The sequence below is a fragment of the Kribbella sp. WER1 genome (assembly GCF_054189145.1).
On the sequence record NZ_CM135186.1, the window covers coordinates 6615528 to 6672043 of the forward strand.

Below are 56516 nucleotides of genomic sequence, written 5' to 3' on the forward strand. Positions count from 1 at the left end.
ACGAACTGCTGGTGATGATGTCCGACGCCGCCCTCGAGCGGCCGCAGCCGCTGCCCGACGGCGTCGACTGGCGGACCGGGCTGACGTTCTGGGCGGACGGCGTGCTGACGGCGATCCGGCGGCACCAGTGGTACGCGAAGCTGCCGTTGTCCGGGCCGCCGGCCGGGCCGAACAACCTTGCCTGGTTCGATTCCGCGCTCGGTGCGCTGAAGGACACCGGTCTGCCCGAGGAGGCGAAGGTCGGGGTCGTGATAGGCCTGATCACCTTCGTGCAGGGGCAGATCCGGATGGCGTTCGACCTCGCCGCTGGGTATGCGGACAACCCGGCGGCGTTCCTGCAGTTCGGTTCGACGCTGCGCCGGGTCGCGGATCCGCGCGTCTATCCGGCGGTCGCGCGGACCGTCGAGGCCGGTGTGTTCGACGAGGTCGGGAGCTTCGAGGAGGCCAGTGACGCGGACTTCGACTTCGGTCTGCAGCTCTATCTGGACGGCGTCGCCGGGTTCATCGCACGGGTCGGATGATCGCGTCGGCGGCCGCTGCGGTCGCGGCGATCAGGTGCGCGTTGCGCTCGTCGGAGCCGTACGTCCGTTCGCGGGCCTCCTCGGCGGACCGTCCGTACGCCCGGTGCCGCGCCTCGAGCCGTTCGTGGCGCAGGTCCTCGGGGACGTCGACGTACCAGCACTGGTCGAGCAGGGTGCGGACCGTCGACCAGGGGGACTCGTCGAGGAGCAGGTAGTTGCCCTCGGTCAGGACGAGCGTGACGTCGGGTGCGACGCCGATGCTCGCGGCGATCGAGTCCTCGATGCCGCGGTCGAAGCGCGGCGCCCAGATCTGCTCGTCGGGCGACGCCTTCAGCCGCCTGAGCAGCGCGACGAAGCCGAGGCCGTCGAACGTGTGCGGCGCGCCCTTCACGTCCGCGAGCCCCAGCTCCTCGAGCACGGACTGCGCCAGGTGGTACCCGTCCATCGGTACGAGCGCGACCTTGTACCCGTCGGCGCTCAGCTTCGCGGCGAGTTGCTCGGCGTACGTCGACTTGCCCGCCGCCGGCGCCCCGGTGATGCCGAGCAGCTGCCGCCGGCCGCGCATCGCCAACTCGACGGCACGGTCGTACGCGGCAGCTGAGTCCAAGGTCTGCACCTGGGGATCCTAAGCGAGGTAGCCGTCCGGGCGAACGAGAATCTCGTCGCCCGGCTGCGCGTGGTAGATCGCGAAGGCCCCCGGCGACGTGATGTCGACGGTGTGCGGGTGGGTCGCCGGAGTGCTGGGGGAGAAGCGCAGCACTGTCTCGTGCGGACCGCGGAACAGCTCGAACAGGCGGATCTTGTTGCCCTCGGCATCTGTTACGGGCGCGTCCGGCGCGCGGTCCCCGGGGGCGAGTGGCCGGGAGTCGGCGGGGTCGCGATACGAGACGTCGAGCTGACGGGTGTTCTCGCCGCGGTCCAGCGCCGACTCGTCCCCGTCGATATGCTTCTGCATCAGCTCCTCACTGATCCCGAGGACGCGCTGGGCGTTGGTACGACGCTCGCTCTCGTACGTCGCCAGCACCTCCTCCCGTCCGTCGGCGAGCTTCCACGCGAGGTTGTACGCGTCCTGGACGCCGGTGTTGAGCCCTTGACCGCCCGTCGGCGGGTGGACGTGCGCGGCGTCGCCGGCGATGAACACCCGGCCGACGCGGAACCTCGCGGCGAGTCGCACGTTCGGGCGCCAGACGGTCGACCAGGTCAGGTCGCGGAGCTTCGCCGTACCGGGGCCGGCGTACTTGTCCACAAGGGCCTGCAGGCCTTCCAGGGACGTGTCGCCCTCGATCGGGGCGGCGAACTGGAACTGGTCGCCACCCGCCAGCGGGGTCATCGCGATGCCCTCCATCGGATTGTCGTCCGAGGCGAACCAGTACCCGTACTCGTGGTCGAGACCGTCCGCCGCGACGTCGCCGAGCAGCATCCGGATCGACTCGTCGGTGGTCCCCTCGAACGCGATCCCGAGGTGCTTGCGGACGAAGCTCTTCCCGCCGTCGGCGCCGACCAGGTAGTCGACCTGCAGTTCCTCGCCGGTGGAGAGCTCGGCGGTGACGGCGTCCGCGGTCTGGGTGAAGCCGGTGATCGCGGTGCCGAGCTCGACCCGCACGCCGTACTCCGCGAGCTTGTCCCGGAGGATCCGCTCGGTGCGGGACTGGCCGAGCATCCAGCCGTTCGGGTACGGGACGTCCGGGGTCGGCTCGACCGGCTCGGCCATCCGGCGCTCGCCGACGAACTTGCCGCTCAGGTGGATCTTGAGGGGCGGCATCGGCTGCCCCTGCCGCAGGACCTCGCCGAGGACGCCGAGGTCCTCGAACACCTCGAGCGTCCGCGGCTGCAGGCCGTCGCCGCGGGAGCCCTGGAAGTACTCGGCCGCCTTGTCGATCACCCGGACCGCGAGGCCGCGCCGGGCCAGCTCGATGCCGAGGGTGAGGCCGGTCGGTCCGGCGCCCGCGATCAGGACGTTCATCATCGTCTCCTTGAGTGAACTATGATTCACTGAATTCAGATTCAGTGTGTGCGGGACTAGGGTTCGCTGTCAAGGAGGTACTCGTGACGGACACGGTGAGCCGCCGGCAGCGGGCGGCCGGGACCGAGGCGGCGCTGAAACAGGCCGCGCGCGACGTCTTCGCCGAGCGCGGCTACCTGAACACGAAGATCACCGACATCACCGCGGCCGCGGGCCGCGCGACCGGGTCGTTCTACAACCACTTCGCGAGCAAGGAAGAACTGCTCGAGGCGCTGCTCCGCGACATGCTCGCCGCCGCGGACGAGGCGGTCGTCGACGTCGGCGGCCACGACGCCGACTTCAGCAAGCGGTCAGCGATCCGCTGGCACGTGGCGACGTTCTGGCGCTTCTACCAGGCTCATCTGCCGGAGCTGATCGCGGTCAAACAGGCCTCGATGCTCGACCCGGATCTCGGTCGCCGCCTGCGCCAGATCATGGTCGACGACGACCAGCACATGATCGACCACTTCGCCCACCTGCCGACGCCACCCGCCGACCCGATGGTCGCGATCTCCGCGATGAACGCGCTGATGGAGGGCTTCGCGTACACCTGGCTCGTGGTGAACCCGGCGAACGGCGAGACGATCACCGACGAGACCGCAATCGACACGCTGACCGACCTGCTCCATCACGGACTGGCCAGTTGATCCCAGCCGGATCAGGAATTGCGGCGGGGTGCCGACCAGCCAACGACGGAGACCATGGCCGTCACCAGCCAGATCGCGATCGCGACAAAAGGGCTGTACGTCCAGCTGGCACCCCGGTCGTCGGGCTCGCCCGAGTTCACAGCAAGCACGAGAGCGATGGTGACTGCGAAGCCTGCGAAGCTGCTCACCACGGCCACGATCGTTGCCGGGAAGAACAGGCAGGCGGCTGCCAGAATCAAATACCCGACAATCAGACCGGGAGCGGCGCCGTTCAGCAACGGGATGTCGTATGCCGAGGATCCACTCCTGCGCGGCACGAGCAACTCGAGTCCGCGATAGATGTGCTCCGGGCGAGTGCGAGGGAATCCCCAGGCCTCGAGCCAAGGAAGCAGGATCAGCATCAGGAGGAGGAGCCCGGCGAGAACGCCGCCCGTGACCCTGAAGCCGAGCCGTCGGTTCCGTCGACGTGTGCGCGCCGCGTGTCACCTCGGCCTCGGCAGGTTCGCGATCCTCGGTCTGGCTCATCCGTGTTCCTCGCTCAATCCTCGGGTGGGGCCTCGGCGCCTTCGCGATCGTCGCGGTCCGCCCACTCGATCAGGGTGTCCAGCGAGTACGGGTTGTCGTCGATCGTCGCGTGCAGGTCGCCGAGCTCGGCGTACCGCTGGGGGACGGTCGCGATCGTGAAGTCCTTCGGGTTCACGTCGTCGACCTCGTCCCAGCGGATCGGGGTCGAGACCGTACCCTCCGGGTTGCCGCGCACGGAGTACGCGCTGGCGATCGTGTGGTCGCGGGCGTTCTGGTTGTAGTCGACGAACACGAGCCGCGGGTCCCGGTCCTTGCGCCACCACGTGGTCGTCACGTCCTCCGGCGTACGCCGCTCCACCTCCCGCGCGAACGCGAGCGCGGCCCGGCGTACGTCGCTGAAGCCGTACGCCGGCTCGACCCGGACGTAGATGTGGATCCCGCTGCCGCCGGACGTCTTCGGATAGCCGACCGCGCCGAGCTCGTCGAGTACTTCGTGCACCGTGTGCGCGACCCGCCGGACCCGGTCGAACGGGCAGTCCGGCATCGGGTCGAGGTCGATCCGCCACTCGTCGGGCTTCTCGGTGTCGGCACGCCGCGAGTTCCACGGGTGGAACTCGACCGTCGACATCTGCACCGCCCACGCCACGTGCGCGATCTCGGTGACGCACAGCTCGTCCGCGGTCCGGTTGTACCGCGGGAACTTCACCCGGACGGTCTCCATCCACGGCGGCGCCCCGTGCGGCAACCGCTTCTGATGCACCTTCTCCCCGGCCACCCCCTCCGGGAACCGGTGCAACATGCACGGCCGCTCCCGCAGCGCATTCACGATCCCGTCCCCGACCGACAGGTAGTACTTCACCAGATCGAGCTTGGTCTCCCCACGCGCAGGAAAGTACACCCGATCCGGATTGGAAACCCGCACCGTCCGCCCACCCACCTCCAGCTCAACCGCCGGAGACTTCCCCTTGGACTCGGCCATGACGTCAACCTAACCGGCGCCGGGGACAAACGGCATCAGGCGAGGCGGGTGAGCCAGTTGCGGGTGTCGGGGACGCGGCCGTACTGGAGGTCGAGGAGGGTGCCGCGGATCTTGGCGGTGACCGGGCCGACGCCGTGGTCGACGGTGTGGTCGCCGATCGTCAGGTCGCCGTCGGGCCAGGCGAGGCGGCCGATCGGGGTGATCACGGCGGCGGTGCCGGAGGCGAAGACCTCGGTGATCTCGCCGGAGCGGATGCCGTCCTTGCACTCGTCGGCGGAGATGCGGCGCTCCTCGACGCTGTGGCCGAGGTCGTTCGCCAGGTCGATCACCGAGGCGCGGGTGACACCCTCGAGGATCGATCCGTTCAGGTCGGGGGTTGCGATCCGGCCGTCGGCGTACACGAAGAACATGTTCATGCTGCCGATCTCCTCGAGCCACTTGTGCTCGACGGCGTCGACGAACGCGACCTGCTCGCAGCCGTTCGCCACCGCCTCGGCCAGGCCGGCCAGGCTGGACGCGTAGTTGCCGCCGCACTTGGCCGCGCCCGTGCCGCCCGGGGTGGCGCGGATCGTGGACGTGGTCAGCCAGATCGAGACGGGCTTCGGGCCGGTGTTGAAGTACGGCCCGGCAGGGGAGGCGATGACGCCGAACAGCACCTCGTGGGACGGCCGGACCGCCAGCGCGGCCTCGGTGGCGATCATGTACGGCCGGAGATACAGGCTGGTCTCCCCGTCCTTGGCTGACGGCACCCAGGCTTCGTCAACGGTCACCAGCGCGCGCAGTGCCGCGACGAACTCGTCTTCCGGCAACTGCGGCAGCGCAAGCCGCTCAGCGCTCGCCGTGAACCGGGCGGCGTTCCGGTCCGGGCGGAACGCCCACACTGAGCCGTCCGGGTGCCGGTACGCCTTGAGACCCTCGAAGATCTCCTGGGAGTAATGGAAGACAGCAGCCGCAGGGCTGAGTGACAGCGGCGCGTACGCCGTGACCTTCGGGCCGTGCCAACCGCGGTCGACCGACCAGTTGGCGACCACCATGTGGTCCGTGAACGACTGCCCGAACGCAGGGTCCTTGAGTACCGCCGCCCGAGCCTCCGGGCTGGCCGGGGCGCTCCGCAGCTCGACCGCGTAGTCCCATGCGTTTGTCACTACCTGTTCACCTGTCACTCGCCGCACGCTACCCCTGCTCTCACTTCGACCTCGACCCGCCGCCCACACTCCGGCCACGCCGCATCAGCCACCACCTCAGCTCGGCCGAGCCCGGATGCGCCTGTACGACGTGCAGCACCCGCCCGGCGGCGTCGTACACCAAGGAGTCGTGCCACTCGTCCGGTAGCTCCACCAGGACGCGCAAGGCCATCGCCAGACCGGCTGCCGGCTCTCCCGCAACCGCCAGGCACTCGGCCAGACACAGGTCGAGCCTGGCGCGGTCACCGATCCAGCTCGCCGGGCAGAGCTCCCTCGCACGCTCCAGCAGCACACAACCGGCCACGCCGTACCCGAGCAACGTGCACACGCGTCCCTCGGCCCAATGCAGCTGGTACGTCGGAGCGAGCTCGTCGCCGACGCCGATCAGCTCCTGCAAGGCCCGGTGCGCCTCCTGACGTCGGCCGAGCTCAGCCAGCACCAATGCGCGTGCTGCACGCGGCAAGTAGCTCTGCCGATCGAGGCCGACCGCTTCGTCCGCCAGCTCCAGCAGCTCCGGCAACGGACGACGCTCGGCCAGCCCGCTGATCGTCTCCCTGGCACGTACGGTCGCCCCGCTGCCGGCGCTGTCCGCGGCGGCACGGGCAGCCCACCACCAACGCCGCGCAGTACCGCGGTCGTCCAGCCTCGTCAGCGTCTCCGCGACCAGAGCGCTCAGCTCTGCCGTCTCCGACTGGTCCGCGCCGCGCAGCTGGCTGACCAGCGTGGGCAGCAGCGCAGCCGGAGGAACCCCACGGAAGTCGCCGAACAGCTCAGCCGGATCTCCGGTCTCGAGTGTGTCGATCAGCCCTCGCCAGGCCGCCTCCAACGGATCAGGGTCTGCCTGCTGCTGTGCCCGTGCAGGCCTTTGCCCGAACGTGGCCGTCAGCTGCCCGGCAGTGCCGAGCTCCTTGTCGCAGAGCCGCGCCAGGTCGGCAGAGCCCGGACGCTGCCCGCGCTCCACCTGCGACAGATAGCTGTGGTCGTACCCGACCTGTGCTGCCAGTTGCCGCAGGCTCAGCCCGGCCGTCTGCCTGCACTGCCGCAGTAGGGAACCGAAAGTCACAGGACCACCCCGTTCGTGCTTCGAGCTCATGTGGTGCGTGCCGGTAAAGCTACAAGCCCCCGCCGACAAAAACCCTTCAAAACAAGGCCATGGGGGCTGTGGGCTGTTCCCACAGCCCACAGCAAACACCTGTTGTCCGCAGTGCGTTCTGGGCAATTCTGAAGAGGTGAACCCGTTGCAGCCCCAGGCCCGCCTCTTCCGTCTGGTCCGCCACACCAACCCCACCGCGATCCTCGCCGAGGGCGTGGAGTGGTCCGACGGCGCAGCCACCCTCCGCTGGCGCGGCCCGTGGCCCAGCACCGCCACCTGGGACGCCGGCATCCCCGCCCTGCTGGCCACCCACGCCCCCGACCCCCGCACCCAACTCCACTGGACCCCAGCACCCCTACCACCCGCACCCGCCCCCACCACCCCCACAACCCCAACCCCCACCGTCTGGCTCCCACCCCCAACCCCCGAAGGCCTCTGCACCCACTGCGGCCACCCCTGGCCCTGCCTGAACTGCGGCCCGTGACTGCAACTACCTGCAGTGGGGTTGCCCCCGAAGCCCTTCGAACGATACAAATCAGCCTGACCTTCGCCGGTGTCGCTCGGGGTGCGCCGGATTCCGCCCGATCCTGGAGAGTCGATGCGTCGCGCCCGCCTGTTGCTGACATCTGCCCTTGCCCTGTCCCTGCCATTGACCGCAGTGCTCCCTGCAGCGGCTCAGCCGCAATCGTCCAGCGCTCCACATGCCGGCTCCTCGGCGGAAGTCGCGCCCTCCGCGATCCAGACCTTCCCCGTCCTCGGCGGTATCGGCGTCACGTGGGCAGCTCCCGCAGGAGCCGTGGTCGACGGTTACGTGGTGCAGTCGCAGCGAGCGAACGGCTCATGGAGCGACGCTTCGAAGCAACTGTCCGCCAGTACGACGACCTGGGTCGACACGCACGTCAAGGCCGGCGCGACTGCGACCTACCGGGTCGTCGCCGTCAGCGCTGCCGGCACCGGCGATCCGAGTGCCGTGACGACTGGGACCAGACCGGCGACTGCTCCTACAGTCGGGACCAACGACGTCCTCACGGTCGACGCGGACCCGGGCGGTGCACCAACCTGGTTGTCCGACGAGGTGGCGAAGCAGGTCGCGGACGCTCCTTCGGAGTCGTCGCGCTCGTTGTCCGCAGGAAACGTCCGACTCACGATGCCCCGACTCTTCGCCGGGCCGGGAACCGTCACGCTGGGCGCCTCTGATCAGTCGTTCGTCGTCCGCCAGAACGGTTCAGACTGCAATCTCGACGGCACCCTGAACATCACCGAGCTCGCCTACACCGCCGATCTCCAGGTCGCCACGATGAGCGCGACGTACTCCGGATCCTGCGCGGGTGTTTCCTCGGTGTACGGCGAGATCCGGATCAAGAGCGCGACACCGTACGCCGCAGTCGGCGTCGACACGCCGCGGGTGGACTTCGGCAAGGTCTTCGCCGGCACGCAGCGGCCGGACCGGAGCGCGACCCTGACGAACCGCGGAACGACCGATCTGATGCTCTCCGTCAAGCCCCTGAACGGTGGCTCCGGCTGGCAGCTTGGGACTGCTCAGTGTGGGGTCGTCAGGCCGGGCGAGAGTTGCACCGTCAGCATGAGCCTGACGGCCACCTACCCCGCGGACTACCGGCAGGGCGTCGAGATTCAGGACGGAACGTCGCGAGGTACGCGCCATCTCTCCTTCAGCGCGAGCGTGTACGACCGGCCTGAGACACCGCGGACGATCACGGTCACCGCCACGTACAGCGGTGTGGACCTCTCGTGGACGCCGGGCTCGTGGGGGAACGCGACGCCGGTCGGGTTCGTCCTCAAGAAGTCCGTCGACGGGATCGACAATACCTTCAACCTTCCTCCGGACCAGACCCACTGGACGGAGCCGCGGACTGCAGCGTCCCCGAGGGCGACGTACACGATGTGGGCCGTCAACGAGTTCGAACCCAGTCTGGAGAGCCCTCGGGTGTCGCCGGCGCCGGTCGGCCAGCAGATCGCCGCCTTTGTCGCACCGTCGTCCGGCGGGACGCCGGTGCTCGGGAGTCTCGCAGTACCGAAGGCGTCGCAGGTGGTGCCGGTCGAGAACGCCCCGGCCGGTGACGGGGCCGAGGTGACGAGCGCGCCGAACGGGATCGACCTCGCGTATGTCCTCGCCGACGGTCTGTGGACCCGGCGGGACGGCGTCGACACGCTCGTTCGTCCGGGAACCGGCATTGCGGATCCGTCCTGGTCGCCGGACGGCACCCGGATCGCCTTCACCACCGCGGGCACTTGCGTCGACGTCCTGACGCTGGCCGACGCCTCGGTGGCCAGAGTCGGCTGCAACCTCGATCATCCGATCTGGTACGCCGACAACCACTCCCTCATCGTCCGAGACAGCGGCCTCACTGGGGCACCGCTGACTCGCGTTGAGGCGGCCGAGCAGGGCGCACGGATCGCGACGATCGGAGGCTCCGAGGGCGCGACGCGCGCGGCGCTGTCGCCGACCGGAAACGTCCTGGCGTACGTGCCGGCGGGGACCCTCGGCCAGGTGGCCTTCCTGCCACCCGATGGTGGATCGGCCACGATCGCGGACTTCGGCTTCGCGCAGGGGACAAGTATCGCCGGTCTCGAGTGGGACACGGTCGGGCGACAGCTCGCCGTTCTGGTCAGACGAGACGGACGCGACATCCTGGAATCCTTCAACGCCGGGGACTTCCTCGCCGGTGGCGGTCAGGAGTTCGGAGTCCCGCTGTACAACACGACGACCGAGCGGCTGTCCGATTTCGCATGGCAAGGTCAGAACGTCGTCATCGGCGACACACCGGCCGGGATGAGTTCGGATGTGTCGATCCCGTTCGACACCTCCGCGGTGAACGGCCAGCCGAGCCAATGCGTCCTGGACGGCAACTACCTGGGCACCTGTACGTCGCCGTTCACCGCCAGTGGGCTGCCGAGCGGGTCGCACGTGCTGCAGATTCAGTCCGCCACCACCGGTCCATATTCTGCCACCGCGACCCGCATCTTCACGGTCCGATAGCTACAAGGAGATCTGTTGTCTGTCCGTCCTGCTCAGTCGTTGCGGCTTGCCGTTCCGGCGGCCCTGGTCGCGGCGACGCTGGTGGCGGTGACCGGCTCGTCCGGTACTGCCGAAGTCGTTGGTGTGCCCCATCCGTTCAAGGTGAGTTCGCGGCCAGAGCGGGGAATGGCCAAGCCCGTGTACGACGCGAAGTCTGTGGTCGTGCGGTTCAAGGCGAAAGCGAGTGCGTCGGTTCGCAAGGCCGCGGTGGCGAAGGCCAAGGGGACCTCCAAGGCGACCGAGGCCGAGGACGTCGTCACGGTGACCGGAGACGTGCCGGCGCCCGAGTTGTTGAAGAGGATGAAGGCGGAGCCCGCGGTCGCGGAGGCTTCGCTCAACTACATCCGGAGGAAGACGGCCACGCCGGGCGACCTGTACTACACGAACTACCAGAAATATCTGCCGACTGTTCGGGTCAACGAGGCCTGGGACCTGAGCAAGTCGGCCGGCGCGCAGACCGTTGCTGTGCTGGATACCGGGGTCGACGCGGGCCACCCGGACCTGGCGGGTCATCTCCTGCCTGGGTACAACACCTTCAACACCGCGCTCGCGCCGAACGACGGTGACGGGCACGGTACGGCCGTAACCGGCATCATCGCGGCCGGCACCGGTAACTCGATCGGCATCGCCGGTGTGGCGTGGAACGCCAAGGTGCGACCGGTGAAGGTGCTCGACGACAACGGCGAGGGCAGCGACGCCAACGTCATCAACGGCATCAACTGGGCGGTCAAGAACGGCGCCCGGGTGATCAACATGTCGCTCGGCGGCGAGGGCGACAACCCCGTGCTGCACACCGCGATCCAGAACGCCGTTGCCAACGGCGTAGTACTGGTGGCCGCTGCCGGTAACACCGGTACTTCGGCGCCGCAGTATCCGGCGGCGTACGACGAGGTGCTGTCTGTTGGCGCCACCAACTGGTATGGCGCGCTCACCAGTTTCAGCACGTACGGCGGCACCGTGGACATCGCCGCGCCCGGCTTCGACATCACCAGCACCGCACCGCGCTCGAAGACGCCGGCCGGTTACGACCCCTACGCCATGGGCCTCTCGGGGACGTCGTTCTCGTCCCCGATCGTCGCCGGAATCGCCGCGCTGGTACGGAACAAGTGGCCGATGTTCACGCCCGCCCAGGTGATGGCACGCCTGAAGACGACGGCCAGGGACGCCGGTCCGCGCGGCACCGACCCGTACTACGGTGCGGGCATCTTGGACGCATACCAGGCACTGGGCGGCAAGTGGACGACGGACTTCGCGGCTGCGGTTGCAGACCGCGACGACCAACCTGCTCGCGCCACGGCCCTGACGCAGGCGGTCAGCTCCACCTTCAACACCGAGGGTGATGTCGACTGGTACAAGGTGGAGTCGGCCACGGCCCGCAACATCAAGGTTTCGCTGACGGGCTCCGAGTTCAATGTCGATCTGCCGGTCAACATCGGTCCCAGGGTCGAGGTGTACAACGCGGACCTGCAGCCGCTGGCCACCGCGGTCAACGCGTTCCCTGCGAATCCGGACGTCCCGGTCAGGCTGACCGCGACCGCCAACGCCAGCGTGGCGGCGGGGACGACGTACATCGCCGTCCGCAATGACAATGGGTCGCGGGACACGCGCACGTACACGCTGAGCTTGGCTGACGGAGGACCGGGCGGCAACACTTCCGGGACGGCGTACCCACTGCGGGACATCCAGCCGGCCACTATGTCCTCCGGCGTTCCGATCCACAGCAAGGTCACGATCACGTTCTCGCGCGACGTCGACCAGGACAGTCTGACTAGCGCCGTGTGGGTTCGGAACGCCAAGACCGGCGCGGTGGTTGACATGGTCATCTCGTACGACGCGACCACCCGCCAAGCGGTTCTCGAGCCGATCACCGAGTGGCCGGAGGCAACCCCGTTGCTTGTCACCGGGACCGGTGTCCTGGAAGCCGGGCGGGCAGTCGCCGTGGCACCGTTCAGTTCGGTATTCAGCACGGAGGATCTGGTTCCCCAGCCGGTCGAGCTGGCGGGAAACGGCGCCTACCTGGCCGCGGACCTTGCCTGGAAGCTGCCCCCGACACCGGATCTCGACCAGGTGATCGTGCGGCGCAACGTCGGGAGCACGGCGCCGACCATCAGCACCGGGACGCTCGTGTACGCGGGCACCGGAACCTCTGTGCGGAACAGCGGACTCGCGCAGGGAACGACGTACACCTTCGCCGCGTGGGTTGTGGACCGCAGCGGCAAGGTCAGCCCGGCCGCGGTCAAGCGACTGCTTGGGATGACGTCGGGGATCAGCGTGTCGTCGACACTGATCAGCTACGGCGGCTCGATCACTATCAAGGGCAGCACGTTGCGAACCGACAACATCAGGTACTCGCTGCTGCCGGTGAAGGTGTACGTGCGGCCTAAGAATTCCTCGAAGTTCACTCTGCTCGCGACGATGGAGACTTCCGGGCTCGGCACCTTCTCGCTGACGCACAAGCCGCTGGTCTCGTCGGTCTACATGTTGACGTTCCCTGGGAACGCGGAGTTGATGGGGACCCGGACCAGGGACGTCACGGTGAATGTCGCGCCGACGATTTCCGCGGTGCTGTCTCCGGCCTCGGTCAGGCTTGGGCAGGCTAGTGCGTTGAGTGGGTATGTCGGGCCGGCACATGCGGGGCAGGCGGTGTATCTGCAGCAGTACGGGAGCAAGGTGTGGAAGTCGGTTGCTTCGGTGAAGCTCAGTGCTTCGGGGAAGTATGCGTTCGGGATCAAGCCGACGGTACGGGGGCAGATCGCTTATCGAGTCTGGTTCCCGGGGGATGCTGATCATGCGCAGGCGTACACGGTGAACAAGATCCTCACCATCAGCTGAAGCCAGCGGTGCGGCGGGTATCCGACGGGGTCGGGTACCCGCCGTTCTTAGGTGTTGACCGGGGGTTATGGAACCTCTCTACTTAATGACCATGCGATGGCTTGCCGTGGTTGTCGGGGTCTTGCTGACCGGGGCGGCGTTGCCTGCTCAGGCGGAGGGGGCGTCGGGCAAGCATGCGTTGATCGGGTACCTGCATGCGAGTTTCGGGAACGGGTCCGGGTATGTGCGGATGGCCGACGTGCCGGACGAGTGGGACGTCATCGATCTTGCGTTCGGGGAGCCGACGAGTCCGACGTCGGGGGAGATTCGGTTCAACCGGTGTCCGGTGGCGGAGTGTCCGGAGGTGGAGAGTGACGCGGACTTCATCAGTGCGATCCGGGCGAAGCAGGCCGCTGGGAAGAAGGTGCTGATCTCGATCGGGGGCGCGAACGGGCAGGTGCAGCTCACGACGACGGCGGCGCGGGACGCGTTCGTGACGTCGGTGAGCTCGATCATCGACAAGTACGGGCTGGACGGGCTCGATGTCGACTTCGAGGGGCATTCGCTGTACCTCGATGCCGGCGACACGGACTTCAAGAATCCGACCACGCCGGTGGTCGTGAACCTGATCGCGGCGCTGAAGTCGTTGAAGGCGAAGTACGGCGACAAGTTCGTGCTGACGATGGCGCCGGAGACGTTCTTCGTGCAGGTGGGGTACCAGTTCTACGGCGGGCCGAACGACAACCGCACCGGGGCGTACCTGCCGGTGATCGACGCGGTGCGGGACTTCCTGACCGTGCTGCACGTCCAGGACTACAACTCCGGGCCCGTGATGGGGCTCGACGACCAGTACCACACCATGGGCGGCGCGGACTTCCACATCGCGATGACCGACATGGTCAAGGCCGGGTTCCCGGTGGCTAACACCGGCCGGACGTTTCCGGGGCTGCGCGACGACCAGATCGGTCTCGGGCTCCCGGCGGCGATCAGCGCGGGCAACGGCTACACCGCCCCGGCAGCCGTGCACGAGGCGCTCGACTGCCTGGTGAAGGGCCAGAACTGCGGCGGCTACAGCCTCCGCGGCGGTCCTTCGCCCGGGTTCCGCGGCCTGATGACGTGGTCGATCAACTGGGACCACTACTACGACTGGGAGTTCCGGAACAGCCACGCGCCGTACCTCGCCTCCCTGCCGTAGCGGCGTCAGCCAAGGGCCCGCCCGCCCCGGCCCGGTCCGCAGCAGCCCGCGGACCGGGCCGTGGCCTGTGGATGACCGATCCCTGTGAGGTCTCGTGCGATGGTCCAGCGCACGAGACCTTGTGGGCATCCGCTGGTATGAAGGAGGCATGACAGCGTCAACGACCCGCGCGGTGATCCTCACCGTGGACGACGATCCCGGCGTTTCCCGGTCGATAGCCCGTGACCTCCGCCGCCGGTACGGCGAGGACAACCGCATCGTCCGGGCGGAGAGCCCGGCGCAGGCGCTCGACGCGCTGAAGGAACTGAAACTGCGCGGCGAGCCGGTCGCGCTGCTGCTGGCCGACTACCGGATGCCGCAGATGTCCGGGATCGAGTTCCTCGAGGCCGCGATGGACCTGTTCCCGCTGGCCCGCCGGGTGCTGCTGACGGCTTACGCCGACACCGACGCCGCGATCCAGGCGATCAACGTTGTCGACCTCGACCACTACCTGCTGAAGCCGTGGAACCCGCCGGAGGAGAAGCTGTATCCGGTGGTCGACGCGATGCTCGACCTGTGGAAGGCGACCCCGGAGCCGTCCGGCGACGAGACCCGGGTGATCGGCCACCGCTGGTCGGCGCCGTCGTTCGCGGCCCGTGACTTCCTCGCCCGCAACGCCGTGCCGTATCGCTGGCTGAACGTCGACGACGAGGAGGCCAAGCGCCTCCTGGACGCGGCCGACGTGGACGGTACGACGCTGCCGGTCGTGATCACGCCCGACGCCACCGTGATGGTCGCCCCGTCCGAGGCCGAGCTGGCCCAACGCGTCGGCCTGACCACGGCGCCGGCGCAGGACTTCTACGACCTGGTCGTGGTCGGCGGCGGACCGGCCGGCCTCGGGGCCGCGGTGTACGGCGCCAGCGAGGGCCTGCGGACCGTCCTGGTCGAGCAACTGGCGACCGGCGGCCAGGCCGGCCAGTCGAGCCGGATCGAGAACTACCTGGGCTTCCCGGACGGGGTGTCCGGCGCGCAGCTGACCGACCGGGCGCGGCGGCAGGCGGTCCGGTTCGGGGCCGAGCTGCTGACGACCCGGCAGGTGGTCGGGCTGGAGACGCTCGGGAACGCCCGCCGGCTCCGGTTCGCCGACGGCAGCGAGATCTCGGCGCACTCGGTGATCCTGGCGACCGGCGTCTCGTACCGGACGCTCCAGGCGCCCGGCGTCGACGACCTGTGCGGCCGCGGCATCTACTACGGATCGGCCACCACCGAAGGGCCGGCATGCGTCGGCTCGGAGGTCTACATCATCGGCGGGGCGAACTCGGCCGGTCAGGCCGCGGTCTATTTCTCGAGGCATGCGAAACGCGTGCATATGCTGGTCAGAGGACCATCGCTCACCGCGACGATGTCGTCGTACCTCATCGACCAGATCGATGCGATCGACAACATCGAGGTGCACACCTGCACGCAGGTCGTTTCCTGTATGGGCTCGGAGCACCTGGAACACCTCACCTTGCTGAACAGCGAGACCGGGGAGAAGCGCGAGGTGGACACGGAGTGGATGTTCGTGTTCATCGGCGCGGCCCCGCGGACGGACTGGCTGCCCGGTGACCTGCTCCGCGACGAGCGCGGCTTCGTCCTCACCGGACCCGACCTGCACGGCAGACCGCCGGGCTGGGCGCTGGAGCGCGAGCCGTACCACCTGGAGACGAGCATGCCGGGCGTGTTCGCCGCGGGCGACGTGCGGGCCGAGTCGGTGAAGCGGGTCGCGTCGGCGGTCGGCGACGGCGCGATGGCCGTGACACTGGTGCACCGATACCTGGAGATGCTCTGATGACTGACGAGATCGTGGAGCCGCGGCGGCTGACCCCGGACGAGCTGCGCACGCTCTTCCTCTTCGAGAGCCTGACCGACGAGCAGCTCGGCTGGTTGTCGGAGGCCGGGTACGTCGAGGTCGTGCACGACGGCGTCGTGTTCAACGAGGGCGACGAGGCGACCTGCTGTTACGTCCTGCTCAGCGGTGAGATCCGGCTCTGCAAGCTCTCGCACGGCGAGCTGGTGGAGATCAACCGGACGCACCAGCGCGGGGTGTACTCCGGGGCGTTCAACGCGTTCTTCGGCGCCGCCGAGAAGAAGTCGTACACGGCGACCATGCAGGTCACGCAGCCGTCGGAGCTGTTCGTGATCGACGCCGACACGATGGCGACGATGATGAACACCTGGTTCCCGATGGCGGTACACCTGATCGAGGGCTTCGTGATGGGCATGCGGCGGACCAACGAGACGCTGGGGGAACGCGAGCGGCTGCTCGCCCTCGGCTCGCTGTCCGCGGGCCTGACCCACGAGCTGAACAACCCGGCCGCCGCCGCGGTCCGGGCCGCGGCGACGCTCCGGCAGCGGGTGTCCGGGATGCGCTCGAAGCTGGCGATGCTCGCGGACGGCACGCTCGACGCGACCAAGTTGCACCAGATCGTCGCGCTACAGGACGACGCGGTCGAGCGGCTGGAGAAGAACAAGGACAAGGACATCCCGCCGCTGGAGCTGTCCGACCGCGAGGACCTGCTCACCGACTGGCTCGACGACCACGACGTGCAGGCGAGCTGGGACGTCGCCCCGGTGCTGGCGCAGGCGGGCCTCGACGTGCCGTGGATGGAGGAGGTGCTGACGGCGGTCGGCCCGACGTACCTCGAGGGTGCTGTCCGGTGGCTGATGTACACGATCGACACCGAGTCGTTGATGAACGAGATCGACGACTCGGTCACCCGGATCTCGACCCTGGTCGGCGCTGCCAAGCAGTACTCGCAGATCGACCGGGCGCCGTACCAGACCGTGGATCTGCGGGAGCTGCTGAAGTCGACGCTGGTGATGATGTCGGGCAAGCTCCAGGGGTACCAGATCGTCAAGGAGTTCGATCCGGAGCTGCCGGCGATCCCGGCGTACGCCGCGGAGCTGAACCAGGTGTGGACGAACATCATCGACAACGCGGTCAGCGCGATGGGTGGTTCCGGGACGCTGACGCTGCGGACCCGGCGCGACGGCGCGTACGCCGTGGTCGAGATCGGTGACACCGGTCCGGGGATCCCGGAGGAGATCCGGCGGCGGATCTTCGAGCCGTTCTTCACCACGAAGCCGATCGGCGAGGGGACGGGGCTGGGCCTCGACATCTCCTGGCGGATCGTGGTCAAGAAGCACCACGGCGACCTCCGGGTGGAGTCCGAGCCGGGCCGTACCGTCTTCAAGATCGTGCTTCCGCTCGAGCCTGAACGCGAGCTGGAGTCCGATCCCGCGTTACTTGCTTAAGGCAACCAGTCGACGATGGTGGTGACGACTGCCGGGTCCAGGTGTCCCGGGATCTGGTAGTCGGCCATCGTGGACGGGCCGGTGCCCTGGAAGAACACGTGGTTGTCGTCGTCGAGGACCGTCACGGTGGCGTCGGGCAGGCCGTCGCGCCAGCCCGGGAGGTCGTCGGCGGCCGTGACCTGGTAGTCGCGTCCGCCTTGCAGGACAAGGATCGGTACGTCGAGTTTCGCCGCCGTCGCGACCGGGTCGTACCCGCGCTGATCCAGCCAGAACGACGCCGGCGCACCGAACGGCAGGTCCGACGCCGGGGTGTCCGCGGTGACGGTGTCGGCCGCGATCGCCTGCCGTTCGAAGAGCGCGACGGTCTCGGGCGGTACCGCTTCGGGGCTCGCCGCGGCCAGGTACCGCATGACGCGGACGGCGGCGTGCTGCATCGGCTGGGTGTCGCCGGCCATGATCACGACGCCCGCGACGAGCGGCTCTTCGGAGGCGATCCGCGGCGCGATCTTGCCGCCCATGCTGTGCCCGACGAGGAACACGCGGTCGACGTGCTCGGCGAGCAGCCGGACCGCGGCGATCCCGTGCGGGACGTACTCCGACGTCATCGTGTAGCCGGGCTCGGCCATCGCCTCGGGACGGTTCGCGGTGATCTTGTCGAAGCGCAGGACCGCGATGCCCTGCGTCGCCAGGCCCCAGGCGAGGTCCTTGAGCGGCTTGTTCGGGCCGGCGGTCTCGTCGCGGTCGAACGGGCCGCCGCCGGTGAGCAGCACGACGCCGCGACCTGTTGGCCGCGCGGGCAGGGTGAGCGTTCCGGGGACCGTGCGGTCCGCCGCGTCGAGGGTGATGGCGCGTTCGGTGAAGGTGGCCGGGTCGGCGTACGGCGGGGGAGTCCAAGGAGTCATCACAGCACCTTTCTCATTGTTTGAGAAAGGTAGCACGACGTGAGATCGTTACGCCATGGGTCCGTTGGAACTGCTGGGGCATCCGGTGCGGCTGCGGATCGTGCACGCGTTGCGCGGCGGCCGTGAGCTGACGACCGCCGAGCTGGGCGAGCGGATCGCGGACGTGTCGAAGGCGACGCTGTACCGGCACGTCGAGCTGCTCGCCGAGGGCGGGATCCTCGAGGTGGCCGAGGAACGGCGCGTCCGCGGCGCGGTCGAGCGGCGGTTCCGGCTTCGGCAGGAGCGGGCGTCGATCACGCCGGAGCAGCTCGAGCAGTTGACTCCGCAGGACCACCAGCGCGGGTTCGCGGCGGCGATGGCGGCCCTGCTCGCGGAGTTCACGGCGTACACCGATCGTGAGTCGGCGGATCCGATCGCGGATCTGGTCGGCTACCGGCAGCACGCGGTCTGGCTGACGGATGCCGAGCTCCGGCAGTTGATCGAGGGTATGCGTGCCGCGATCCTGCCGGTGCTGTCGAACGAGGCGACGCCGGAGCGCTCGCGGTACCTCCTCAGCCCAATCCTCTTCCCGGCCGAGGATCAGTAGAGCTGGGCGTTCAGGTGTCCGGTTTCCAGGTCTTCGAACGGGCGAACGCCTTCGGGCAGTGGAAGAACACCTCCTCGACGTCGACGACGAGTGCGAGCCGCGGGCGGTGCGACCGGACGATCATGTCGTCGAAGAACGGGGCCTCGGTGACGATCCGGGCGCGGCCGTTCACGCGCAGGGTCTCGGGACGGCCGGGGATCAGGAGGACCAGGCCGGCGTGCGGGTTCTCGAGGATGTTGCGGAAGCCGTCCATCCGGCGGTTGCCCGAGCGCTCGGGGATGGCGAGGGTCGTGTCGTCGAGAACCTTCACGAATCCCGGCGGGTCGCCCTTCGGCGAGACGTCGCAGCGGCCGTCGAGCGATGCAGTGGCGACGAAGACGAGCGGCGTACCGCCGATCCATTCGCGGTGCAAGTCGTACAGCCGCGGTTCGATCTTGTCGCGGACGATCGGGTCCGGCGTGCCGAAACGCTCGAGGTCCTCGACCGTGTGCAGTTCTTGCCAGTCGTTGGAGGTCACGCAGCTAGGACGAGACAGCCTGTCGTGGCGTGACACCCGTCAGCGGAGCGCGGTGCCTTGGGCGTGGGCGAGCAGGGTGAGGTCTTCGCGGGTGGGCAGGGATTCCCAGTCGCCGTACGCCGTGACGCAGAACGCGCCGGAGGTGCTGGCGCGGTCGAGGCGGGCCTCGGGGGAGAGTCCGTCGAGCGTCGCGGACAGGTATCCGGAGACGAACGCGTCGCCGGCGCCGATGCTGTCGACAACGGTCACCGGCAGGGCGGGGCGGTGGATCGTGAGCGGTTCAGGCGTCCGGGTGTGGGACCACGCGCCCTTGCCGCCGGCCGTGACGACGAGGGTGTCGACGGTTCGGAGCAGGTCGGCGATCGGATCCTCCGCGTCGGACAGGAGGTCCAGTTCGTCGTCGGAGGCGAAGACCGTGTGTACGTGCGGGACGAGTTCGCGCAGCGCGGCCGCGGCCTCGGCGCGGGACCAGAGCCGGCCGCGGTAGTTCACGTCGAGCGAGACCTGCGCGGTGGTCGTGCGTACGGCGGCCAGCGTCGCGGCGCGGGTGGTGTCGGACAGCGCCGGGGTGATGCCCGTGACGTGCAGCAACGTCGGCGACAGCTCCGCGATCGCGGCGGCGGTTTCGTCGGGCGTCAGCGTGGAGGCGGCGGAACCGCGGCGGTGGTAGCTGACTCGGGTGATGTCGTGCGACGGCTGGTCGAACGCGATGAATCCGGTGAACGCGTCGTCCGCGAACCGCACGCGGGCGTCGACGTTCTCGGCGCGGAGCGTGCGCTGGATCAGCCGACCGGGTTCGTCGTTGCCGACCGCGCTCAACCAGGTGACGTCGTGACCGAGCCGCGCCACCCCGATCGCCACGTTGCTCTCGGAGCCGGCGATCGACAGTTGCGCGTCGCCGCCCAGCCGCATCGGCCGCGCGGTCCGCACCGATACCATCGTCTCGCCGAGCGTCAGCAGATCTGTCATGCGAAGACTCCGTAGGTCAGAGGTGTCAGATGTCGAGTTCGGTGCGGAAGGTGCTGGCCCGGATCGCCAGCTCGGCCAGCGGTCCGCCGGTGGCAGCGTCGCCGAGTAGCGGCGAGCCGACCCCCACGGCCAGGGCGCCGGCGGCGAGATACTTCGGGGCCGACTGGGCGTCGACACCGCCGACGGCGATCAGCGGCGCGTCGGGGAGCGGGGCGCGGAGCTCGGAGAGATAGCCGGGTCCGTGGACCTTGGCCGGGAAGATCTTGACCGCGGTGGCGCCGAGGTCGAGCGCGGCGACCACCTCGGTCGGGGTGAGCGCGCCGCAGAGCAGCGGCAGCCCGAGCTCGACCGAGCGGTGCGCGCCGCGGGTGATCGCGGGCGTGACGCTGAAGTCGGCGCCGGCCTCGGCGACTGCGGCGGCCTGGTCGGCGGTGACGACCGTGCCGGCCCCGATCAGGATGTGCGGATCGTACTGCGAGCGCGCCTTCGCGATCGCCTCGACGCCGCCGGGGGTGGTCAGCGAGATCTCGAGCGCGGTGATGCCCGACTCGACCAGGGTCTCGACGCAGTCGAGGGCGGTGTCCGCGCGATCGGCGCGGATGATCGCGAGCAGTTTCCGGCTCCGGAGTTCGGCAAGCAGATCCATAGTTCACAACCTATGTGATCGGTTGGACATAGGACGTCCCATGACCTCTGGTGTGGACGCCGGATCTGTGGCTGAATTTCCTAGTGAACAACCGCCCCGTTGTTTACTTTCAGGAGGCATCCGCTGATGCGCAGACTCACCGCCCTGGCGACGGCCCTCGTGCTGGCCCTCGCCGTCCCGCTTCCATCCGCCCAAGCAGCCGTGACCACCACCGTCCTGTTCGACAAGGGAGACGCCGGCTACGGCTGCTACCGGATCCCCGCGATCGTGAGGACCAAGGCCGGGACGCTGCTCGCGTTCGCCGAGGCCCGCCGCGCCTGGTGCGCGGACTCCCAGGAGATCGACCTGGTGATGCGCCGTTCCGACGACGACGGCCGGACCTGGTCGGCGACCCAGACCGTCCTGTCCGGTACCGACTCCGACCCGAACGCGGTCGCGACCCGGGGCAACCCGGCGCCGATCGTCGACTACGAGACCGGCCGGATCGTGCTGCTGTCGACGATGGATCCCGGTACGACGAGCCGCCCGCGGACGCCGTACGTGCAGACCAGTGACGACGACGGCCGGACGTGGAGCAAGGCGAAGAACATCGGTGACCAGATCGACGACCCGGCCTGGGGCTGGTACGCGACCGGTCCCGTGCACGGCATCCAGCTGACCCGTGGCGGGCATGCCGGCCGGCTGGTCGCGGGCACCAACTACGACAACGGCGCCGGGCAGAACGCCGGCCAGCTCGTCTACAGCGACGACCACGGCGTGACCTGGCACAAGGGCGCGACCGATCTGCGGTCGGACGCGACCCCGCAGGAGATCAGCGTGGTCGAGAAGGTCGACGGCGGCGTGTACGCCGGTGCCCGGAACAACGCCGGGACGTCGGGTGCGAGCCGGATGTCCGCGGTCAGCAACGACGGCGGCGAAACGTTTTCCGCACCGTTTTCCACGATTTCCGGGCTGACCACGCCGGTCGTCCAGGGCTCGCTGCAACGGCTGCGCGCGGTCGATCGCGGCGACAAGTACAACCGGATCCTGTTCGCGTCGCCGGCCGATCCGGACCGGCGGCGGTATCTGACGATCCGGTCGAGCTTCGACGAGGGGAAGACCTGGCAGTCCGTTGCCGATGGCACCCGAATCACCAGCGACTGGTCCGGGTACTCGGACCTGGCGATCCTCGACACCGGCGAGATCGGCCTGCTGTACGAGGGCGGCACGGTCGACGCCCGCGACCAGATCCGGTTCGCCCGCTTCACCGAGAACGACATCGGCCTCCCGGACGCCCCGCGGGGTACGACGACGCCGGACGTGTCCGGGCTGCAGAACGACAGCTACCTGCGCGGCGGCCCGGTCGCGGTCACCGGGAAGTTCGGGCAGGCGCGGGACCTCGACGGCGTCGACGACGCGATCCAGCTGCCGTACGCCGAGTCGCTCGCGGTCGGCGCCGGCGACTTCACCGCGATGGCGTGGATCAGGTACGGCGCCTCCACCGGACCGCAAGCGATCTTCTGGGGGTACGGGATCAACGAGTTCTCGCAGTTCTGGCTGCGGGCCGAGCCTGCGGACGGACGGATCCGCGGGCTGATCACGACGGGCGGGAACACCGCGGCGGTGCAGACGGCGAGCGCGTACAACGACAACGCCTGGCATCACGTGGCGTTGCAGCGGAAGGCCGGGACGTTGTCGATCTGGGTCGACGGCGCTCAGGCCGCCGCGGTGACCGCGCCGACGGGGTCGGTCAGTCCCGGCCGGCCGTTCACGATGTTCGTCGGCCAGCGCCTCGACGGAGCCCATCACTTCGACGGGTCGATGGACGAGGTACGGCTCTACAAACGGGCGCTGACGTCGGCCGAGCTCGACAGCATCCGGACCACCAACAGCACGTCGGTGCCCAACGCCGTACTCGATCTGCCGTTGGGGTAGCGGGGCGTTACGCCGAGTCCTTCACCGCCGACCAGCCGCCGTCGACGACCAGGCTGGCGGCGGTGACGAACGACGCCTCGGACGACAGCAGGAACGCGACCGCCTGGGCCACCTCGTCCGGCTGGCCCAGGCGCTTCACAGCGGTTGCCTGGGCGCTGCGTTCGCGGGCCTCGGCGTCGACCCGGTCCCACATCGCCGTGACGACCGGGCCCGGGAGCACTGTGTTCACACGGATGTCGCGGCCGTACTCGACGGCGAGCTGGCGTCCGAGCGACACCAGTGCTCCCTTCGTCGCGGCGTACGCCGGATGACCGGGCAGTCCGGCGACGGCGTGCACCGAGGAGACCAGTACGACGGAGCCCGCGCCTGCGACGAGGTCGTCGTACAGCGTCTGGAAGCCGAGGAACGCCGCGGTCAGGTTGACGTCGAGCTGGCGTTGCCAGGACGGCTGGGGGAGTTCGTGGGCCGGTTTGACGTCGACGACGACAGCGTTGCTGACGAGGCCGTCGATCGGACCGAGCTCGTCGCGGCCGCGCGACCGTACCTCCGCCCAGGTGTCCGGCGAGGCGACATCACCGACCACGGTGATCGCCTTGCCCGGCAGCTCCGGGCAGGGCCGGATGTCGACCTGTACGACCTGCGCGCCCTCGGCCCGCGCCCGTTCGGCGCAGGCCGCGCCGATCCCCGACGCGGCCCCGGTCACCACGATCACCCGTCCAGCCAGTCGCACACGTGCCTCCTTGATCAGGTCCAGTCGACTTCGGTCGATTGCAGCCACGTCCAGCTGCGGTTGCGCCAGGCGGGCGACTGCCGGCCGAGACGGGCAGCGTAGTCGGGCCAGTCGACGGCGGTTCGGTGGGACCACGCCTTCTCGGCGAGCCCGGGGATGCGGGGGAGCAGCAGGAGTTCGAGATCGTCGGAGCTGGTGACCGTCTCGCACCAGATGGCGGCCTCGACGCCGGCGATCCGCTCCGGTGCGACGAGGTCGGCGGGATCCCAGGAGACGCCGTGCTCGATCGACACCGCGCCGTAGAACTCCAGGCCGAGGCGTTCGCGGGCCTTCTCCTGGTCGGGGTCCGCGGACGCGTCGGCGTGCGGGCGGTCGAAGTACAGCCAGGTGACCGGGGAGACGATCAGCTGCGCGCCCTGCTCGAGGGCCTTCGGGGCGTCGTACTTCGCCTTGCCGAGTGCTTCGACCAGGACCGGAAGGAGTTCCGTGGTGTCGCCCATCGCGTCGATGTCGAGGTCGAGCCAGAACTGCACGACGTCGGCCGGGTGGAGCCGCGCGCGGGCGATCTCCTGCCAGCCGACGACCCGCTTGCCGCGCTGCCGGACCAGCGCCGACGCCTTCTCGACGAACGCGGCGTGATCCTCGTCGGCCATGCCCCAGGTCTCGTCGCCGCCGATGTGTACGTATGCACTGCCGGGGAACTGCGGGACGACCGCGTCGAGTACCTCCTCGACGAAGGTCCACGTCTCGTCCCGCGCCGGGTCGAGCGTGCCGAGGTGCAGTTGGTCACCGTTGCCGAGGTCAACCGTCTTCGGGCCCGGCGGAGCGAGCTCCGGGTACGCCTTGAAGACGGCAGCGGTGTGACCGGGCATGTCGATCTCCGGTACGACGGTGACGTACCGGTCGGCGGCGTACGCGACGAGGCCGGCGAGCTCCGCCTGCGTGTAGTACCCGCCGGGGCGGTCGCCGATCGCGCCGGCCGCTCCGACCTCGGTGAGCGCCGGGCGGGACGGGACCTCGACGCGCCAGCCCTGGTCGTCGGTGAGGTGCAGGTGCAGGACGTTGAGCTTGTAGAGGTCGAGCATGTCGATGATCCGGCGTACCTCGTCGGGGCCGTGGAAGGTCCGGACGACGTCCAGCGACAGGCCGCGCCACGCGAAGCGCGGGCCGTCGACGATGCGCATGGCCGGGAGGAGCGCCGTACCGTCGTGGAGGTGCTCGGAGATGAGTTGCCGCAGCGAGGTCAGGCCGCGGTGGACCGCTTCCGGAGTCGGTCCCCAGACGCGGATGCCGTCGGCGGAGACCTCCACGCCGTGCCGCTCGTCGGTGTCCGGCGCACCGTCGGCGCGTAGGCCGGTGGCTGGTGGGACGCCGTCCACGGGGGCGAGTTCGACGGTGATCCCGGTATCGCCGCTCAGGGTGAGGCCGGTGTCGGCTTCGACCGCTTGGACGAAGCGGGCTACCGGGCCGGACAACTCCGGTGGGGCGGTGATGCCGGTGGTTGCGGTGAGCGTGAAGGTGCCGGTGCCGGGCGTGGTGGTCGCGGGTGCGGGGATCATCCCACGAGTCTGCGGCAATACAGGGCGTCCGGGGTACCACTTGAGCCGACTCGGGTCGTGAACGCGATGCCGGCGACGTACTCGTCGTCCGCGCACTGGCCCTTGTAGTTGCCGTTCGCGAAGTCACCGCCGGCCCCGCCGCGGTTGTCGCCGCGGTCGAACCAGACCGTCCGTCCGGTCGAACCCAGCGACGACGTCTGGGCGCAGACGATCGAGGAGACGCGGGCACCTCGCACGCTGTAGCCGATCGCGTACGACCCGGCGGCGCATTGGTATTTCGTGTACCCGGACGCCCAGTCGTCTGACACGTGGCTGTCGTCGCGCACCACCTCGTACGCCCCGGACCACGCCGGTCCGCCCGAGCGGCACAACCCGCGGTTGCCCGTGTGTGCGAGCCCGGCCAGCCGCAGTCCGTCCGGACAGGCGGCCTTTCGTGCGCCGTTGTCCCAGTCGCCGGCGGCGCGCATTCGCAACGACTCGACGAAGTCTCCGCGGTCCGGGCTGAGCATCTTCCACACCGTCGTCGCCGCGACCGGACCGGTCTTGCTCGGCGCGTTCATCACCCGCGTCCACGCGGACGCGCGCCAGTCGTTGCCGTCGTACAGCCCGATCCGCTTGCCGTTGACGTCCCACGCGAGGAGCGCCCAGCCGTTGTCCGGGCCGGTCAGGTTGTGCCAGCCGACCGCCGGCCAGTACGCGAAGTCGGCGTCGGTCCGGATCAGCTGGTCGACGAAATGCTCCCACCACGCCCGCTGTAACGTCCCGGTCTCGTCGCGCCCGATACCGAACTCGCTGATCCACAACGGCGCGGTGAAATGCCCTTCCTCGCCGGTGACGAAGAACGCCTGCCGGTTGAGCTCGCTGATCAGCTCCTCGGGCGACAGGTCGCGGTACCGCGGGTCGTGCGTCTCACCGGTCCCGGTCGCGCCGCTGTGCCGCGGGCCGGTGTAGTCGTAGAAGTGCGCGGAGTACACGAGCTTGTCCGAGGCAACCAACGTGTGGGACAGGTACCGCGCCGGCGTCAGCGTCGGACGGTCGTGCGGCAGTCCGTCGGCCGGGATGCCGGTCCAGTTGATGCCTTCGACAACGATCAGCAGGTTCGGGTTCGCCTCGGTGAGGATCCGGTCGCCGAGGTGCTGCGAGGCGGCGAACCAGTCGTGGGTGTCGCCGAGCCCCCAGTTCGGGTCGTCGAGGAGATCCCGCCGTACCTCGTTGTAGAGATCGGCGCCGACCACGCGCGGGTTGTTCTTGTAGCGGTTCACCATGAACAGCCAGTCGTTCTCCCACGTCTCGGTGGACTGGCTCGCGTTCCACCGCTCGTTGCCGTCGAGCCCGCAGCACCAGCGGGTGGTGTTGGTGTGGTTGTTCAGGATGACGGCGAACCCGGCCGCGGTCAGCTGCCGCACGACCACGTCGTACACCTCGAGCGGCGTCTTCCCCGCCAGCTCCGGGTTGGCCGCGACGTCGGCGGCCGGGACCGGCGTACTGTCGTGAATCATCTCGTTGGAGAACTGCAACCGCACACTGTTCAAACCGAGTTCGGCGAAGCCCGCGATGATGTCCCCGATCGCCGCCCGATCCAGCCCGAGCGGCATCCGATGACTGTTCTCCCCGGCGTGATGATTGGCGTCGTTGCTCTGGTCCCCGGACCCGTTCCAGGTCCCACTGGCCCCATGCCAGTTGGCCGACTTCAACCTGAACCGATTGCCGTCGGCATCAACGATGTACCGCCCACGAGTACTCAACGGCGCCGTCCACCCAGCCACCAAAAGCTGTGGGGCAGCAGCACGAGCCGGGACGACGGGGGCGATCAACGCCAAGAGCAGGACGATGACAGCAGACGGGGCGATTCTGCGCATGCTCCGATCGTCCCGCGTGCACGGCCCCACCGCGCCCAGCGACGGCGCGTCGCCTGCCTGGACTTCCTGCCGCACGATGACAACACTTTCGCCGTGGGCTCCGTATGTATCGGTGACAGCGCGAGCAAAGGAGCCGGATGGCAACACGGGACGACGAGTTCAGCGCGTACGTCGCGCAGCGCCGGACGCACCTGCGACGGATCGCGTACCTGGTGTGCGGCGACGTACACCAGGCCGAGGATCTCGTCCAGACCGCGCTGATGAAGTTGTACGTCGCCTGGAACCGGGTGCAGCGGTCCGGGAACGTCGACGCGTACGTCCGCCGGATCCTGGTGAACTCCGGGATCGACGAGAGCCGTCGCCCCTGGCGCCGGGAGGCCCCGGGCCTGGACGGTCTGGATCAGCCCGTTGCCGACGAGGGGATCGCCGACGAGGACCGGCGGGCGCTGATGGCGGCGCTCGGTGAGCTACCGGCCGGCCAGCGCCGCGTCGTGGTCCTGCGGTATTTCGCCGGTCTCACCATCGAGGAGACCGCCGCCGACCTGGACTGCAGTACCGGCACCGTGAAGAGCCAAGGTTCCCGTGCGCTCGCCCGTCTGAACGAGTTGCTGACCGCCCAGTTCCGGGCGCTAGGAGGACACCGATGATCGACGAGAAGACCCTGCAGGAACGGCTGGCCGACGCCGCGACCGCACAGGACGGGCTGTTGCCTCGGGCGCCGGCCGAGGACCTGGCTGCCGGCCGCCGCCGGCTGCGCGTCCGTCAGGCGCTGACCGGAGTCTCGGCCACCGTCGCGGTCGTGGCGGTGGGGGTGGCCGGCTTCTCCTGGCTGCCGAGGACCGGGAGCCAGGTGGCCGGTCGGGAGCAGACGAGCACACCGCCAACGACACCACCGACCGAAGCTCAGCGCGCCGAGATGCTGCGCCGGGCACAGGTGTTCGAGGCACACCGCCCGGCCGGTGAGCTGACGACGGCGCGGTTCCTGAACCTCGTTCGGACGAGCGCCGTGGAAAACGGGATCAAGGATCCGGAACACGTCGTCGGCCGGTTCGCGCCGGGCGGAGCGACGGTCGAGCTCACCAACTACGGCACCGCCCGCACGGGCGCTTGTTCCGAACTGCTGCACATGCCCAGCTGTACTTCGGTCGAGCTCGCCGACAGCGGCCGCGGCGACTACGCCGAAGGGCGCAACGGGACGAAGTACGTTCGAACGGTGCGCTACGTGCGCCCGGTGGGAAGCGAGATCGTCATCCGCGTGACCTACCCCACCCAGCCGTCGGTGACGACCGAGCCGACGCGAGCGGTGGTCCTCGGGCTGGCCGCAGATCCGCTGTTCAGCTCGCCGGCCCGCTGAGCTACGTGTGCCGGTGCCGGGCCGCCAGGTCTTTCAGGTAGTGGGCGCTGGCCTTGGGAGTGCGTTGTTGGGTCTCGTAGTCGACTCGGACGATGCCGAAGCGTTTCTCGTAGCCGTACGACCATTCGAAGTTGTCGAGGAGGGACCAGGCGAGGTAGCCGCGGATGTCGGCGCCTTGGGCTATGGCGTTGGAGACGGCGGTCAGGTGGGAGGTGAAGTACGCCGTGCGGTCGGGGTCGTCGACGGAGCCGGAGGCGTCGGGGGTGTCGGTGAAGGCCGAGCCGTTCTCGGTGATGACCAGGGGGAGGCCGGGGTAGTCGTGGGCGATGCCGACGAGGAGGTCGGTGAAGCCTTCGGGGACTATCTCCCAGTCCATGGCGGTGCGGGGTTTGCCGAGTGGAAGGGCGCGGACGACCGGGTTGCCGTCGGCATCGGAGGTGGCGCCGTTCTCGGCGTAGCCGGTGAACTTCTGGCTGAAGTAGTAGTTCACGCCGAGGACGTCGATGGGGGCGGAGATGATCTCGAGGTCGCCGTCCTGGATCGGGAGTTCGACGCCTTCGCGGGCCAGGTCCGCCACGACGTCGGCGGGGTAGTGACCGTGGACGAGCGGGTCGAGGTACAGGCGGCGGCCCATCCCGTCGGCGCGGCGGGCGGCGTCGACGTCGGGAGCCGCGTCGGAGGCGGGGTACGCCGTGGCGACGTTGAGCGTGATGCCGATGCCGAGTTTGCGCGGGGACGCCTCGCGCATCGCCTGAGTGGCGAGGCCGTGGCCGAGGAGGAGGTGATGTACGGCGGACAGCGCCGCCGGGTACTCGCGCCGCCCGGGGGCGTGGACGCCGTACGCGTACCCGAGCATCGCCGAGCACCACGGCTCGTTCAGCGTGGTCCACGTGTCGACCCGGTCCTTCAACGCGTCGAACACCAGCATCGCGTACTCCGCGAACCGGTACGCCGTGTCCCGGACCGGCCAGCCGCCCGCGTCCTCCAGCTCCTGCGGGAGGTCCCAGTGGTACAGCGTCACCCACGGGTCGATGCCCTGGGCAAGCAGTTCGTCGACGAGCCGGTCGTAGAAGCCGATGCCGGCCGGGTTGACCGGGCCCTTGCCGCGCGGCTGGACCCGCGGCCAGGCGACCGAGAACCGGTACGTGTCCAGGCCGAGGTCCTTGATCAGGGCAACGTCTTCGGGCATCCGGTGGTAGTGGTCGCAGGCGACGTCGCCGGTGTCGGCGTTGTCGATCGCGCCCGGTACCTCGCAGAACGTGTCCCAGATGGAGGGGGTGCGGCCGTCCTCGTGGACCGCGCCTTCGATCTGGTAGGCGGAGGTGGCGACGCCCCAGCGGAAGGTCTTCGGGAAGATCATGGGTGCCTTTCTAGGCCGTCCGGCCGGGGAGCCAGCAGGCGACCGAGCGGGTGGGGTCGTTGCGGGAGACTTCGAGGACAGGCATGTCCTCGGAGCAGCGGTCGAAGGCTTGTGGACAACGGGGATGGAACGAGCACCCGGAAGGCATTCCCCGCAGATCAGGCGGCGAGCCCGGGATTCCGGCGAGTTCCCGGCGGGCGCCGCGCAGGGCGGGAAACGAGCGCAGGAGACCTTCGCTGTACGGGTGCAGCGAGTCGCGGTACAGGTCCGCGGAGCGGGCTTCCTCGACGATGCGGCCGCCGTACATGATCGCGATCCGGTCCGAGAACTCGACCAGCAGCGAGAGGTCGTGGGTGATGAACAGGACCGAGAAGCCGAGGCGTTCGCGGAGTTCGACGAGCTGGGCGAGGATCTGGCGTTGCATGACGACGTCGAGCGCGGTGGTCGGTTCGTCCATGATCACGATCTGCGGCTCGAGGACGAGCGCCATCCCGATCATCACCCGCTGCCGCATGCCGCCGGACAGCTGGTGCGGGTACGCGTCCATCCGGTCCGCGGAGATGCCGACGAGTTTGAGCATGTCCTGCGCGCGGGCGGTCCGGGCCGGTGCGGACAGCCCGGGTTCGTGCGCCTTGATCACGTCGAGCATCTGGGTGGAGACCTTGTGCACCGGGTTCAGCGAGTTCATCGCGCCCTGGAACACGATCGACGTCTCCGCCCAGCGGAACCTGCGCAGTTCGGCGTCGGTCAGCGCCATCACGTCGTACGGATCGCCGCCCGGCGGGTGGTAGATCACCGACCCGCCGCTGATCACGCCGGGCGGCGGCAGCAGCCGGGTCACGCCGTACGCCAGCGTCGACTTCCCGCTGCCGCTCTCGCCGGCGAGCCCGAGTACTTCGCCGCGGTGCAACGTGAGCGTCACGTCGCGCACGGCCTGCACCGCCTCCGAACCCAGGCCGTAGTCGACGTGGAAGTTCTTGATCTCCAGTACGGGCGTCTTCACGCGACCTCCTCCTCACGCCGCCGTACGACGGGGGGTCACCGGTTCCTGCGACGAGAGCACCGGCGTGAACCCGACCCGCATCCGTACCGACCGGCCGTCCTTGGTCTTCACGCGGGTGTGACCGCTGGAGCGCAATCGCGGGCTGACGAACTCGTCGATGCCGAAGTTGACCAGCGACAGCGCAGTGCCCAGCACGGCGATCGCGAGCCCCGCCGGGACGAACCACCACCACGCGCCCTGCGCCAGCGCCTGCTGCGACTGCGCCCAGAACAGGATCGTCCCCCAGTTCCACTCGGAGATCGTCGAGATGCCGATGAACGCCAGCGTGATCTCGGACATCACCGCGAAGATCACCGTGCCGACGAATCCGGACGCGATGATCGCGGTCAGGTTCGGCATGATCTCGAACGTGATCAGCCGCCAGGTGCTCTCACCGGTCGCCCGCGCCGCCTCCACGTAGTCCCGCCGGCGCAGCGACAACGTCTGCGCGCGCAGTACCCGCGCACCCCACGCCCAGGACGTGAACCCGATGACCAGGGCAACCATCAGGTCGCCGGCCGATGGGATGGTCGAGGCAACGATGATGATCAGCGGCAGCGCCGGAATCACCAGGAAGACGTTGGACAACGCGGAGAGCCCGTCGTCCGCGGCACCGCCGAGGAAGCCCGCGCTGACCCCGATCAGGATCGACAGCGTGGTCGCGACGAGTCCGGCCAGCAGCCCGACGAACATCACGCCGCGGGTCCCGACCAGCACCTGGCTGAAGATGTCCTGCCCGAGGTGCGTGGTGCCGAACCAGTGCCTGCCGGACGGCGCCTGGATCAGGTCGCTGCTTCGGGCCGACGGGTCGTACGGCGCGATCCACGGGCCGATGATCGCGATCAGGCAGAAGAACGCGAGGACGACGAGACCGGTCGCGGCCTTCGGGTTCGCGACGAACCGCAGTCGCCGCCGCTTGGCCGGAGCCGCGGTCGTGGGTGTCACCGCGGTGATGGTGGCGGTCATCAGCCCTCCTTCCGGGTGCGCGGGTCGAGGAGCAGGTACGCGACGTCGGCGAGCAGGTTCGCGACCAGGACGGACAACGTGATCACCAGGAACACGCCCTGCATCAACGGGTAGTCCTTCGCGCCGACCGCCTGGAACAGGTTGTAGCCGATGCCTGGATACGAGAACACGATCTCCACGAGCAGCGTCCCGCCGACGATGAAGCCGAGCGACAACGCGAACCCGGAAACGTTCGGCAACAACGCGTTCCGGGCCGCGTAGCTCACCATCACCCGGCGCTCCGGCAGACCCTTGGCATGGGCGACGGTGATGTAGTCCTCGGACGCGACCGTCACCATCATGTTCCGCATGGTCAGGATCCAGCCGCTGACCGACGAGATCAGGATCGTCGCCGCCGGCAGCAGACTGTGCTGTACGGCGCTGCCGATGAAGCCGGAGCTCCACGACGGCACCAGGCCCGGCTCGTACCCGCCGGACGACGGGAAGAAGCTGTCCGGCCCGGCGAACAGCGCGATCGCCAGCAGCCCGAGCCAGAAGTACGGGATCGACGACAGGAAGGTTGTCACCGGCAACAACCCGTCCATGATCGAGCCGCGCCGCCAGCCCGCGATCACGCCCAGCGACGTACCGATCAGGAAGCTGGCGAATGTCGTGATGCCGACCAGCGCGATCGTCCACGGAAGGCTCTGCCGGAGGATTTCCGAAACCGGTGTCGGGAAGAACGTGAACGACAGCCCGAGGTCGCCGTGGAAGACCTGCTTCCAGTAGTCGAGGTACTGGCTCCACAGCGACGCGTTCTTGTCCAGGCCGAACAGCACGTACAGCGACTGGATCGCGTCGGTGCTCAGCTGGCCCTGGAACTTGTTGATCAGCGACGTCACCGGATCGCCCGGGATCAGCCGCGGGATGAAGAAGTTGATGGTCAGCGCCGCCCACGCCGTGAAGACGTAGAACGCCAACCGCTGCAGGAGGAACTTCACGTCGCCGCACCTTCCTCGTACAGCCAGCACGCGGCCCAATGACCGGCAGCCGGCAGTTCGAAGCGCGGCGGGAGGTCGGTCGCGCACTTCGGCATCGCGTGCACGCAGCGTGGGTTGAACCGGCAGCCGCCCGGCGGCGCGATCAGGCTCGGCGGTTCCCCGCCGGCCTGGTCCTCCGGCGTGCTCAGCTGCCCGAGCCGGTCCGGATCCGGTGCGCTCTCGATCAGCAGCCGCGTGTACGGGTGCGCCGGGTGCTGGGTGACCGTCTCGGAGTCGCCGCCCTCGACCATCCGGCCGGCGTACATCACCAGCGTCTCGTCGGCGAAGTACCGCGCGGACGCGATGTCGTGGGTGATGTAGAGGATCGCCAGGTCGAGCCGTTCCTTCAGGTCCCGGAGCAGGTTCAGTACGCCGAGCCGGATCGACACGTCGAGCATCGACACCGGCTCGTCCGCGAGCAGCGCCTCGGGGTCGGCGCCCAGCGCGCGGGCGATCGACACCCGCTGCCGCTGGCCGCCGGACAACTCGTGCGGAAACTTGTCGAGGTACCGCTCCGGGGGAGTCAGCTGGACCTGCTCCAGCAGCGCCCGCAGATTCTCCTCGAGGTCACCCGCCCGGCCGTGGATCCGCAGCGACCGGGTCAGGTGGTACCGCACGGTGTGCGTCGGGTTCAGCGAGGCGAACGGGTCCTGGAAGATCATCTGCACCTTGCGGGCGTACGCCCGGAACTTCCGGCCGCCGCGGACCGTGACCGGTTCGCCGTGCAGCCGGATGTCCCCGGCGGTCCGCCCGTACAGCTGGGCGAGCAGCCGCGCGACGGTCGACTTGCCCGAACCGGACTCGCCGACCAGCGCGGTCACCCGCCCGCGGCGGAGCGTGAGCTGGACGTCGTCGACCGCATGCACCGCCTTGTGCTCGCGGCTGAGCAGGTCGCGCACGCCCCGCCGTACCGGGAAGTGCTTGGTGAGGCCGTCGGCTTCCAGCACGACCTCGGTCTCGGTGACCGTCATTGGCTGCCGGCCGGCTTCAGGTTCAGGATGATCTGCAGCGCGTTCTGCTGGGTCGGCTGCGCCGGCCCGTACTGGTTCTGCTCGTCGGGCCAGCCGACCCAGTTCTTGGTGCTGTACAAACCGCCGACGTTGGACGCCGAGGTGGGAATGATCGGCATCTGCTCGACCATGATCTTCTGCAGGGTGTTCAGTGCGGCGGTCCGGGTCGCGTCGTCCGCGGCGTTCGCGTACTGGTCCAGAGCCTTGGTCGCCTCCGGGCTGTTGAACCGCCCGTAGTTGCCGCTCACGCCGCCCTTGCCGACCGGCTTCAGGATCTTGCCGTCCATGATGTTCTGGTAGATGTCGTACGGCGTCGCGCCGCCGTTCGTCCAGTGCATCGCGGCGTCGAAGTTGCCGGTGTCGATGTTCTTCGTCCAGGCGTCCTGGTTGGCCTTGTCGACGGTCGCCTTGATGCCGATCGTGGACAGGTTGTCCTTGATGATCTCCAGGTCGGTGATGTAGTCGGACCAGCCGGCCGGGTCGGTCAGCGTGATCGTCACCGGCTTGCCGGTCGGGTCCTTGAGCGTGTCGCCGTCGAGCTTGAAGCCCGCGTCGGTGAGCTCCTTCTTCGCGCCGTCGACGTCGACCGCGTGGTTCTTGCCCTTGAACTCCGGCGCGATGAACGGCTCACCGGCCGGCGTCGGGATACCGGTCATCGACTCGACCTTCGGGTAGAAGTACCCGGCCTCACCCTGGTTGAAGATGTCGTCGCGGTTGATCACCAGGTTCATCGCGCGGCGCAGTGCCGGGTTGTCGAAGGGCTTGCGGGTGGTGTTGATCCACAGGCCGTGGATGCCGAGGTTCGCCGGGAACCAGAGCTTGTGGTTCTTCGGGTCCTTGTCCTGGTAGACGGCCTTCACGTTCGGGACGAACACGAAGCTCCACTCCGACGAGCCGTTCGCCAGCGCGGTGGTCTGCGCGTTGTTGTCGTTGTACGACGTGTACCGCAGCTCCTTGACCTTCGGGAGGTCCTGCCAGTACGAGTCCCGCAGCGTCAGCGTGGTGGTCTGCGGCGTGAACGACTTGACCGTGTACGGGCCGGTGCCGATCGCGTTCTTCAGGGTGTCCTGGGTCGGGTCCGCGATCGTCGACCACTGGTGCTTCGGGACCACGAACACGGTCAGGATCTTGTTCTGATTGGTGAACTGCGACCGGGCGAAGGTCAGGTCCACCTTGTTGCCGGAGGCGGTGATCGTGCCGTACGGGATCGCGTCGGTGTTCAGCGCGTCGTGGTCCTTGCGCAGCTGGAACGAGTAGGCGACGTCGTCCGCGGTCAGCGGCTTGCCGTCGGACCACTTCACGCCGTCGCGGATCGTGAACGACAGCTTGGTGTAGTTGGCGTCCCACTTCCACTCGGTCGCCAGCCACGGCTTGCCGGGCTCGGTCGGCTTGATCCCGTTGATCATCACCAGCGGTTCGTAGATCATCCAGCGGTACCCGAGCGAGGCGCCCGCGGAGGAGCCGAGGAACGGGTTGTTGTTCTCGGTCTGCGGACCGTTCGGCATGCCGATGTTCAGTACGGTCGCGCCGCTGCCCGAACTGCTGCCGGCGGCCTTCCCGTCCCCGTTACTGCAGGCAGCCAGGGTGGCTGCCGCGAGCAGGCCTGTGGCGGCCAGCGCGACGAAACGTCGTGCTCGCATCGGTTCCTCCTGTGTTTCGTTGGCGGATGGCCCACCCTGAGCCGGTGGGCCAGTGCATAGTGGCGTGAAAGCGCTCTCATGGGAAGAGCTCATGCCGTTCGAGACAGGTACGCCGACGGCGGAGCAGGGGCAGCTGCCCCGCCGCCGGGGCTTCTAGTGGGACCTGGCCGGGGATTGGTTCAGCGGGGCGGTTGAACTGCGGACGATCAGCGTCGTCGGCAGTACTTGCGGGTCGTCCGGCAGCGGCGTGCCGCCGAAGTACCCCATCAGCATCCGCGCCGCGGCCTGGCCCATCTGGCGCATCGGCTGATGCACCGTGGTCAGCGGCGGCTCGGTGTGGACGGCGTACGGGATGTCGTCGAAGCCGACGATGGAGACGTCGCCCGGCACGTTCCGCCCGGTCTCCCGGACCGCCTGGATCGCGCCGCCGGCGGACAGGTCGTTGTGCGCGAAGACCGCGTCGAACTCGAGCCGTTCGTCGAGGGTCTGCCGGACGCCGCGGCGCCCGCTCTCGTAGGTGAAGTCGCCTTCGTGCACGAGTCTCGGGTCGAGCTCGATCCCGGCCGCCGCGTAGGTGTCGCGGAAACCGTCCAGGCGTTCGCGGGTACAGCCGAAGCGTTCGACGCCGGTGATCACCAGCGGCCGGCGGCGGCCGAGCTCCAGCAGGTGCCGGGCGGCCGACTCGCCGCCCGCGTAGTTGGTGGTGGCAACGGACGGGAACTGCGGCCGGTGGTCGCGGTCGTCGATCAGGACCACCGGCAGGCCGCGGGCGTGCAGTTGCTCGATGTACGTCAGCGTGCCCTCCGGCTCGATCACCAGCAGGCCGTCGAAGGACTGCGACGACACCTGGGACGCGAACTGCTGCATGGACTCGGCGCCCCGGTTGACGGTGAACAGCAGCAGCCCGTAGCCCTCGCTCTCGACCACGTCGACGACGCCCTGCAGGACCTCGCCCATCCACGGCCAGGTCAGCGACGGCACCAGCATCCCGACGATCCGGGTCCGGCCGCGGGCCAGCCCGACGGCGCGGGCGCTCGGTACGTACCCGAGCTCCTCGATCACCTGCCGGACGCGTTCGGCGGTCCGCAGGTCCAGCTCGCCCTTGCCGTTCAGGACGCGCGACACGGTGGTCTTGCTGACGCCGGCACGGCGCGCGACATCGGCGATCGTGATCGACACGCTGACTCCCCTCGGGCGGTCGGGGTGAACTGGCCGGAACCGGTTGCGGAAGCGGTTCCGTAGATACAAGCCGAGTGGGGAAGGGGTCGTCAATCACGGAGCGGTAACGAATCGCGTCTTAGTTCACAACCTGGAGAAAGGGGGATCTTCCGCCGCCGGGGGTGACGTGATGAACTCGGGGACGAGCGGCCTGCGCGGGGCCGGCTGTGTCGATCACGGTGTGAGGTCGAGGATGGAAGTACGCCGGACAACGGTGCGCGACATGCGCCGGTCCAACCGCTCGGTGATCCTCACCAGCATCTACCGCGAGGGCCCGCTGAGCCGCCAGGAACTGACCGTCCGGACCTCGCTGAGCGCCGCCAGCGTCAGCAACCTGGTCGCGGAGCTGATCGCCGAGGGTGTGGTCGAGGAGGCCGGTTCGGTCGAGTCCGAGGGCGGCCGGCCGCGGGTGCTGCTGCGGGTGGCGCCGGCCTTCCGGTACGTCGTCGGCGCCGAGGTTGGGGAGACCCGGGTCCGGGTGGAGCTGTTCGACCTGGCGATGAACGTGCTGGCCCGGGCCGACCACCCGATCAGCTCGCCGACGCCCGAGGAGGTCGTGAAGCACGTCCTGGAAGGGCTTTCGACGGTGATCGCGACGTCCGGCGTCCGGTCCGCGCAGGTGCTCGGGCTCGGTGTCGCGGTCTCCGGCGTGGTCGAGGACAACGCGGTCGTCGACGCGCAGACGCTCGGTTGGGACGCCGTACCGCTCGCCGCGATGCTTGCCGAGGGCACCGACATACCGGTGCACCTGGACAACGGCGCGAACATGCTGGGGCAGGCGGAGATGTGGTTCGGCGCGGGCCGTGGCGCGACCGACGCGGTCGTCGCGCTGGTCGGGTCCGGCGTCGGATCGGCCTTGGTGGCAGGCGGATCCAGCTACCGCGGCGCGCGCAGCAGTGCGGGCGAATGGGGCCACATGACGATCGTGTACGGCGGCCGGCAGTGCCGCTGCGGTGCCCTCGGCTGCCTCGAGGCGTACGTCGGCGCCGAGGGCGTGCTGGACCGGTACCGGCTCGCCGGCGGGATCGTCGAGACCGACGAGGAGACCGCGTTCGTCGAACTGCTGGAGTCCGGGAAGGAGCCCGCGGCAACCGTTGTGGCGGACACGATCGGCTACCTGGCGGCCGGATTCGCGAACCTGGTGAACCTGGTCAACCCCGAGCGGATCGTGCTCGGCGGCTGGGCCGGGCTGCTGCTGGGGGAGAAGTACCTGGACGAGCTGCGGGCCGAGGCCGCGAAGCACGCGCTCCGGCGGCCGTACGCGCAGGTCGAGATCGTGCTCTGCGAACTGGGCCGCGACGCCGTGGCTCTCGGCGCCGCGACCCTCCCCGTAGTACGCCTCCTCCGTGACGGTGGCGTGCTTTCCGGAAACTAATCGCCGTATTGCGACGAATAGTTTCCGCTCAGACCGTCCACTTCTGGTTGGCCCCGCCGGTGCAGGTCCAGATCTGGGTCGGGGTGGCGTTCGCGGAATTGTTGCCGGTGACATCGAGGCACTTGTTCGCCTTCGGGTTCACCAGATCGTGCCCGGAGCTGTAAACCCATTGCTGGGCGGCGTTTCCGTTACAGGTTGCCAGTTGCACTCTGGTGCCGTCGGCAACTCCGGCGTTCGCGACGTCGAGGCACTTGCCGAGGGCCCGGATCGTGCCGTCGCCCGGGCGGGACCACTGCTGGGCGATCGTCGTGTTGCAGTCGTACAGCTGGACCGTCGTACCGTCGGCGGCGTTCGCGCCGGCGACGTCGAGGCACTTGCCGGCCAGGCCGGTGATCTGCGAACCGCCGCCGCCGGAGCTGCCGAGCGTGGTGACGCGGACGTAGTCGACGGTCATGGTCTGCGGCATCTGTGTGCTGCCGTCCGGGTAGCCCGGCCAGTACCCGCCGACCGCGAGGTTCAGGATCATGAAGAACGGGTGGTTGAAGACCCACTGGTTGCCGTTCAGGTCGGCCGGCGTACGGCGCTGGTACTGCACGCCGTCGACGTACCAGGTGATCGAGTCCGGCGCCCAGTCGACCGCGAACGTGTGGAAGTCGTCGGCGAACGACCAGCCGTTCGGATGGTTGTACGCGGCACCGATCCCGCCGGCGCCGGAGTACCCCGGACCGTGGATCGTGCCGTGCACGGTGGCCGGCTCCTTGCCGATGTTCTCCATGATGTCGATCTCGCCGTCGTTCGGCCAGTTGCCGCCGCCGAGCATCCAGAACGCCGGCCAGATCCCCTGTCCGCGGGGGATCTTGATCCGGGCCTCGAACCGGCCGTACGTCTGGGTGAACGTCTGCGCGGTGAGCAGCCGGGCCGAGGTGTACTGGCACGGGCCGTAGTGGCACTGGTAGCCGCCGTTCTCCTGCCGGGCGGTGATCACCAGGTTGCCGTTGCCGTCCAGCGCGGAGTTGTTGCGGCTGTCGGTGTAGTACTCGCGTTCGTCGTTGCCCCAGCCGTTGCCGCCGATGTCGTACCGCCACTTGGCGGGATCGGGGGCCTGGCCGGCCGGGCCGTCGAAGTTGTCCTCCCAGACCGTCGCCGTCTGGGCGGCGGACGCCTGCTGATGGCCGGAGGCGGCCGGTTGGAGGAGGGCGGTGCCGACTGCGACGGCACCGATCGCGACGAGCGCGAGCATCCGGGGACGCTTCATGAGTACCTCATTTCCGGGGGCGTCTGAATGAGGGTGTATGTGCGCCGCAGCGTGCCGTGAGAACGCTCCCACGTCAAGCCCTGGACTAATTCAACGACTTGAAAAAAGTCTCCGCGCGCCGTTGACACGGCTGCTCACCGATGGTTGTCTCGTGGTGACAACCAGTTGCGGCGCGGGCAGACGCCGTCCATGAACCCCCTTGAAACAAGGGAGAACCGCCCCCATGAAACGCTTCCTGCCGCCGGTCGTCGCTGCGCTCTGCGTGGCTGCCGCCGGCCTCGGCGTCGGAACCGCCGCACCGGCCCAGGCCGCCGGCGAACAGGTCAACGTCTGGCTCACCACCACCAACGACTCGGGCGGCCGCTCGGTGACCCGCGGACTGCAGCAGCAGACCCCGGTGAACTTCGGCCCGGCCGGCGGTTCCGCGGACCAGACCGTCACGATCAACGAGAACACGACGTACCAGTCCTTCGAGGGCGGCGGCGCGTCGTTCGCGGACAGCTCCGCGTGGCTGCTGAACAGCAGTGGCGTGATCTCGGCCGCGACCCGCGACCAGGTGATGAAGGACCTGTTCGACCCGGTGAACGGGATCGGCCTGTCCTTCGTCCGGAACCCGATGGGCGCGTCCGACCTCGCCCGGTTCAACTACTCCTACGACGACACGTGCTGCGACCTGAACGACTTCAGCATCCAGCACGACCTGGCGGACGTCGTACCGCTGACCAAACAGGCACGGGCGTTGAACCCGAACCTGAAGGTGATGGGGTCGCCGTGGAGTGCGCCGGCGTGGATGAAGGACAACAACGACTTCGTGCACCGCGGGTGGCTGAAGTGGGAGTACGCGCCGATGTACGCGCAGTACTTCGTGAAGTACCTGCAGCAGAACGAGGCCCAGGGCAACCACATCGACTACGTCTCGGTGCAGAACGAGCCCACCTGCTGCGGAACCGACAGCACCGGGTACGCGTCGATGAACTGGAACGGGTCGGGGCTGCTCGAGTTCACCAAGAACAACCTGCTGCCCGCGCTGCACGCCGCCGGGCTGACCACGAAGGTGCTGATCCTCGACTACAACTGGGGCAACTACAACGACCTCGGCTCGGTGCCTCTTGCCGATGCTGCTCTGCGCAACGATCCGAACTTCGGGGGGATCGCCTGGCACGGATACGGCGGCGATGTCAGCCTGCAGACCCAGATCCACAACCAGTACCCGTCGGTGAACGCGTACATGACCGAGCACTCGGGCGGCACCTGGATCGGGAACCAGCAGACCGAGGACATGAACAACCTGATCGACTACACCCGCAACTGGGACAAGTCATGGGTCAAGTGGGGCATCGCCTTGGACGAGAACCACCTGCCGTACGTCGGTGCCGGGTGCAACGTGTGCACCGGGCTCGTCACCGTGCACCGGAACGACGCCCAGCGCGGGCAGGTCACCAAGACGATCGAGTACTACACGATGGGCCACCTGACGAAGTTCGTGAAGCCCGGGGCGTTGCGGATCGACTCCACCGCGAACAACTCGGTGAAGAACGTCGCGTGGAAGAACCCGGACGGCTCGAAGGCCCTGATCGCGTACAACACCACGGGCAGCTCGCAGTCGGTGCGGGTGAACTGGGGCTCGCAGTCCTTCGTCTACACGCTGCCGACGCAGACGTCGGCGACGTTCACCTGGTCCGGCTCGCAGAGCACCGGCGGCGCCGGCCAGATCACCGGGCTGGCCGGAAAGTGCATGGACGTCGCCGGTGCGAGCAGCGCGGACGGTACGGCGGTCCAGCTGTACGACTGCAACGGTACGACGGCCCAGCAGTGGCAGCGCCCTGGCGACGGAACCGTGCGGGCGCTGGGCAAGTGCCTCGACGTATCGAGCGGCTCCGTGGCGAACGGCGCCCGGGTGCAGCTGTACTCGTGCAACGGATCGGCCGCCCAGCAATGGACCTACACGAGCGGGAGAGATCTGGTGAACCCACAGGCAAACAAGTGCCTCGACGTCACCGGCAACGTCTCCACCAACAGCACGCCCCTCCAACTGTGGACCTGCACCGGCGCAGCCAACCAGAAGTGGACGGTGTCCTGACGCGGCATCGCGGGTGATTTGACCCTCCGGTTACCGGAGGGTGGAAGCTTGTCGCATGACGGCGACGGTGACGGTGGGTGAGTTCTCGCGACTCACCCACCTGAGTGTGAAGACCCTGCACCACTACCACGAGATCGGGCTGCTGGCGCCGGTCTCGGTGGATGCTTCGTCGGGGTATCGGCGGTACGGGACCGGGCAGGTGGATACGGCGCTGCTGATTCGCCGGCTGCGCGAACTGCGGATGCCGTTGGCGGATGTGCGTTCCGTCGTCGAGGCGGGGGACGGCGCGGCTCGTGAGGAGACGCTCCGTACCCACCTCGAGCGGATGGAGCAGGAGCTCGCGCACACCCGCGACGTCGTCGCCTCGCTCCGGGAGCTGCTCACCCCGGGGCGGCCGGTGCTCGACGTGACCTACCGGTTCGTCCCGCCGTTCCGGGCGTACGGCGTCCGCGGTCAGGTGCTCCGCTCGGAGATCGGGCCGTGGTGCGAGTTCGCCTACGGCCGGCTCGGCGCGGTCACGGCCGGGATCCACGGGTCGTCCGGCGCGACGTACAGCGACGAGTTCTTCACCGAGGACGAGGGCGAGGTGGTCGCGTTCCACCCGGTCCCGCTCGACCAGCCGGCGGCCGACGGCGTCGAGCTCGTCGACCTGCCCGGTGGGTACTTCGCGATCGCCGTCCACGCGGGCCACATGACCGACTTCGACCGCACGTACGGCGCCCTCGGCAGCCACGTCGCGGAGTACTGCGAGGTCGCGCCGGGCCCGATCCGCGAGCTGTATCCGATCGGCCCCGGGGACACCCCCGACCCGGCCGACTACCGCACCGATGTCTGCTGGCCGATCCAGCGGATCCCTGTCCTGAAAGGCTGAACCACCATGTCGATCACCCTCGAGAACATCGCCGTCGACTGCACGGACGCGAAGATGCTGGCCACCTTCTGGGCCGCCGTGCTGTCGACCGAAGTAGATGCCGAGGCCAACGAGTTCTACGCCACCGTGAACCGCGCCGCGACCGGCCCGACGCTGATGTTCCTGCAGGTCCCGGAGCCGCGCACCGGCAAGAACCGCCTGCACCTCGACCTCGCCACCGCCGACTGGCCGGCCGAGGTCGATCGCCTCGTCGGCCTCGGCGCCAAGCGCCTCGACGAGCACAACGAATACGGCACCCACTGGATCACGCTGGCCGACCCGGAGGGCAACGTCTTCGACCTCGCCGAGCACGCTCAGGGAGCGTGACCGAAGACCGCGCCGAACGCCTCCCGGAAGAGCTCCGCCAGGTCAGCCTCGCCGTCACCGGCGGCCCAGCGGAGTAGGGCGGTGTGGGTTACGCCGAGTACGGCGCTTGCGGCGGCGCGGGCGGTGTACTCGAGGTTGGGGTCGAGTGCTCCGACGAAGGCTTCCTGCAGGCGGAACTGGCTGTCCAGGTGGCGCGCCTGCAGGGCCGGTGTGGAGATCATCAGCTGCAGGCGGGCGAGGAGGAGGTCGTTCGCGGAGCGGTCGAGGATCGTGAGCACGGTGCGGCCGATGCGGTCGGTGAGGGTGCCGTCGGCGGGGAGTTCGGCGATCGTGGCGGCGGTCAGCTGGTCGAATTCGTCGTACAGGACCAGGTCTTCCTTGGTGGGGAAGTTCCGGTAGACGGTCATCGCCGAGACACCGGCCGCGTCGGCGACGTCGTTCACCGTGGTCGCGTCGTACCCGCGGTCGGTGAACAGGCGGATCGCCTGCTGCTGGATGCGCTGCCGGGTGGCTGTGCGCTGGCGGTCCCTCAAGCTCATGTGGTAGATACTAACAACATGATAGTTTCTAACATGAACGGCAAGGTCGCGCTGGTGACAGGTGCCTCGCGCGGCATCGGGCGGGCGATCGCGGAGCGGCTGGCCGCGGCGGGTGCCGAGGTCGCGGTGCACTACCACCGGGACAAGGCGGGCGCCGAGGAGACGCTCGCGCGGATCGGCGGGCGCGGGTTCGTGGTCGGCGCCGAGCTCGGTGTACCGGGGGACGCTTCGGCCGTGTTCGAGCAGTTGTCGGCCGGGTTGGCCGGGCGGCCGTTGGATGTACTCGTGAACAACGCCGCCGCGTTGCCGGCCGGTCCGATCGGTAGCGACACCGAGGCGGAGTTCGACCGGCTGATGGCGGTGAACGTCCGGGCGCCGTACTTCCTCATCCAGCGGCTGCTGCCGGTACTGGCCGACGGCGGGCGGATCGTGTCGGTCTCGTCGGTCGCGACCCGGATGGCGAACCCGGCGCAGACCTCGTTCGCGATGACGAAGGGCGCGCTGGAGACGATGACGCGGACGCTCGCCCAGGAGTTCGGCGCCCGCGGGATCACGGTGAACGCGGTCGCCCCGGGTGCGACCCGGACCGACGCGAACGGCGCGGTCTTCGAGGCGCCGGGGCTGACCGAGCTGATCGTCGCGCACACCGCACTCGGCCGGCTCGGTACCGCCGAGGACGTGGCCGACGTGGTCGCGTACCTCGCGTCGCCCGCGGCCCGGTGGATCACCGGCCAGGTCGTGGACGCGTCCGGCGGGCTACACCTCGGGGTCGGATAGCGCGTCGAGGAACAGGTGTACGTCGGGGTGCGTGCGGAGCGCCGTACCGGGGTGGTCCGGGCCGATCGGCTGCGTGAGCGTGTCGTGCACCGCCTGGCGTTTGACCGCGCCGGGGACCGAGCCGATCAGCGTACGGGCGTTCAGCAGCCGGGGGATCGTGACCGTGACGGCGTGCGTCGGTACGTCGTCCAGCGTCGGGAAGTTGCCCTCGTCGACCTGCTGCCGGCGGCTGACGTCGTCCAGCGCGACCCGCCTGGTCGCGTGCGGGTCGGCGAAGTCCGCGGGCGGATCGTTGAAGGCGAGGTGGCCGTTCACGCCGAGGCCGAACAGCACCAGGTCGAACGGTTCGGCACCCATCGGATAGCTGTCGCCGTCCGGGTCCAGTGGGTGGAAAGTTGCCTGCGGCACCTTTTCGAGGAAGGTCCGGCGCAGCCAGTTCCGGAACGACTGCGGCGCGTCCGCGCTCAGCCCGACGTACTCGTCCATGTGGTAGCAGACGATCTTGCTCCAGTCGAGGTCCGGCTCCGCGGCGAGCGCCGTCAGCGTCGCGGTCTGGCTCGGGGCGGCCGCCAGCATCACCCGCGGGCCGCCGGTCTCCGCGATCGCCTTCCGGAGTACCGCGGCAGCCGCGGCGGCCGCGGCGCGTCCGAGTCCTTCGCGGTCCGGGGACGTGGTGACGCGCGGAGCATGCTCGACAGTCATAGGGAGAAGGCTCGCACACCGCCGCGGCGTTCGCATTGTGAGAAAGTCCAGTGGCGGGATCGACTTTGACTACTCTCGAAGCAGTTGCCGCCGAGTGGTCAGGAGATGGGTCGGATGTCGTCAGTCGAGTTGGAGTGGCCGCAGTCCGTGGTCACGGTGGTAGGGAATCCGCGGGCCGGTTCGCGGACCGCGGCCGCCGCGGCGTCGGTGGCGGAGTTGCTCGCCTCCGAGCTCGGTACGCCGTACCGGATCGACGAGCTGATCGACCTGGTGACGTTCGCGCCGGCCATCTTCCACGGTGAGCAAGCGGGCGCCGAGGCGTTGGCGAACGCGATCGACCAGGTGTCCTCGGCCTCGGTGATCGTGGTCGCGACACCTGTCTACAAGGGCAGCTACACCGGCCTGCTGAAGAGTTTCCTCGACGTACTGCGGCCCTCGGCGCTGGCCGGTTCGGTGGTGGTCCCGGTGACGGTGTCGGCCGCCCCGAGCCACAAGCTCCTCGCCGACCAGCACCTGCGGCCGGTCCTCGCCGAGCTGGGCGCGAGCGTCCCGGTGCCCGGCGTGATCCTGGAGGAGCGTGACCTGGAGGACCTCCAGGTCGTGCTCTCCTCGTGGATCCGCGACCACGCCGCGATCATCCAGGCGACGACGATCGCGCTCCAGCCGGTGGCCGAGCCGACCCCCGCGCACTAGTCCGCAGGCCCCGGTTGGCCGGGGGAGCTGCGCAGGACCGTGGTCGCCGGGACGAGCGTCGAGCCGAACGTCAGGACGGCGGCCGCGCCGGCGATCACCAGATAGATCCACAGCGGCCCGGTCGGGATCGCGCTGCCGGAGACCTTGGACGAGAACGGGAGCAGGCAGGCCAGCGCCACCGCCGTACCGAGCGTGATGCCGATCAGCGTGACCAGCGTGCTCTCGGTGGTGAGCATCCGCAGTACCTGGAAGCGGGTCGAACCGGTCAGCCGCTGCAGGGCGAACTCGCGACGGCGGCGCAACGTGGTCGACACCAGTGTGTTGACGACCGAGACCGCCGTGTATGCGATCAGCATGCCGACGAGCATGTAGTTGACCCACGCCTGCGTCTGCAGATCCTCGACGTTCGTGGCGACAAGCGCGCTCCGGTCGGCCACCTGCACGCCGGGATGCGCGGCCGCGAGTTTGGCGAGGGCCGGTCGTACGTCGGCGCCCGGAGCGGCGCGGACGAGGACCTGTTTGGTGAGCCCGTCCGTGGTGTGCGCGGCGACGAGCGACGCGGGCAGCATGATCGTTTCGTACCCGCGGTCGGCGGCGAACGTCGCGACGACCCGCAGCTTCACGGTGGTCCCGTCGCCGAGCGTCATCGTGATGTCGGAGCCGACGCCACGGCCGGTCTTGCTCGCCATGCTCTCCGGTACGGCGGCTGTCAGCCCGGTCAGTCCCGCGAGCGAACCCGCGGTCAGCCGGACGGGCGCCGTACCGTCGGCACCCTGTGCGTCGACGCCGACCACCGGCGCGCCGTCCTCGTCGAACGACGCGTTGCGCGGGTCGTCGACGGCCCCCATGCTGCGGACGTACGCCGACGCGCTCGTGACGCCGGGTACTGCGCGGACCTGCTGGAGGAGCTTCGACGAGAGGCCGGCGTCCGACACGAGGACGGCGTCCGCGCGAAGGTCGCGGGTGAACGCCTCCGACGACGCGTGGACCTGGGTGGTCTGCATGTACAGGTTGGCGGTCGAGATGCCGACGGCAAGCATCACCGGTACGACGGCGGCCGAGAGCGCGACCGAACGGGCCGAGAGGTTGCGGATCGCAAGGCGGCCGTTGACCCGGGTCAGCGCCTGGATCGGCCAGCGCCAGAACGCCAGGACTGCCTTCGTCCAGAAGGGACCGAGGAGCGCAACGCCGATCGCCCAGCAGAGGACGGACGGACCGGCCGTGGACGCGGCCAGCGGACCGCTCATGACGGTGGCGGTGACGATCAGCAGGGCGAGTCCGCCGCCGAGCGCGATCAGCCCGAAGAACAAGCGGATCCAGCTGAACCACCGGCGCTGCAGCGAGGCCTCGGCGAGGGCTTCGACCGGGCGGATCTTCGCGGACTTCCGGGCCGCGATCAGGGCCGCGCCGATGGCGGCGAGGACCGCGGCGCCGGCGCCGGCCGCGAACGGGATCCAGCCCTGGGAGAACTCGATGACCGGGGAGGCGACGCCGTGCTTGCCGAGCTGGTCGAAGAGGAAGCGGCCGAGCATGATGCCCGGGAAACAGCCGAGGACGACGGCCGGGATCGCGACCAGGAGGGCCTCGCCGAGGATCATCCGGCGGACCTGGCCCGGCGTGGTGCCGATGCCGCGGAGCAGGGCGAACTCGCGCTCGCGGTGCTGTGCGGCGAGCGCCAGGGTGGAGGCGACGACGAACATCATCGTCATGGTCGCGATCCCGCCGAAGGAGCCGGCGATCGCGATCAGCGCGGTGCGGTGCGACGAGGCGTCGGGGTGTTCGGCGAGGCCGCGGTCGACGCCGGTGGTGGCGGTGAGGTCGCCGAGCTTCTCCAGTTGCTTGCGGACGGCATCGAGATCGGTGCCAGGGGCAACCTGTACGCCGACGTCGGCGAAGCGGGCGGGGTTGCGGACCAGCTGGGCGGCGTCACGGTCGTTGAAGAACGCGTGACCTTCCGGGCCCTTCGCGAGACCGCTGACGGTGTAGGTGTGGGGCTCGCCGTCGATCAGGAAGGTCAGGTGCTCGCCTACCTTGCCCGACGAAACCACTACCTGGCCGGACCGTGGCGCATGCCCGGAACTGAGGTGGTAGGGGGCGAGCTCCGCCGACGACCAGTTGTGGCCTTCGGCAATCGTCGGGGTGATCGCGGTGAAGGTGTAGTCGCCGACGGCAGAGGTTACGCCTTGTACTGTACGGATTCGGGGGAGGAGCTCGGTGGGGACGCCTACGCGTTCCGGGAGGGGAGTGGCGTCCTCGGCGCCGGGGCGGAGGTGGGACTGGTTGCCGGTGAGGACGATCGAGGCACCGGCCAGGCGTTGCGGTTCGACGTTCGAGCGGATGCCGGTCTCCATCAGGCCGCCGCAGGCCATCACGATCGCCGTACCGAACACGACCGCGACGAACGTCGCGAGGAACCCGCTCTTGCGGTACCGCAGGGTGCGGAGCGCGAGGCGCATCATCCCGCCACCACCTGCAGGTTCGAGCGCGCGCCGAGGTGCGTCATCCGGTCGGCGACCTGCTCGGCGGTCGGAGCGGTCAGGCTGCCGGCGAGGACGCCGTCGGCGAGGAACACCACCTGGTCGGCGTACGACGCGGCGACCGGGTCGTGGGTGACCATCACGACGGTCTGGCCCTGCGTCCGCACCGGCTCGCGGAGCAGCTCGAGTACGTCGGCGGCCGTCTGTGTGTCGAGTGCACCGGTCGGCTCGTCGGCGAAGATCACCGCCGGACGCGCGACCAGCGCGCGGGCGATCGCGACCCGCTGCTGCTGACCGCCGGACAGCTCGCCCGGACGGTGCTTGTGCCGCTCGCCGAGACCGACCCGCTCCAGCACCTGCCGTACGGCGGCCTTGTTCGGACGGCGGCCGTCGAGCTCCTGCGGCAGGCAGACGTTCTGCCAGACGTTCAACGTGGGCAGCAGGTTGAAGGACTGGAACACGAACCCGATCCGTTCCCGCCGGAGCTCGGTCAGCTTGCGTTCGCTCAGCCCGGCCAGCGGCAGCCCGTCGATGAACACGCTGCCCGACGTCGGGCGGTCCAGCCCGGCCGCGCAGTGCAGGAACGTGCTCTTACCCGATCCGGACGGCCCCATCACCGCGGTGAACGTCCCGGGGGCGAACTTCATCGAGATCCCGTTCAGCGCCGTCACCGCGTTCCCGCCGCGGCCGTACACGCGTCGTACCTCCTGCAGGACGACCGAGTATCCGGTCCCGTCGACTGCTTCCTGCGTCCGTTTCCTCATGCCGACGACGCTACGGAGCAACGGCGTACCGGCCGAGGGTGCTGGACCGCCGTACGAGGTGGGAGAAAGTCCACCCCCGGCTACGGACGCAGCAGCGCCCGCAGCCCCTCGACGTAGCTCTCGGGCGTGACGTCGCCGAGCAGCAGCCGCTGCACCATGAACCCGGGCAGCGTCCCGAACAGGACCTGCGCGATGTACTCCGGGTCCGCGTCGGCGTCGACCGTGCCGTCGGCCTGCGCGCGCCGGGCGACGGCCACGAAGTGCTCGCGCAACTGCTGGTACTTCGCGGCCGCGGTGGCCTTCATCGCGGGATTGCGCTGCGACTCGGCCCAGGCCTGCACCGCGACCCGGGTGACGTCGCCGCCGGGCCGTTCCGCGATCACCGTCACGTGCTTGAGCGCGGCCTCCAGTGCGGTCAGCGGGGTCAGCGGGCCCTCCGCGGCGAGGATCGTCTCGAAGAGCTCGTCGACGGCGCTGAGCGCGTCCTCGGCGATCGCCCCGACGATCTCCTCCTTGCTCTTGAAGTACCCGTAGACGGCGCCGGCCGACAGCCCGGACGCGCGGATCACGTCCGCCATCGTCGTCTTGTGGAAGCCCTCCTCGAGCACGCAGGTGCGGGCCGCCGCGACGATCTGCGCGCGGCGCGCGAGCCGGTGTTCCTCGGTGACCTTGGGCACGTGCGCAACTTAAAACGAATGTCCGTTCTTGACAAGCCAACGGTCGCGTCCGAGGCTATAAAGAACGATCATTCGGTTTTATTTGTCCGAGGAGAGTCCGCCATGACCACCGAAGCGCACGCGGCCGCCCGTCGCCGGCCGCCCCTGATCGCCGTCATCGTGCTGCTGACCGCCGTCCTCACGGTGTTCCTGATCGCGTTCGCCTGGCCGTCGGCCCGGTCCGAACCGCGGGACGTCCCGCTCGCGGTGTCCGGCCCGGCGCCCGCGGTCGCGCAGGTACGGACCGCGCTCGACCAGGCGATCCCGGGCGGCTTCGAGCTCACCGCCGTACCGGATCGGCAGGCGGCGGTGCAGCGGATCAAGGACCGGGACGCGTACGGCGCGATCGTGCTCGACGCCGGGCAGCCCGAAGTGCTGACCGCCTCGGCAGCCGGTCCCGCGGTCGCGCAGGTCCTCACCCAGCTCGCCGGGCGGATGCACCCGGACGGCGCGGCCAAGGTCACGGACGTCGTGCCGCTGCCGAAGGACGACCCGCGCGGCGCCGGCCTGGCCGCCGGTGCGTTGCCGCTCGTGCTCGGCGGCATCATCGCGGCCGGGGCGCTGACCCAGCTGGTGCGGTCGGGCGCGAAGCGGATGATCGGCGCGGTCGTGTTCGCGATCACCGGCGGGCTCGCGCTGGCCGCCGTACTGCAGTACTGGCTGGGCTCGTTCGAAGGCAGCTACCTCGGCAACGCGGGCGTGATCGCGATGTCGATCGCCGCGATCAGCCTCACCCTGCTCGGCCTCGAATGGCTGCTCGGTACGGCGGGCCTCGCGCTCGGAGGCGCCGTGATGATGCTGCTCGGCAACCCGCTGTCCGGGATGACCAGCGCGCCCGAGATGCTGCCGAGCGGCTGGGGCACGCTCGGGCAACTGCTGCCACCCGGCGCGGCCGGTACGGCGTTGCGCTCGGTCAGCTTCTTCGACGGCGCTGGAATCGGCCGTCCGCTCGTCGTTCTGAGCTGCTGGTTGCTTGCCGGACTGGTGTTCTGCGGACTCGGTGCGCTCCGCGGCCGGCGCCGCGCCGTACCGGCTCGTCATGAGGCGCACGCGGTCACGGCCTGACAAAGTCCGGGTATGGAAACGCGGTGACCGGATCGTTACGTTCCGGCACCGCGTGACTCCGTGCCGACGGCGACAACGTTGTCTGCCAAGCATTGACTTCCTTCGCCAGGCGCTCCTACGGTCGCGGAAAAGCCCGCTGGGCTTGGGTCGTAGTACCGGGATGACAACGATTGCCCGAAGGTGGACCTGATGAAGTCAAGGAAGCGTTTCAAGGCAGCGGCCGCGGCAACCGCGCTGCTGCTGGCGGTCTCGGCCTGCAGCCAGGGCTCGACGACCAAGCAGCCGGAGGCCGGCAGCTCGCAGAGCGCCGGTCCGGCGCACATCAAGATCGCGTACCAGCAGTGGGGACCGGGCGTCGTGATGAAGACGTTCCTCACCGGCGTGAAGTCCGAGTACGAGGCCGCGCACCCCGGGTCCCAGGTCGAGATCGTCCCGGTCGTCGCCAGCGAGAACGACTACTACACCAAGATCCAGTTGATGATGCGGTCGCCGAACACCGCGCCGGACATCGTCTACGAGGACACCTTCCTGATCAACTCCGACATCACCGCCGGGTACCTGAAGCCGCTCGACGACTACATCAAGGGCTGGCCCGACTGGAGCCAGTTCGAGGAGAGCGCGAAGGGCGCCGCGAAGGGCCAGGACGGCAAGACGTACGGCGTACCGGACGGCACCGACACCCGGGCGCTCTGGTACAACAAGCAGATCTTCGCGAAGGCCGGCCTCCCCGCGGACTGGCAGCCGAAGACGTGGGACGACGTACTCAGCGCGGCGCGCACCATCAAGCAGAAGGTGCCCGGTGTCATCCCGTTCAACATGTACTCCGGCAAACCGATGGGTGAAGCCTCGGCCATGCAGGGCTTCGAGATGCTGCTCTACGGCACCAAGGACACGCTGTACAACTACGACCAGAAGAAGTGGGTCGTCGGCAGCCAGGGCTTCAAGGACTCGCTGAACTTCGTCAAGACGGTATTCTCCGAGGGCCTGGCCCCGTCGCCGAAGGACGCGCTGAACCCGAACATGGGCAGCAAGGTCGGCACCGAGCTGCTACCGCAGGGCAAGCTCGCGATCGACCTCGACGGGTCGTGGGTCTACAACAACTGGCTGAAGTCCGGCGCGAAGCCGTGGCCGCAGTGGAGCACGGTGCTCGGGCAGACCGCGATGCCGACCCAGGACGGCAGCGGCAAGGGCAAGGTCAGCCTCTCCGGCGGCTGGACCTGGGCGATCCCGGCCAAGGCCAAGTCGCCTGACGCGGCCTGGGACTTCATCAAAACCCTGCAGACACAGAAGAACGCGGCCAAGTACGCCACCGACGGCGCGCAGATCGCCGTCCGCAAGGACGTCGCCGCCGACGCGGCGTACAAGGCCTCGTCGGCGAGCACCAAGTTCTTCACCGACCTCGTCTCGGTCACCGTGTACCGCCCGGCGCTGCCGGAGTACCCGAAGGTGTCCAACGAGATCATCACCGCGATGGAATCGGTGATGACCGGACAGTCCTCGCCCGACGACGCGGCGAAGAGCTACGACCAGGCGGTCGAGGGCGTCGTCGGCGGCAAGGACAGTACGACGACGAAGAGCACTGGCCAGTAGGCCGGAGGTCCTCCCCTGTGACGACCACTGTCGCGCCCACCGCGGCCGCTGCCTCTGCATCGGGCAAGCGGCCGCGGGGCGCCAAACTCGTACGGATGCTGCCCCTGTCGCCGGCCATCGGGCTGATGCTGGTGTTCCTGGCCGGCCCGATCATCTACTGCGTGTACGCCGCGTTCACGAACATGGCGCTCACCGGGACCGGCGCCGCGAACGTCAAGTTCGTCGGGCTGGACAACTTCCGGAAGGCGTTCAGCAGCAGCGCGTTCACCAACTCGATCTGGCTGACGCTGGTCTTCACGCTGATCTCCGCGATCATCGGCCAGAACACCCTCGGCCTCGGCCTCGCGCTGCTGATGCGTCGCTCCACCAAGGTTGTCCGGAACTTCGTCGGGACCGCGGTGATCGGCGCGTGGGTGCTGCCCGAAGTGGTCGCGGCGTACCTGCTGAGCGCATTCTTCAACGACGACGGCACGCTGAACGTGATGCTGCACGCGGTCGGCCTGCCCGGCCAGGACTGGTTGTACGGGGCACCGATCATCGCGGTGTCGCTGGCCAACATCTGGCGCGGCACGGCGTTCTCGATGCTCGTGTACTCGGCCGCGCTGAGCGAGATCCCGAAGGAGATCGAGGAGTCGGCCGAGATGGACGGTGCCGGCGGCTGGCGGCGGCTCGCGTTCGTGACCGTCCCGATGATCACCCGCGCGATCATGACCAACCTGATGCTGATCACCCTGCAGACGCTGAGCGTGTTCGGCCTGATCTACGCGATGACCCGCGGCGGCCCCGGCACCAAGAGCCAGACGCTGCCGCTGTACATGTACGAGCAGGCGTTCAGCTTCTCCCAGATCGGCTACGGTACGGCGATCGCGCTCGTGATGCTGGCGATCGGCGCGATCTTCTCGCTGATCTACCTACGCGGACTCAACTCGGAGGCAGCATGATCGCGCGCGACCGTCTCAGCAAGGTCACGTCGAACCTGATCCTGCTGGCCATCGGCGTTCTCTTCGTGCTGCCCTTGCTGTGGGTGCTCTTCGCCTCGATCAACCGGACCGCCGGGCTGCGGGTCGAGCTGCCGACGCACCCGACGCTGGAGAACTTCAAGGCCGTGCTCAACACCGACACGACGTACCGACCGGTCTTCAACGGGATCGTGTTGTGCGGCGGGGCGGCGCTGCTGACGATGGTTTGTGCGGTGCTGGCGGCCTATCCGTTGTCGCGCTTCCGGACCCGGTTCAACCGGCCGTTCCTGTTGACCGTGTTGTTCTGCACCGGGTTGCCTATCACTGCGGTGATGGTGCCGGTTTACGGTCTCTTCGTGCAGCTGAACCTGGTGGACACCATTGGCGGGACCATCATGTTCATGGCGACCTCGGCCCTGCCGTTCGCGATCTGGCTGACGAAGACGTTCATGGACGGCGTACCGATCTCGCTCGAAGAAGCCGCCTGGGTCGACGGCGCCGGCAACATGCGCGCACTGTGGGCGATCGTGCTACCACTCATGTGGCCCGGCATCGCGGTCGTGCTGATCTTCACCTTCATCGGCATGTGGGGCAACTTCTTCGTCCCCTTCATGCTGCTGCTCTCACCCGAACGGCTGCCCGCCTCCGTCAGCATCTTCACCTTCTTCGGCCAGTACGGCGAACCCAACTACGGCCAGCTGGCCGCGTACTCCCTCATCTACACCACCCCCGTCCTCCTCCTCTACCTCCTCCTAAGCCGCAAACTCGGCGGCGCCTTCGCCCTCGGCGGCGCCATCAAGGGCTAACCCCCACCGCCCCGCAGCGCCTCCCCTTCCTGCACCTCCCGCACGACGCACACACCGCTCGCGAGGCGCAGGCCGTCCTTAGCTGGTGCTGTTTCACCAGCTAAGGACACCGCTTCGCGGCACCTGTCTTTTGGGGCCGGCGGCGGCGTGCGCATGAGGTCATCGCGGGGTGGAGGTTGCCGGCGCCTGGTGCTGCCCTGCCGGGCGATGGTTCTTCTGGCGCCTTCTGCGCGGTGCGCGTGAGGTGGTCGCGGGGGTGGGGGTTGTTGGTGGCTGGTGCTGCGCTGCCGGGCGATGGTCACCGCCTTGCGGTGGCTGTTCTTTTGGCGCCTTTGGCGCGGTGCGCGTGAGGTGGTCGCGGGGGTGGGGTTGTTGGTGGCTGGTGCTGCGCTGCCGGGCGATGGTCACCGCCTTGCGGTGGCTGTTCTTTTGGCGCCTTCTGCGCGGTGCGCGTGAGGTTGATCGCAGGGCGGAGGTCGTCGGCGGCTGGTGCTGTGTCACCGGCTTTGAGGTCACCGCTTCGCGGCGGCTGTTCTGCAGCCGCCTTCGGCTGTGTGCGCGTGAGGTGGTCGCGGGGCGGGGGTGTCGGCGCCGGGTGCTGTTCTGCCGGGTGATGGTTACCGCTTTGCGGTGGCTGGTCTTTTGGCGCCTTTGGCGCGGTGCGCGTGAGGTGGTGCCGTGCGGGAGGTGGTTGGAGCGGCGTGCTGTGCCACCGGGTGCTGTTCTGCCGGGTGATGGTCACCGCCTTGCCGTGGCTGGTCTTTTGGCGCCTTCGGCGCGTGCGCACGAGGTGGTGCTGTGCGGGCGATGGTTGGCGCGGCGTGGAGGTTGGCGGCGTGGAGTGCGGTCCTGCTGGAGGAAGGGCCCGGTTCGGGTGGCTGTCTGGTGCTGCGCTCGGCGTCGGGTGTGACGTACTCGCGTGGGAGAGGGCGGTTGCGCTGGAGTTGTTCGTCGTACGCGCAGGTGTTAGCCCGCGAGCGTCGTGTGGTTGCTTGAGGCAGGCCTACGTGTGGTGGTGGCGGATGCAGGGGAGTGAGCTCCCGGTGTGCTCCGGTGTGGGCCGCTGGGCGCCGGTGGGCTTTGTGCGGTTCGGGTGGATCGGGGTGAGCGTGTGCGGCGTGCCCGGCGGCGGTTGGGCAGGCTGCGTTTGATGGGGCTTGAGGTGGTTGTGTGATGGCGGGGGTGTGCTGCAGCTGCACGCGGTACTGCAGGGTTGGCCGCGCATGCTGAGGCGGTGGGGTGTTGCCAGCGGGCGCGCGTGGGGTGGTTGCACGCGTGGTGGGGGGGTGCTGGTGGCTCAGATGGTGATGAAGGGTGGTGGGTCGGTGGCGGGTTCGGTGGGGGTGCGGGTGCCCCAGACGGCGAAGCGGGCGGCGGCGGTGAGGGTGGCTTCGTCGGCTTTCCAGCGGGTGGTGCGTGGGGTGGGTGGGTCTGTGTAGTCCCACTGGTTGGGTGGTGAGGGCGGGGTGGGGGTGGTGGGGTTGTTGTTGGGGTGTTGTGGGCGTGTGGGGGTGGCACCCGGTGGTGGTGATGGTGCGGGTGTGTCGGGGAGTTCTTGTGGTGTGTTGGGTGGTGGGTTGGGGCGTGTCGGGGGTGTGGACGGAGCTGTCCTCTGGTTTGTGGTTGCGGGTTGCGCGGGTTCTGCGGCTGTGGGTTGGGCAGGGTGTGGGCGTGCGGGTTGGGTGGGGTGGGTGCTTTGTGGCTGGGCGGGGCCGGTGCTTGGGGCTGTTGATGTGGCCCAGGTGGGGCGGGCTACGTGGACTTTGCCGTTGGTGATGGTGAGGTGCCAGCGGCCGGCGTGGAGGTCTATGTGGTGGCGGCGGCACAGGAGGGCGAGGTTGGTGAGGGTGGTGGGTCCGCCGTCGAGCCAGGAGATCAGGTGGTGGGCGTCGCACATCACCGGGGGTGCCGCGCAGACTACGCAGCCGCGGTCGCGGGCGTTGAGGGCGTGGCGGATGGGGCGGGTGACGAGGCGTTCGCGGCGGCCGACGTCCAAGGGTTCGGAGTTCGAGCCGAGGACGAGGGGGATGATGCCTGCGTCGCAGGCGAGGCGGCGGACGGTGGCGGCGGACAGGTCGTCGCCGTAGACCATCCGACCGGTCCCGGCGCTCTGGCCGGTACCGCCGGCTCGGCCGGTCCCGGCGCCCTGGCCGGTTCCGCCGGGCTGGCCGGTTCGGTCGGGTCGGTCGGTTCCGCCGGGCTGGCTGGTTCCGCCGGTTCGGTCGGTTCGGTCGGGTCGGTCGGTTCCGCCGGGCTGGCTGGTTCCGCCGGTTCGGTCGGTTCCGCCGGGTCGGTTGGTTCGGCTGGGCTGGTGGGTTTGGCCGGCGGCGTTCGCGGTTGTGTTCGCGGTGGTGTTCGCGGTGGTGGTGCGGAGGTCGTCGAGGTCGATGGTGATGGTGATGTTGGCTTTGGCGCCGTGGCCTGGGGTGGTGGTGTCCCAGGCGTTGGTGGCGACCGTTAGTGCGGTGGTGAGGGCGTCGGCTTGGCGTTTGTCGCGGGGGCGGGGGTCGTGGTCGCCGTCGGTGGTTTTGTGGGGGCGGGCGCCGGTGTGGATGATCGCGCGCAATCGTTCGGCGTTTTCGTTGGCGAGGTAGCCGCGGAACTTCACGCCGTTCTCGGCAGCCGTCAGGGTGAGGGACTCGCGCTGGTAGGCCTTTTGCTCTTCGGGTTCGGGGCCGTCGGAGTCGAGGAGGTTGCAGAGTTGTTTGGCGGCGGTGCGGAGCTCGTTCGGGGTGAGGTGGGCCGCTAGCCCGACGAGTTGGGTTTCGGCGATGTCGAGGTCTTCTACCGGGACGCGGGTACGGACGCGTTCCAGTTCGGTGACGATCGCCGATGCGTGGGCGGTTTGGAGGGTATCGAGGGCTGCTTGGACGGTCTTGTACTTGGGGAGGGTGCGGGCCAGGCGGACGTCACGCCAGGC

49 protein-coding genes (2 of these 49 cut by a window edge) are annotated in these 56516 nt (G+C 69.0%); 22 read left to right on the top strand and 27 right to left on the bottom strand.

Annotation, left to right across the window (positions count from 1 at the left end; all coding sequences use genetic code 11):
- A protein-coding gene (locus ACXJJ3_RS32355; protein ID WP_458165650.1) for a TetR/AcrR family transcriptional regulator crosses the window boundary here: on the top strand, positions 1 to 521 show its 3' portion. Its footprint begins 217 nt before the window's first position; the window shows 521 of its 738 coding nt (coding positions 218-738); the start codon falls outside the window, past its left edge; it ends in the stop codon at positions 519 to 521.
- Here ACXJJ3_RS32355 and ACXJJ3_RS32360 read toward each other — a convergent pair.
- Together ACXJJ3_RS32360 and ACXJJ3_RS32365 are read right to left on the bottom strand one after the other, a co-directional pair.
- Positions 502 to 1137 (bottom strand): nucleoside/nucleotide kinase family protein, encoded by a 636-nt coding sequence (locus ACXJJ3_RS32360; RefSeq protein WP_458165651.1) that lies wholly within the window; start codon positions 1135 to 1137, stop codon positions 502 to 504. The genes ACXJJ3_RS32355 and ACXJJ3_RS32360 overlap by 20 nt on opposite strands.
- 9 nt (positions 1138 to 1146) lie before the next feature.
- A complete protein-coding gene (locus ACXJJ3_RS32365; RefSeq protein ID WP_458165652.1) occupies positions 1147 to 2484 on the bottom strand; it encodes an FAD-dependent monooxygenase in 1338 nt (445 codons plus the stop codon).
- A gap of 83 nt (positions 2485 to 2567) precedes the next feature.
- Between ACXJJ3_RS32365 and ACXJJ3_RS32370 the strand changes: the two genes are divergently transcribed.
- Complete coding sequence (locus ACXJJ3_RS32370; protein WP_458165653.1) at positions 2568 to 3170, top strand: TetR/AcrR family transcriptional regulator; 603 nt, start codon at positions 2568 to 2570, stop codon at positions 3168 to 3170.
- A gap of 11 nt (positions 3171 to 3181) precedes the next feature.
- Here the strand turns inward: ACXJJ3_RS32370 and ACXJJ3_RS32375 are convergent, their stop codons facing one another.
- The 4 genes from ACXJJ3_RS32375 to ACXJJ3_RS32390 form a co-directional block, all read right to left on the bottom strand.
- On the bottom strand, positions 3182 to 3571 hold the full coding sequence (locus ACXJJ3_RS32375; RefSeq protein ID WP_458165654.1) for a hypothetical protein: 390 nt from the start codon (positions 3569 to 3571) through the stop codon (positions 3182 to 3184).
- Between the two features lie 137 nt (positions 3572 to 3708).
- The gene (gene ligD, locus ACXJJ3_RS32380; RefSeq protein ID WP_458165655.1) at positions 3709 to 4674 is read right to left on the bottom strand and encodes a non-homologous end-joining DNA ligase; all 966 of its coding nucleotides are present in this window, start codon (positions 4672 to 4674) and stop codon (positions 3709 to 3711) included.
- 35 nt (positions 4675 to 4709) lie between these two features.
- Complete coding sequence (locus ACXJJ3_RS32385) at positions 4710 to 5819, bottom strand: branched-chain amino acid aminotransferase (protein WP_458165656.1); 1110 nt, start codon at positions 5817 to 5819, stop codon at positions 4710 to 4712.
- 40 nt (positions 5820 to 5859) lie between these two features.
- The gene (locus tag ACXJJ3_RS32390; protein WP_458165657.1) at positions 5860 to 6921 is read right to left on the bottom strand and encodes a helix-turn-helix domain-containing protein; all 1062 of its coding nucleotides are present in this window, start codon (positions 6919 to 6921) and stop codon (positions 5860 to 5862) included.
- A gap of 166 nt (positions 6922 to 7087) precedes the next feature.
- Between ACXJJ3_RS32390 and ACXJJ3_RS32395 the strand changes: the two genes are divergently transcribed.
- The 6 genes from ACXJJ3_RS32395 (at position 7088) to ACXJJ3_RS32420 (ending at position 17270) form a co-directional block, all read left to right on the top strand.
- Positions 7088 to 7435, top strand: coding sequence for a hypothetical protein (locus ACXJJ3_RS32395; protein WP_458165658.1), 348 nt, complete (start codon positions 7088 to 7090; stop codon positions 7433 to 7435).
- A gap of 330 nt (positions 7436 to 7765) precedes the next feature.
- Complete coding sequence (locus tag ACXJJ3_RS32400) at positions 7766 to 9949, top strand: Ig-like domain-containing protein (RefSeq protein ID WP_458165659.1); 2184 nt, start codon at positions 7766 to 7768, stop codon at positions 9947 to 9949.
- 15 nt (positions 9950 to 9964) lie between these two features.
- Positions 9965 to 12820, top strand: coding sequence for a S8 family serine peptidase (locus tag ACXJJ3_RS32405; protein WP_458165660.1), 2856 nt, complete (start codon positions 9965 to 9967; stop codon positions 12818 to 12820).
- A gap of 91 nt (positions 12821 to 12911) precedes the next feature.
- Positions 12912 to 13994: a chitinase gene (locus tag ACXJJ3_RS32410; protein ID WP_458165661.1), complete on the top strand. Its 1083-nt coding sequence runs from the start codon at positions 12912 to 12914 to the stop codon at positions 13992 to 13994.
- Between the two features lie 148 nt (positions 13995 to 14142).
- Positions 14143 to 15804 carry an FAD-dependent oxidoreductase gene (locus tag ACXJJ3_RS32415; RefSeq protein ID WP_458165662.1) on the top strand — a complete coding sequence of 554 codons (1662 nt, stop codon included), beginning with the start codon at positions 14143 to 14145 and terminating at the stop codon, positions 15802 to 15804.
- Entirely contained in the window at positions 15804 to 17270 is a 1467-nt protein-coding gene (locus ACXJJ3_RS32420; RefSeq protein WP_458165663.1) for an ATP-binding protein, read from the top strand. Before ACXJJ3_RS32415 ends, ACXJJ3_RS32420 begins: the two co-directional genes overlap by 1 nt.
- Here ACXJJ3_RS32420 and ACXJJ3_RS32425 read toward each other — a convergent pair.
- Complete coding sequence (locus ACXJJ3_RS32425) at positions 17267 to 18172, bottom strand: alpha/beta hydrolase family protein (RefSeq protein ID WP_458165664.1); 906 nt, start codon at positions 18170 to 18172, stop codon at positions 17267 to 17269. The genes ACXJJ3_RS32420 and ACXJJ3_RS32425 overlap by 4 nt on opposite strands.
- A 55-nt stretch (positions 18173 to 18227) precedes the next feature.
- Here ACXJJ3_RS32425 and ACXJJ3_RS32430 point away from each other — a divergent pair, with 55 nt between their 5' ends.
- On the top strand, positions 18228 to 18758 hold the full coding sequence (locus ACXJJ3_RS32430; protein WP_458165665.1) for a helix-turn-helix domain-containing protein: 531 nt from the start codon (positions 18228 to 18230) through the stop codon (positions 18756 to 18758).
- Between the two features lie 10 nt (positions 18759 to 18768).
- Here the strand turns inward: ACXJJ3_RS32430 and ACXJJ3_RS32435 are convergent, their stop codons facing one another.
- The 3 genes from ACXJJ3_RS32435 to ACXJJ3_RS32445 are packed head-to-tail and all read right to left on the bottom strand — an operon-like array spanning position 18769 to position 20890.
- Positions 18769 to 19275, bottom strand: a complete 507-nt coding sequence (locus ACXJJ3_RS32435) for an MSMEG_1061 family FMN-dependent PPOX-type flavoprotein (protein WP_458165666.1) — start codon at positions 19273 to 19275, stop codon at positions 18769 to 18771.
- A gap of 39 nt (positions 19276 to 19314) precedes the next feature.
- A complete protein-coding gene (locus ACXJJ3_RS32440) occupies positions 19315 to 20244 on the bottom strand; it encodes a sugar kinase (RefSeq protein ID WP_458165667.1) in 930 nt (309 codons plus the stop codon).
- 25 nt (positions 20245 to 20269) lie between these two features.
- Entirely contained in the window at positions 20270 to 20890 is a 621-nt protein-coding gene (locus tag ACXJJ3_RS32445; protein WP_458165668.1) for a bifunctional 4-hydroxy-2-oxoglutarate aldolase/2-dehydro-3-deoxy-phosphogluconate aldolase, read from the bottom strand.
- Positions 20891 to 21016: 126 nt separating this feature from the next.
- Here ACXJJ3_RS32445 and ACXJJ3_RS32450 point away from each other — a divergent pair, with 126 nt between their 5' ends.
- Positions 21017 to 22804, top strand: a complete 1788-nt coding sequence (locus tag ACXJJ3_RS32450; RefSeq protein ID WP_458165669.1) for an exo-alpha-sialidase — start codon at positions 21017 to 21019, stop codon at positions 22802 to 22804.
- 7 nt (positions 22805 to 22811) lie between these two features.
- On the opposite strand, the gene ACXJJ3_RS32455 is transcribed toward ACXJJ3_RS32450, so the two are convergent.
- From ACXJJ3_RS32455 to ACXJJ3_RS32465, 3 genes are read right to left on the bottom strand one after another with little or no spacing between them, the layout of a single operon-like run.
- Positions 22812 to 23534 carry an SDR family NAD(P)-dependent oxidoreductase gene (locus ACXJJ3_RS32455; RefSeq protein WP_458165670.1) on the bottom strand — a complete coding sequence of 241 codons (723 nt, stop codon included), beginning with the start codon at positions 23532 to 23534 and terminating at the stop codon, positions 22812 to 22814.
- A 14-nt stretch (positions 23535 to 23548) separates the two neighbouring features.
- Complete coding sequence (locus ACXJJ3_RS32460; RefSeq protein ID WP_458165671.1) at positions 23549 to 25093, bottom strand: beta-N-acetylhexosaminidase; 1545 nt, start codon at positions 25091 to 25093, stop codon at positions 23549 to 23551.
- Positions 25090 to 26952, bottom strand: coding sequence for a glycoside hydrolase family 5 protein (locus ACXJJ3_RS32465; protein ID WP_458165672.1), 1863 nt, complete (start codon positions 26950 to 26952; stop codon positions 25090 to 25092). Before ACXJJ3_RS32465 ends, ACXJJ3_RS32460 begins: the two co-directional genes overlap by 4 nt.
- 137 nt (positions 26953 to 27089) lie before the next feature.
- Between ACXJJ3_RS32465 and ACXJJ3_RS32470 the strand changes: the two genes are divergently transcribed.
- Positions 27090 to 27599 carry a SigE family RNA polymerase sigma factor gene (locus ACXJJ3_RS32470; protein ID WP_458165673.1) on the top strand — a complete coding sequence of 170 codons (510 nt, stop codon included), beginning with the start codon at positions 27090 to 27092 and terminating at the stop codon, positions 27597 to 27599.
- Positions 27596 to 28306 (top strand): hypothetical protein, encoded by a 711-nt coding sequence (locus tag ACXJJ3_RS32475; RefSeq protein WP_458165674.1) that lies wholly within the window; start codon positions 27596 to 27598, stop codon positions 28304 to 28306. The genes ACXJJ3_RS32470 and ACXJJ3_RS32475 overlap by 4 nt, the downstream gene beginning before the upstream one ends.
- 1 nt (position 28307) lies before the next feature.
- Here the strand turns inward: ACXJJ3_RS32475 and ACXJJ3_RS32480 are convergent, their stop codons facing one another.
- The 7 genes from ACXJJ3_RS32480 to ACXJJ3_RS32510 all read right to left on the bottom strand — a co-directional run bounded on the left by ACXJJ3_RS32480 (position 28308) and on the right by ACXJJ3_RS32510 (position 36522).
- On the bottom strand, positions 28308 to 29666 hold the full coding sequence (locus tag ACXJJ3_RS32480) for a GH1 family beta-glucosidase (protein ID WP_458165675.1): 1359 nt from the start codon (positions 29664 to 29666) through the stop codon (positions 28308 to 28310).
- A 10-nt stretch (positions 29667 to 29676) separates the two neighbouring features.
- A complete protein-coding gene (locus ACXJJ3_RS32485) occupies positions 29677 to 30669 on the bottom strand; it encodes an ABC transporter ATP-binding protein (protein ID WP_458165676.1) in 993 nt (330 codons plus the stop codon).
- Between the two features lie 12 nt (positions 30670 to 30681).
- A complete protein-coding gene (locus ACXJJ3_RS32490; protein WP_458165677.1) occupies positions 30682 to 31674 on the bottom strand; it encodes an ABC transporter permease in 993 nt (330 codons plus the stop codon).
- Positions 31674 to 32654, bottom strand: a complete 981-nt coding sequence (locus tag ACXJJ3_RS32495) for an ABC transporter permease (RefSeq protein WP_458165678.1) — start codon at positions 32652 to 32654, stop codon at positions 31674 to 31676. Before ACXJJ3_RS32495 ends, ACXJJ3_RS32490 begins: the two co-directional genes overlap by 1 nt.
- Positions 32651 to 33664 carry an ABC transporter ATP-binding protein gene (locus ACXJJ3_RS32500; protein WP_458165679.1) on the bottom strand — a complete coding sequence of 338 codons (1014 nt, stop codon included), beginning with the start codon at positions 33662 to 33664 and terminating at the stop codon, positions 32651 to 32653. Before ACXJJ3_RS32500 ends, ACXJJ3_RS32495 begins: the two co-directional genes overlap by 4 nt.
- The gene (locus tag ACXJJ3_RS32505) at positions 33661 to 35343 is read right to left on the bottom strand and encodes an ABC transporter substrate-binding protein (protein WP_458165680.1); all 1683 of its coding nucleotides are present in this window, start codon (positions 35341 to 35343) and stop codon (positions 33661 to 33663) included. The genes ACXJJ3_RS32500 and ACXJJ3_RS32505 overlap by 4 nt, the downstream gene beginning before the upstream one ends.
- A 153-nt stretch (positions 35344 to 35496) precedes the next feature.
- A complete protein-coding gene (locus tag ACXJJ3_RS32510; RefSeq protein ID WP_458165681.1) occupies positions 35497 to 36522 on the bottom strand; it encodes a LacI family DNA-binding transcriptional regulator in 1026 nt (341 codons plus the stop codon).
- Between the two features lie 262 nt (positions 36523 to 36784).
- On the opposite strand from ACXJJ3_RS32510, the gene ACXJJ3_RS32515 reads away from it, so the two are divergent.
- Positions 36785 to 37936 (top strand): ROK family transcriptional regulator, encoded by a 1152-nt coding sequence (locus ACXJJ3_RS32515; RefSeq protein WP_458165682.1) that lies wholly within the window; start codon positions 36785 to 36787, stop codon positions 37934 to 37936.
- A 28-nt stretch (positions 37937 to 37964) separates the two neighbouring features.
- Here ACXJJ3_RS32515 and ACXJJ3_RS32520 read toward each other — a convergent pair whose 3' ends face one another.
- Positions 37965 to 39191: a family 16 glycosylhydrolase gene (locus ACXJJ3_RS32520; protein ID WP_458165683.1), complete on the bottom strand. Its 1227-nt coding sequence runs from the start codon at positions 39189 to 39191 to the stop codon at positions 37965 to 37967.
- A gap of 223 nt (positions 39192 to 39414) precedes the next feature.
- Here ACXJJ3_RS32520 and ACXJJ3_RS32525 point away from each other — a divergent pair, with 223 nt between their 5' ends.
- Genes ACXJJ3_RS32525 through ACXJJ3_RS32535 form a run of 3 tightly spaced genes read left to right on the top strand, consistent with a single transcriptional unit; the run spans position 39415 to position 42508 of the window.
- Positions 39415 to 41271 carry a ricin-type beta-trefoil lectin domain protein gene (locus tag ACXJJ3_RS32525; protein ID WP_458165684.1) on the top strand — a complete coding sequence of 619 codons (1857 nt, stop codon included), beginning with the start codon at positions 39415 to 39417 and terminating at the stop codon, positions 41269 to 41271.
- Between the two features lie 55 nt (positions 41272 to 41326).
- Entirely contained in the window at positions 41327 to 42142 is an 816-nt protein-coding gene (locus ACXJJ3_RS32530; RefSeq protein WP_458165685.1) for a MerR family transcriptional regulator, read from the top strand.
- 6 nt (positions 42143 to 42148) lie between these two features.
- Positions 42149 to 42508: a VOC family protein gene (locus ACXJJ3_RS32535; protein WP_458165686.1), complete on the top strand. Its 360-nt coding sequence runs from the start codon at positions 42149 to 42151 to the stop codon at positions 42506 to 42508.
- Here the strand turns inward: ACXJJ3_RS32535 and ACXJJ3_RS32540 are convergent.
- Complete coding sequence (locus tag ACXJJ3_RS32540) at positions 42496 to 43047, bottom strand: TetR/AcrR family transcriptional regulator (protein WP_458165687.1); 552 nt, start codon at positions 43045 to 43047, stop codon at positions 42496 to 42498. The genes ACXJJ3_RS32535 and ACXJJ3_RS32540 overlap by 13 nt on opposite strands.
- A 33-nt stretch (positions 43048 to 43080) precedes the next feature.
- Between ACXJJ3_RS32540 and ACXJJ3_RS32545 the strand changes: the two genes are divergently transcribed.
- Entirely contained in the window at positions 43081 to 43824 is a 744-nt protein-coding gene (locus ACXJJ3_RS32545; RefSeq protein ID WP_458165688.1) for an SDR family NAD(P)-dependent oxidoreductase, read from the top strand.
- On the opposite strand, the gene ACXJJ3_RS32550 is transcribed toward ACXJJ3_RS32545, so the two are convergent.
- Positions 43804 to 44526 (bottom strand): 6-phosphogluconolactonase, encoded by a 723-nt coding sequence (locus tag ACXJJ3_RS32550; RefSeq protein WP_458165689.1) that lies wholly within the window; start codon positions 44524 to 44526, stop codon positions 43804 to 43806. The genes ACXJJ3_RS32545 and ACXJJ3_RS32550 overlap by 21 nt on opposite strands.
- A gap of 114 nt (positions 44527 to 44640) precedes the next feature.
- Here ACXJJ3_RS32550 and ACXJJ3_RS32555 point away from each other — a divergent pair, with 114 nt between their 5' ends.
- Complete coding sequence (locus ACXJJ3_RS32555; RefSeq protein WP_458165690.1) at positions 44641 to 45219, top strand: NADPH-dependent FMN reductase; 579 nt, start codon at positions 44641 to 44643, stop codon at positions 45217 to 45219.
- Here the strand turns inward: ACXJJ3_RS32555 and ACXJJ3_RS32560 are convergent.
- The 3 genes from ACXJJ3_RS32560 to ACXJJ3_RS32570 form a co-directional block, all read right to left on the bottom strand.
- Complete coding sequence (locus tag ACXJJ3_RS32560) at positions 45216 to 47678, bottom strand: ABC transporter permease (protein ID WP_458165691.1); 2463 nt, start codon at positions 47676 to 47678, stop codon at positions 45216 to 45218. The genes ACXJJ3_RS32555 and ACXJJ3_RS32560 overlap by 4 nt on opposite strands.
- Positions 47675 to 48460 carry an ABC transporter ATP-binding protein gene (locus tag ACXJJ3_RS32565; protein ID WP_458165692.1) on the bottom strand — a complete coding sequence of 262 codons (786 nt, stop codon included), beginning with the start codon at positions 48458 to 48460 and terminating at the stop codon, positions 47675 to 47677. Before ACXJJ3_RS32565 ends, ACXJJ3_RS32560 begins: the two co-directional genes overlap by 4 nt.
- 80 nt (positions 48461 to 48540) lie before the next feature.
- A complete protein-coding gene (locus ACXJJ3_RS32570; protein WP_458165693.1) occupies positions 48541 to 49137 on the bottom strand; it encodes a TetR/AcrR family transcriptional regulator in 597 nt (198 codons plus the stop codon).
- Between the two features lie 102 nt (positions 49138 to 49239).
- Here ACXJJ3_RS32570 and ACXJJ3_RS32575 point away from each other — a divergent pair, with 102 nt between their 5' ends.
- From ACXJJ3_RS32575 to ACXJJ3_RS32590, 4 genes are all read left to right on the top strand, one after another.
- Positions 49240 to 50241, top strand: a complete 1002-nt coding sequence (locus ACXJJ3_RS32575) for a hypothetical protein (RefSeq protein WP_458165694.1) — start codon at positions 49240 to 49242, stop codon at positions 50239 to 50241.
- 189 nt (positions 50242 to 50430) lie between these two features.
- Positions 50431 to 51831: an extracellular solute-binding protein gene (locus ACXJJ3_RS32580; RefSeq protein WP_458165695.1), complete on the top strand. Its 1401-nt coding sequence runs from the start codon at positions 50431 to 50433 to the stop codon at positions 51829 to 51831.
- Positions 51832 to 51848: 17 nt separating this feature from the next.
- Positions 51849 to 52772, top strand: coding sequence for a carbohydrate ABC transporter permease (locus ACXJJ3_RS32585; protein WP_458165696.1), 924 nt, complete (start codon positions 51849 to 51851; stop codon positions 52770 to 52772).
- A complete protein-coding gene (locus tag ACXJJ3_RS32590) occupies positions 52769 to 53596 on the top strand; it encodes a carbohydrate ABC transporter permease (RefSeq protein WP_458165697.1) in 828 nt (275 codons plus the stop codon). The genes ACXJJ3_RS32585 and ACXJJ3_RS32590 overlap by 4 nt, the downstream gene beginning before the upstream one ends.
- A 1297-nt stretch (positions 53597 to 54893) precedes the next feature.
- On the opposite strand, the gene ACXJJ3_RS32595 is transcribed toward ACXJJ3_RS32590, so the two are convergent.
- On the bottom strand, positions 54894 to 56516 hold the 3' portion of the coding sequence (locus tag ACXJJ3_RS32595) for a DUF222 domain-containing protein (protein ID WP_458165698.1). The gene runs 210 nt beyond the window's last position; only the last 1623 of its 1833 coding nucleotides appear in the window; its start codon lies beyond the right edge, outside the window; its stop codon occupies positions 54894 to 54896.

What these genes read in the sequence shown, in the direction of transcription:
- ACXJJ3_RS32365 (WP_458165652.1), bottom strand. Translation starts at nt 2,484, where the DNA reads ATGAACGTCCTGATCGCGGGCGCCGGACCGACCGGCCTCACCCTCGGC.
- ACXJJ3_RS32375 (WP_458165654.1), bottom strand. Translation starts at nt 3,571, where the DNA reads ATGCTGATCCTGCTTCCTTGGCTCGAGGCCTGGGGATTCCCTCGCACT.
- ligD (WP_458165655.1), bottom strand. Translation starts at nt 4,674, where the DNA reads ATGGCCGAGTCCAAGGGGAAGTCTCCGGCGGTTGAGCTGGAGGTGGGT.
- ACXJJ3_RS32410 (WP_458165661.1), top strand. Translation starts at nt 12,912, where the DNA reads ATGCGATGGCTTGCCGTGGTTGTCGGGGTCTTGCTGACCGGGGCGGCG.
- ACXJJ3_RS32415 (WP_458165662.1), top strand. Translation starts at nt 14,143, where the DNA reads ATGACAGCGTCAACGACCCGCGCGGTGATCCTCACCGTGGACGACGAT.
- ACXJJ3_RS32420 (WP_458165663.1), top strand. Translation starts at nt 15,804, where the DNA reads ATGACTGACGAGATCGTGGAGCCGCGGCGGCTGACCCCGGACGAGCTG.
- ACXJJ3_RS32425 (WP_458165664.1), bottom strand. Translation starts at nt 18,172, where the DNA reads ATGACTCCTTGGACTCCCCCGCCGTACGCCGACCCGGCCACCTTCACC.
- ACXJJ3_RS32430 (WP_458165665.1), top strand. Translation starts at nt 18,228, where the DNA reads ATGGGTCCGTTGGAACTGCTGGGGCATCCGGTGCGGCTGCGGATCGTG.
- ACXJJ3_RS32440 (WP_458165667.1), bottom strand. Translation starts at nt 20,244, where the DNA reads ATGACAGATCTGCTGACGCTCGGCGAGACGATGGTATCGGTGCGGACC.
- ACXJJ3_RS32445 (WP_458165668.1), bottom strand. Translation starts at nt 20,890, where the DNA reads ATGGATCTGCTTGCCGAACTCCGGAGCCGGAAACTGCTCGCGATCATC.
- ACXJJ3_RS32450 (WP_458165669.1), top strand. Translation starts at nt 21,017, where the DNA reads ATGCGCAGACTCACCGCCCTGGCGACGGCCCTCGTGCTGGCCCTCGCC.
- ACXJJ3_RS32460 (WP_458165671.1), bottom strand. Translation starts at nt 25,093, where the DNA reads ATGATCCCCGCACCCGCGACCACCACGCCCGGCACCGGCACCTTCACG.
- ACXJJ3_RS32465 (WP_458165672.1), bottom strand. Translation starts at nt 26,952, where the DNA reads ATGCGCAGAATCGCCCCGTCTGCTGTCATCGTCCTGCTCTTGGCGTTG.
- ACXJJ3_RS32470 (WP_458165673.1), top strand. Translation starts at nt 27,090, where the DNA reads ATGGCAACACGGGACGACGAGTTCAGCGCGTACGTCGCGCAGCGCCGG.
- ACXJJ3_RS32475 (WP_458165674.1), top strand. Translation starts at nt 27,596, where the DNA reads ATGATCGACGAGAAGACCCTGCAGGAACGGCTGGCCGACGCCGCGACC.
- ACXJJ3_RS32480 (WP_458165675.1), bottom strand. Translation starts at nt 29,666, where the DNA reads ATGATCTTCCCGAAGACCTTCCGCTGGGGCGTCGCCACCTCCGCCTAC.
- ACXJJ3_RS32490 (WP_458165677.1), bottom strand. Translation starts at nt 31,674, where the DNA reads ATGACCGCCACCATCACCGCGGTGACACCCACGACCGCGGCTCCGGCC.
- ACXJJ3_RS32500 (WP_458165679.1), bottom strand. Translation starts at nt 33,664, where the DNA reads ATGACGGTCACCGAGACCGAGGTCGTGCTGGAAGCCGACGGCCTCACC.
- ACXJJ3_RS32505 (WP_458165680.1), bottom strand. Translation starts at nt 35,343, where the DNA reads ATGCGAGCACGACGTTTCGTCGCGCTGGCCGCCACAGGCCTGCTCGCG.
- ACXJJ3_RS32515 (WP_458165682.1), top strand. Translation starts at nt 36,785, where the DNA reads ATGCGCCGGTCCAACCGCTCGGTGATCCTCACCAGCATCTACCGCGAG.
- ACXJJ3_RS32520 (WP_458165683.1), bottom strand. Translation starts at nt 39,191, where the DNA reads ATGAAGCGTCCCCGGATGCTCGCGCTCGTCGCGATCGGTGCCGTCGCA.
- ACXJJ3_RS32525 (WP_458165684.1), top strand. Translation starts at nt 39,415, where the DNA reads ATGAAACGCTTCCTGCCGCCGGTCGTCGCTGCGCTCTGCGTGGCTGCC.
- ACXJJ3_RS32530 (WP_458165685.1), top strand. Translation starts at nt 41,327, where the DNA reads ATGACGGCGACGGTGACGGTGGGTGAGTTCTCGCGACTCACCCACCTG.
- ACXJJ3_RS32535 (WP_458165686.1), top strand. Translation starts at nt 42,149, where the DNA reads ATGTCGATCACCCTCGAGAACATCGCCGTCGACTGCACGGACGCGAAG.
- ACXJJ3_RS32540 (WP_458165687.1), bottom strand. Translation starts at nt 43,047, where the DNA reads ATGAGCTTGAGGGACCGCCAGCGCACAGCCACCCGGCAGCGCATCCAG.
- ACXJJ3_RS32545 (WP_458165688.1), top strand. Translation starts at nt 43,081, where the DNA reads ATGAACGGCAAGGTCGCGCTGGTGACAGGTGCCTCGCGCGGCATCGGG.
- ACXJJ3_RS32550 (WP_458165689.1), bottom strand. Translation starts at nt 44,526, where the DNA reads ATGACTGTCGAGCATGCTCCGCGCGTCACCACGTCCCCGGACCGCGAA.
- ACXJJ3_RS32555 (WP_458165690.1), top strand. Translation starts at nt 44,641, where the DNA reads ATGTCGTCAGTCGAGTTGGAGTGGCCGCAGTCCGTGGTCACGGTGGTA.
- ACXJJ3_RS32560 (WP_458165691.1), bottom strand. Translation starts at nt 47,678, where the DNA reads ATGATGCGCCTCGCGCTCCGCACCCTGCGGTACCGCAAGAGCGGGTTC.
- ACXJJ3_RS32565 (WP_458165692.1), bottom strand. Translation starts at nt 48,460, where the DNA reads ATGAGGAAACGGACGCAGGAAGCAGTCGACGGGACCGGATACTCGGTC.
- ACXJJ3_RS32575 (WP_458165694.1), top strand. Translation starts at nt 49,240, where the DNA reads ATGACCACCGAAGCGCACGCGGCCGCCCGTCGCCGGCCGCCCCTGATC.
- ACXJJ3_RS32580 (WP_458165695.1), top strand. Translation starts at nt 50,431, where the DNA reads ATGAAGTCAAGGAAGCGTTTCAAGGCAGCGGCCGCGGCAACCGCGCTG.
- ACXJJ3_RS32590 (WP_458165697.1), top strand. Translation starts at nt 52,769, where the DNA reads ATGATCGCGCGCGACCGTCTCAGCAAGGTCACGTCGAACCTGATCCTG.